At 58.6% G+C, this 57,671-nt stretch carries 51 protein-coding genes (2 of these 51 cut by a window edge); 25 read left to right on the top strand and 26 right to left on the bottom strand.

From position 1 onward, the window contains the following. Both QUE75_RS00475 and QUE75_RS00470 read right to left on the bottom strand, forming a co-directional pair. Positions 1-724 carry the 5' end (the start) of an NADP-dependent isocitrate dehydrogenase gene (locus QUE75_RS00475; protein ID WP_286252912.1) on the bottom strand. 1,520 nt of this gene lie to the left of the window's left edge, so 724 of the gene's 2,244 nt are visible here — the first part of the coding sequence; its start codon is at positions 722-724; the stop codon falls past the left edge of the window. Between the two features lie 314 nt (positions 725-1,038). After that, on the bottom strand, positions 1,039-2,844 hold the full coding sequence (locus QUE75_RS00470) for a sigma-54-dependent Fis family transcriptional regulator (protein WP_286252911.1): 1,806 nt from the start codon (positions 2,842-2,844) through the stop codon (positions 1,039-1,041). 215 nt (positions 2,845-3,059) lie between these two features. Between QUE75_RS00470 and QUE75_RS00465 the strand changes: the two genes are divergently transcribed. From QUE75_RS00465 to QUE75_RS00445, 5 genes are all read left to right on the top strand, one after another. Then, complete coding sequence (locus QUE75_RS00465) at positions 3,060-3,974, top strand: hypothetical protein (protein WP_286252909.1); 915 nt, start codon at positions 3,060-3,062, stop codon at positions 3,972-3,974. 52 nt (positions 3,975-4,026) lie between these two features. Beyond that, positions 4,027-4,914: a VOC family protein gene (locus QUE75_RS00460; protein WP_286252907.1), complete on the top strand. Its 888-nt coding sequence runs from the start codon at positions 4,027-4,029 to the stop codon at positions 4,912-4,914. Continuing rightward, positions 4,907-5,743, top strand: coding sequence for an alpha/beta fold hydrolase (locus QUE75_RS00455; RefSeq protein ID WP_286252906.1), 837 nt, complete (start codon positions 4,907-4,909; stop codon positions 5,741-5,743). Before QUE75_RS00460 ends, QUE75_RS00455 begins: the two co-directional genes overlap by 8 nt. A 33-nt stretch (positions 5,744-5,776) precedes the next feature. Then, a complete protein-coding gene (locus QUE75_RS00450) occupies positions 5,777-7,315 on the top strand; it encodes a bifunctional 3-(3-hydroxy-phenyl)propionate/3-hydroxycinnamic acid hydroxylase (RefSeq protein WP_286252904.1) in 1,539 nt (512 codons plus the stop codon). Positions 7,316-7,438: 123 nt separating this feature from the next. Beyond that, positions 7,439-8,296 carry a fumarylacetoacetate hydrolase family protein gene (locus QUE75_RS00445; RefSeq protein WP_286252902.1) on the top strand — a complete coding sequence of 286 codons (858 nt, stop codon included), beginning with the start codon at positions 7,439-7,441 and terminating at the stop codon, positions 8,294-8,296. 27 nt (positions 8,297-8,323) lie between these two features. On the opposite strand, the gene QUE75_RS00440 is transcribed toward QUE75_RS00445, so the two are convergent. From QUE75_RS00440 to QUE75_RS00410, 7 genes are all read right to left on the bottom strand, one after another. Then, a complete protein-coding gene (locus tag QUE75_RS00440; RefSeq protein WP_286252899.1) occupies positions 8,324-10,318 on the bottom strand; it encodes an acetoacetate--CoA ligase in 1,995 nt (664 codons plus the stop codon). 16 nt (positions 10,319-10,334) lie between these two features. Continuing rightward, entirely contained in the window at positions 10,335-11,114 is a 780-nt protein-coding gene (locus QUE75_RS00435; protein WP_286252896.1) for a 3-hydroxybutyrate dehydrogenase, read from the bottom strand. A 57-nt stretch (positions 11,115-11,171) separates the two neighbouring features. Next, the gene (locus QUE75_RS00430; RefSeq protein WP_106694539.1) at positions 11,172-12,542 is read right to left on the bottom strand and encodes a TRAP transporter large permease; all 1,371 of its coding nucleotides are present in this window, start codon (positions 12,540-12,542) and stop codon (positions 11,172-11,174) included. Between the two features lie 15 nt (positions 12,543-12,557). Then, positions 12,558-13,172 carry a TRAP transporter small permease subunit gene (locus tag QUE75_RS00425; protein ID WP_208622815.1) on the bottom strand — a complete coding sequence of 205 codons (615 nt, stop codon included), beginning with the start codon at positions 13,170-13,172 and terminating at the stop codon, positions 12,558-12,560. 76 nt (positions 13,173-13,248) lie between these two features. Then, the gene (locus QUE75_RS00420; RefSeq protein WP_286252891.1) at positions 13,249-14,334 is read right to left on the bottom strand and encodes a TRAP transporter substrate-binding protein; all 1,086 of its coding nucleotides are present in this window, start codon (positions 14,332-14,334) and stop codon (positions 13,249-13,251) included. Between the two features lie 321 nt (positions 14,335-14,655). Further along, complete coding sequence (locus tag QUE75_RS00415) at positions 14,656-16,068, bottom strand: sigma-54 interaction domain-containing protein (protein WP_286252890.1); 1,413 nt, start codon at positions 16,066-16,068, stop codon at positions 14,656-14,658. Positions 16,069-16,212: 144 nt separating this feature from the next. Further along, positions 16,213-18,321 carry a 3-hydroxybutyrate oligomer hydrolase family protein gene (locus QUE75_RS00410; protein WP_286252888.1) on the bottom strand — a complete coding sequence of 703 codons (2,109 nt, stop codon included), beginning with the start codon at positions 18,319-18,321 and terminating at the stop codon, positions 16,213-16,215. 315 nt (positions 18,322-18,636) lie between these two features. On the opposite strand from QUE75_RS00410, the gene QUE75_RS00405 reads away from it, so the two are divergent. Next, a complete protein-coding gene (locus QUE75_RS00405) occupies positions 18,637-19,557 on the top strand; it encodes an alpha/beta hydrolase (RefSeq protein ID WP_286252886.1) in 921 nt (306 codons plus the stop codon). On the opposite strand, the gene QUE75_RS00400 is transcribed toward QUE75_RS00405, so the two are convergent. Next, positions 19,534-19,893, bottom strand: coding sequence for a DUF6164 family protein (locus QUE75_RS00400; RefSeq protein ID WP_061331364.1), 360 nt, complete (start codon positions 19,891-19,893; stop codon positions 19,534-19,536). The two genes, QUE75_RS00405 and QUE75_RS00400, sit on opposite strands and share 24 nt — an antisense overlap. An 83-nt stretch (positions 19,894-19,976) precedes the next feature. Between QUE75_RS00400 and QUE75_RS00395 the strand changes: the two genes are divergently transcribed. From QUE75_RS00395 to QUE75_RS00375, 5 genes are all read left to right on the top strand, one after another. After that, complete coding sequence (locus QUE75_RS00395) at positions 19,977-21,389, top strand: DUF2868 domain-containing protein (RefSeq protein WP_286252880.1); 1,413 nt, start codon at positions 19,977-19,979, stop codon at positions 21,387-21,389. After that, positions 21,386-22,816: a GTPase/DUF3482 domain-containing protein gene (locus QUE75_RS00390; RefSeq protein WP_286252878.1), complete on the top strand. Its 1,431-nt coding sequence runs from the start codon at positions 21,386-21,388 to the stop codon at positions 22,814-22,816. Before QUE75_RS00395 ends, QUE75_RS00390 begins: the two co-directional genes overlap by 4 nt. Before the next feature lie 50 nt (positions 22,817-22,866). Then, positions 22,867-23,262, top strand: a complete 396-nt coding sequence (locus QUE75_RS00385; protein ID WP_008176749.1) for an ectoine synthase — start codon at positions 22,867-22,869, stop codon at positions 23,260-23,262. 11 nt (positions 23,263-23,273) lie between these two features. Beyond that, positions 23,274-24,464, top strand: coding sequence for an MFS transporter (locus QUE75_RS00380; RefSeq protein WP_286252869.1), 1,191 nt, complete (start codon positions 23,274-23,276; stop codon positions 24,462-24,464). Between the two features lie 69 nt (positions 24,465-24,533). Continuing rightward, a complete protein-coding gene (locus QUE75_RS00375) occupies positions 24,534-26,603 on the top strand; it encodes a site-specific recombinase (protein ID WP_138437354.1) in 2,070 nt (689 codons plus the stop codon). Positions 26,604-26,775: 172 nt separating this feature from the next. On the opposite strand, the gene QUE75_RS00370 is transcribed toward QUE75_RS00375, so the two are convergent. After that, positions 26,776-27,951, bottom strand: a complete 1,176-nt coding sequence (locus tag QUE75_RS00370; RefSeq protein ID WP_061331369.1) for a type III PLP-dependent enzyme — start codon at positions 27,949-27,951, stop codon at positions 26,776-26,778. Between the two features lie 171 nt (positions 27,952-28,122). Beyond that, positions 28,123-28,941, bottom strand: a complete 819-nt coding sequence (locus tag QUE75_RS00365; protein ID WP_286252865.1) for an ATP-grasp domain-containing protein — start codon at positions 28,939-28,941, stop codon at positions 28,123-28,125. Between the two features lie 147 nt (positions 28,942-29,088). Here QUE75_RS00365 and QUE75_RS00360 point away from each other — a divergent pair, with 147 nt between their 5' ends. Both QUE75_RS00360 and QUE75_RS00355 read left to right on the top strand, forming a co-directional pair. Then, entirely contained in the window at positions 29,089-29,460 is a 372-nt protein-coding gene (locus QUE75_RS00360) for a DUF6746 family protein (RefSeq protein ID WP_286252862.1), read from the top strand. 72 nt (positions 29,461-29,532) lie between these two features. Then, positions 29,533-30,387 carry a translation initiation factor eIF-2B gene (locus QUE75_RS00355; RefSeq protein ID WP_286252860.1) on the top strand — a complete coding sequence of 285 codons (855 nt, stop codon included), beginning with the start codon at positions 29,533-29,535 and terminating at the stop codon, positions 30,385-30,387. Here the strand turns inward: QUE75_RS00355 and hrpB are convergent. The 7 genes from hrpB to QUE75_RS00320 form a co-directional block, all read right to left on the bottom strand. After that, a complete protein-coding gene (gene hrpB / locus QUE75_RS00350) occupies positions 30,341-32,815 on the bottom strand; it encodes an ATP-dependent helicase HrpB (protein ID WP_286252858.1) in 2,475 nt (824 codons plus the stop codon). The two genes, QUE75_RS00355 and hrpB, sit on opposite strands and share 47 nt — an antisense overlap. Positions 32,816-33,189: 374 nt before the next feature. Next, positions 33,190-34,392 carry a YbfB/YjiJ family MFS transporter gene (locus tag QUE75_RS00345; protein WP_286252856.1) on the bottom strand — a complete coding sequence of 401 codons (1,203 nt, stop codon included), beginning with the start codon at positions 34,390-34,392 and terminating at the stop codon, positions 33,190-33,192. Between the two features lie 126 nt (positions 34,393-34,518). Continuing rightward, on the bottom strand, positions 34,519-35,181 hold the full coding sequence (locus QUE75_RS00340; protein ID WP_286252854.1) for an SCO family protein: 663 nt from the start codon (positions 35,179-35,181) through the stop codon (positions 34,519-34,521). Between the two features lie 34 nt (positions 35,182-35,215). Further along, entirely contained in the window at positions 35,216-36,136 is a 921-nt protein-coding gene (cyoE, locus tag QUE75_RS00335; RefSeq protein ID WP_058091858.1) for a heme o synthase, read from the bottom strand. Further along, entirely contained in the window at positions 36,133-37,191 is a 1,059-nt protein-coding gene (locus tag QUE75_RS00330) for a COX15/CtaA family protein (RefSeq protein WP_286255740.1), read from the bottom strand. The genes cyoE and QUE75_RS00330 overlap by 4 nt, the downstream gene beginning before the upstream one ends. Before the next feature lie 64 nt (positions 37,192-37,255). Further along, positions 37,256-37,897 carry a hypothetical protein gene (locus tag QUE75_RS00325; RefSeq protein ID WP_061331375.1) on the bottom strand — a complete coding sequence of 214 codons (642 nt, stop codon included), beginning with the start codon at positions 37,895-37,897 and terminating at the stop codon, positions 37,256-37,258. Continuing rightward, a complete protein-coding gene (locus QUE75_RS00320; protein WP_286252849.1) occupies positions 37,878-38,615 on the bottom strand; it encodes an SURF1 family protein in 738 nt (245 codons plus the stop codon). Before QUE75_RS00320 ends, QUE75_RS00325 begins: the two co-directional genes overlap by 20 nt. 96 nt (positions 38,616-38,711) lie before the next feature. Here QUE75_RS00320 and QUE75_RS00315 point away from each other — a divergent pair, with 96 nt between their 5' ends. Beyond that, a complete protein-coding gene (locus QUE75_RS00315; protein WP_061331377.1) occupies positions 38,712-38,921 on the top strand; it encodes a twin transmembrane helix small protein in 210 nt (69 codons plus the stop codon). Between the two features lie 15 nt (positions 38,922-38,936). On the opposite strand, the gene QUE75_RS00310 is transcribed toward QUE75_RS00315, so the two are convergent. The 4 genes from QUE75_RS00310 to coxB are packed head-to-tail and all read right to left on the bottom strand — an operon-like array spanning position 38,937 to position 43,161. After that, positions 38,937-39,824, bottom strand: coding sequence for a cytochrome c oxidase subunit 3 (locus QUE75_RS00310; RefSeq protein WP_058091853.1), 888 nt, complete (start codon positions 39,822-39,824; stop codon positions 38,937-38,939). Between the two features lie 16 nt (positions 39,825-39,840). Then, on the bottom strand, positions 39,841-40,443 hold the full coding sequence (locus QUE75_RS00305; protein ID WP_061331378.1) for a cytochrome c oxidase assembly protein: 603 nt from the start codon (positions 40,441-40,443) through the stop codon (positions 39,841-39,843). 15 nt (positions 40,444-40,458) lie between these two features. After that, on the bottom strand, positions 40,459-42,042 hold the full coding sequence (gene ctaD, locus QUE75_RS00300) for a cytochrome c oxidase subunit I (RefSeq protein WP_058091851.1): 1,584 nt from the start codon (positions 42,040-42,042) through the stop codon (positions 40,459-40,461). 57 nt (positions 42,043-42,099) lie between these two features. Next, entirely contained in the window at positions 42,100-43,161 is a 1,062-nt protein-coding gene (gene coxB, locus QUE75_RS00295) for a cytochrome c oxidase subunit II (RefSeq protein WP_227510101.1), read from the bottom strand. A gap of 280 nt (positions 43,162-43,441) precedes the next feature. On the opposite strand from coxB, the gene QUE75_RS00290 reads away from it, so the two are divergent. The 7 genes from QUE75_RS00290 (at position 43,442) to QUE75_RS00260 (ending at position 50,363) form a co-directional block, all read left to right on the top strand. Next, entirely contained in the window at positions 43,442-44,758 is a 1,317-nt protein-coding gene (locus tag QUE75_RS00290; RefSeq protein ID WP_156471720.1) for an MATE family efflux transporter, read from the top strand. A gap of 191 nt (positions 44,759-44,949) precedes the next feature. Beyond that, positions 44,950-45,600: a hypothetical protein gene (locus QUE75_RS00285; RefSeq protein WP_106694557.1), complete on the top strand. Its 651-nt coding sequence runs from the start codon at positions 44,950-44,952 to the stop codon at positions 45,598-45,600. Positions 45,601-45,616: 16 nt separating this feature from the next. Continuing rightward, positions 45,617-46,282 (top strand): methylamine utilization protein, encoded by a 666-nt coding sequence (locus tag QUE75_RS00280; protein ID WP_286252839.1) that lies wholly within the window; start codon positions 45,617-45,619, stop codon positions 46,280-46,282. Further along, a complete protein-coding gene (locus QUE75_RS00275; protein ID WP_286252837.1) occupies positions 46,282-48,636 on the top strand; it encodes a putative bifunctional diguanylate cyclase/phosphodiesterase in 2,355 nt (784 codons plus the stop codon). The genes QUE75_RS00280 and QUE75_RS00275 overlap by 1 nt, the downstream gene beginning before the upstream one ends. Further along, a complete protein-coding gene (locus QUE75_RS00270) occupies positions 48,633-49,508 on the top strand; it encodes a DUF3034 family protein (RefSeq protein WP_286252835.1) in 876 nt (291 codons plus the stop codon). Before QUE75_RS00275 ends, QUE75_RS00270 begins: the two co-directional genes overlap by 4 nt. A gap of 2 nt (positions 49,509-49,510) precedes the next feature. After that, positions 49,511-49,960, top strand: a complete 450-nt coding sequence (locus tag QUE75_RS00265) for a group I truncated hemoglobin (RefSeq protein WP_286255739.1) — start codon at positions 49,511-49,513, stop codon at positions 49,958-49,960. A 16-nt stretch (positions 49,961-49,976) separates the two neighbouring features. Continuing rightward, positions 49,977-50,363 (top strand): DoxX family protein, encoded by a 387-nt coding sequence (locus QUE75_RS00260; protein ID WP_061331382.1) that lies wholly within the window; start codon positions 49,977-49,979, stop codon positions 50,361-50,363. Positions 50,364-50,366: 3 nt separating this feature from the next. Here QUE75_RS00260 and QUE75_RS00255 read toward each other — a convergent pair whose 3' ends face one another. Beyond that, entirely contained in the window at positions 50,367-52,166 is a 1,800-nt protein-coding gene (locus QUE75_RS00255; RefSeq protein ID WP_286252833.1) for a sensor domain-containing diguanylate cyclase, read from the bottom strand. A gap of 161 nt (positions 52,167-52,327) precedes the next feature. Between QUE75_RS00255 and QUE75_RS00250 the strand changes: the two genes are divergently transcribed. Then, complete coding sequence (locus tag QUE75_RS00250; protein WP_058091846.1) at positions 52,328-52,558, top strand: DUF1653 domain-containing protein; 231 nt, start codon at positions 52,328-52,330, stop codon at positions 52,556-52,558. A gap of 114 nt (positions 52,559-52,672) precedes the next feature. Next, complete coding sequence (locus QUE75_RS00245; RefSeq protein WP_286252830.1) at positions 52,673-53,995, top strand: Na+/H+ antiporter family protein; 1,323 nt, start codon at positions 52,673-52,675, stop codon at positions 53,993-53,995. A 381-nt stretch (positions 53,996-54,376) separates the two neighbouring features. Here QUE75_RS00245 and QUE75_RS00240 read toward each other — a convergent pair whose 3' ends face one another. Together QUE75_RS00240 and prlC are read right to left on the bottom strand one after the other, a co-directional pair. After that, on the bottom strand, positions 54,377-54,628 hold the full coding sequence (locus QUE75_RS00240; RefSeq protein WP_061331385.1) for a YheV family putative zinc ribbon protein: 252 nt from the start codon (positions 54,626-54,628) through the stop codon (positions 54,377-54,379). Positions 54,629-54,685: 57 nt separating this feature from the next. Then, positions 54,686-56,731 (bottom strand): oligopeptidase A, encoded by a 2,046-nt coding sequence (prlC, locus tag QUE75_RS00235; protein WP_286252827.1) that lies wholly within the window; start codon positions 56,729-56,731, stop codon positions 54,686-54,688. A 201-nt stretch (positions 56,732-56,932) separates the two neighbouring features. On the opposite strand from prlC, the gene QUE75_RS00230 reads away from it, so the two are divergent. After that, entirely contained in the window at positions 56,933-57,472 is a 540-nt protein-coding gene (locus QUE75_RS00230; RefSeq protein ID WP_286252825.1) for a gamma carbonic anhydrase family protein, read from the top strand. A 62-nt stretch (positions 57,473-57,534) separates the two neighbouring features. Beyond that, positions 57,535-57,671, top strand: partial view of a hypothetical protein gene (locus QUE75_RS00225; protein WP_230713266.1) — the 5' portion only. It continues 109 nt past the right edge of the window; the window shows 137 of its 246 coding nt (coding positions 1-137); the start codon lies at positions 57,535-57,537; its stop codon lies off the right edge, out of view.

Raw genomic sequence — 57,671 nt, 5'->3', positions numbered from 1 at the left:
TGGCGTCTTCGAAAAACTTCACCAGAGCCTTCTTGCTCATGAACATGCCGTCCAGCACTTCGCCTTCCTGCAGCGGCAGGTCGGGCTTCAGTACCGTCTGTTTGCCCTGCTTGTTCTCAAACACGATGCGGGCGTTGGTGGCCTTGTCCAGGGTGACCGATTGCTCACTGGAGTAGAAGTCACCACCGCGCATGTGCGCTACGTGTGTACGGGACGCCGGGCTCCACTCACCCATGCTGTGGGGGAACTTGCGGGCAAAGGCTTTTACCGCAGCCGGCGCACGGCGATCGGAGTTACCTTCACGCAGTACCGGGTTAACAGCACTGCCCAGTACTTTGGAGTAACGGGCGTGGATTTCTTTCTCTTCGTCGGTTTCCGGGTGTTCTTTATATTCCGGAACCTTGTAGCCCTGTTCGTTCAGCTCTTTGATGGCGGCACGGAGCTGGGGAATGGACGCGGAGATGTTCGGAAGCTTGATGATGTTGGCGTCCGGATCCTTGGTGTACTCACCCAATTCAGCCAGGGCATCCGGAACGCGCTGGTTTTCTTCGAGGTAGTCCGGGAAGCCTGCCAGAATACGCGCCGCGAGAGAGATGTCGCTGGTTTCAAAGTCGATGCCGGCCGGCTTGGCGAAGGTTTCCAGGATGGGAAGCAGTGACCGGGTGGCGAGGGCGGGGGCCTCATCGGTCAGTGTGTAGACAATCTTGGCTTTGGATGTTGTCATTTTCGTCCTCAGGCAAATGGGTGGGTTCAGGACGGTCATGGCACGGTCAGGCGTCTTGTGAACGGCTGGTTATGCCGATGACTGATTCGGAACTTTTGATAGACCTACTAAGATAGCATTTTTTACAGAATTTTGGTTACGATCTTAGTATAAGAACGGACTTAAATTGCCTGATCTTCGGTTACAGGACGATGAAATAGCGGGAATTTACGAAACTTTCTAACATTCCCGTTAGCAGGGAGCTAGCGGATCGCTTGAAACCAGCCCGAGACAGCGACGACTTACGCTGCCACCTGCTCAGCCTTGAACAGCCGCTACGACCTCAAATTGAGTTTCTTTGCGCGATAAGCAAACTGGGCTCTGGTCATCCCAAGTTTCATCGCGGCTTTTGAAGCGTTCCCCCCAGCATGATGGTAAGCGGCAGTGACCAACGAATTCTCGATATCGTCAAGGGTGAGATTCTCTCTTTCAACTATGCCTTCAGACCAGGCATGCAGCGCTTCGACCTCAATATTTATTTCCCCATCAACACCGGACTCGGAAACCAATGCCCCATGTTCCATCAGTGCACCCTTCCTGTTGAGCGACATCAATGAATCACCCTGTAACGAACCGTCAATGGTGAAGAGATGCCTGTGTGACAACGGCCGGCCCTCATCCGCGAGAATAACGCCTCTCTCGATAACATTCTCAAGCTCTCTGATATTGCCCGGCCATGAATGGTTCATAATCAGCTGGAGTGCGCGTGAGCCTATGCCCGAGATAGCCTTATCATGCCGCGCCATGTATTTTTTCATCAGGTGCTCAATCAGAACCGGGATGTCATCACGTCTTTTTCGCAACGGAGGAATGACCACCGGAAATACGTTCAACCGGTAATACAGATCCTGCCTGAACTTCCCCTCCTGCACCAAACTCCAAAGGTCCTCATTGGTCGCCGCAATAATGCGCACATCAACTCTTCTCGATTGGGATGAGCCAAGAGGCTCAAATTCACCAGACTGAATGGCTCTAAGCAATTTGCCTTGCGCAGTCATGGACAAGGTACCAACTTCATCCAGAAACAAAGTTCCACCATCTGCAGCCTCAAAGCGCCCCTCTCGCCTGGACACAGCTCCGGTAAAAGCACCTTTTTCAGCCCCAAACAGCTCCGACTCCACCAACTGCTCGGGAATTGCAGCACAGTTCAGCTCCAGAAACGGCCCCTGTGACCGGCTACTCAGTTGTTGAATTTCTTTCGCTAGTGCACTCTTTCCTACACCACTTTCTCCTAGCAGCAAAACAGTGGCGGCCGTCGGTGCAACTCGTGAAACCTTGTGCATCAATATATTAAAGGGCACCGATGCGCCTATGAATTTCACCACAGAATGATTGTCCGGGCCCACAATTGACCCGCTCGACGAGCGCGCTGGCGACCCAGCAGTTTCTCCTCCTCCTTTGGCGCGATCAATTTTCCAGTGCAATGCGTCGTAGTAGCGAAGATCACTGTCGACATCGCCCCACTCATCTACCGGCTGGGCAAGCAGCCGACATGCATCGTACCCCTGGGCGCGACATTCAACTTCACGAACCAGAACTCTTTTGCCCATACACACACTCAAGAAACCGGAGGCGTAGCCAGTCTCAATCCAACAGGCGACATCTTCGCCGATACCATAAGCCTGCACATGTGCATGATCCTCAAAGCAGTTGCGCCAACTGAACTCGAGATTGCAGACACCTTTCTCAGCATCGATTTCAGACTTGATCATCTCGACGACGGCTATTCCCTGCAGGGCATGAAACTTCCCCCCGGAGAACACCAGGTCATACGTTGTCGCCTGATCCTTATACAGCCTGAGAGCAAGTTCAGCATCGCGGCTTCCCGCGGAATACCCGAACCGCGTCAGAAGTGCCCGCGCCTCCTCCATGCCGTAACTTTCGATGATTTCTTCTCGAAGAGCTCCAATTGAGTCTGCATGCATCAACACCATCCGTCGATCGTTGTGCCATATCAGCCCCTCCTCGGTATTAAAGGTAAGCTGTTCGGGTATCTGCCTAAAATCAATGGAATGGAGTGCGCTCTCACCCTGCGCACTGGTCTCAGTGGCCGCGCTGGCGCCTTCGGTGTGCAAGCCCATAAATCTACCTTCCCGAGACAAGTCGAATTTACTTTCTGATCAATTGATAAATTTATCAAAAATTTATCAATTATCAATTTCAAAGTTAATAAATTTATTAAATTTAGGTCAATAATTCACTGACTCACACAGGCTAGAACGCCGCCAGCCTCTAGAAAATAAAATCTCCAACCACTTGTATTTAAAAACCTTTAAATCCCCAACCAAAAATTTTCATGCCGCCCAAAAAAAGCATGGCACACCTTTCGCTAGTACCAGTTTTGGAAAGTGCGCAAGCCAGACCCTCGAATCAAGTTCTGCATGTTTGCCCGCCAGATAACGGCTGCAATAGCGATACTGGCGACACCGTAAACAAACTGATGTCTACAGGAGGAAAATTTTCGAATCACCAAACAAACAAGAATCTAAAAACCTTAGTTAGCTCAGCACTAATAATAAAAAAATATGAACATTTAAGACTAAAACAAATAAAAGGTATCAATATGTTTCGCAGTCTCTCACTCCTTATCTCTTTCATGTTTTTTACTTGTCTTACATACGCCGATGACAAGCCGAAGGTCTATGGTCTTTTAGGTGGCTATGTTTCTGACGCCAAGCTGGACAACGACGGTCCTGCACCGGATGGTGATGGCGTTGCTCGCGGTCTGGCCGCCGAAATAGGCAAAGGGTGGCTATACGGGTACCTTCAGTACGAGGATGCAAAAGTTGATCTTGAACTGGCGCCTGGCCTTGAAGAACGAGTAGATGCCGAGGAACTTCGCCTGGGCATCGGGGCGCGGAAGCACTTTTCCAAAGGCACGGGGTTCGTCAGCATCGAACGCTTCAGCATGAAGCAAACCTTCGACACACTTCCTGCCGACAGCAGTGATTTCGGGATCGGCATTCACACCGGCGGTGATTACCTACTGACGATGATCGGTGGCAAGGTTCCCTTAATTGGTTCCCTTGATCTTGGCTACTTTGATTTGCAGAAAAGTAAAGCGAGAGAAATTCGTGCCGGCTTCAAGACTCAGTTATCAAAAAACCTCGGCGCACTTCTGATTTACCGCCACTTCGAGCAAAGCAAAGACGATAACTCACCGGATACAAAATTAACTGGCCCCATGCTCGGGTTAGCCTGGATCTTTTGATCAAACAGATAATTTTTTTGATATTCAAAAGATAAAGTTTAAAGGAGAACACATGTCAATCACTGCACTGGGCTATGTTGTAATTGAAGCAAGTGACCTTCAGAAATGGCAAGACTATAGTCGTAATGTTCTGGGTGCCGAGGCTTCCATAAAGAATGGCGCTCTAGAATTACGAATCGACAATCGCGCGATGCGAATACGCGTAGAAGAGGGGCCAGCCGACGATTTGAGTGCTCTGGGATGGGAAACCAGGAATGAAGAGGAGTTCAAATCGGTACTAAAACGCCTCGAAGAGCAGGGGGTTGAGTATCAACTTTCTGAAGAGATCGCTGCCAGCCGTGGCGTAAAGGCAATCGCTCGATTTACGGATCCGGCCGGAGTCCAGTGTGAGCTGTACTGGGGCGCAACCCAGCGGTCGGAAAAGCCATTTGTGTCACCCACTGGAATCTCCGGTTTTGTCACCGGTAGCCAGGGAATGGGACATATCGTCATCTCAGTCCCGGATGCTCCGACCTATGAATCGTTCTACAGCCGTCTCGGCTTTTGCGTTAGCGATTACATAGATATGCCCTTCCCCGGTGGCGTAACGGTTCCAGTGACATTCATGCACTGCAATCCCCGGCATCATAGTCTGGCGTTTGCCTCCGTGCCGAGCCCGAAAAAAATCATTCACATCATGCTGCAGACCAAAAATATGGACGACGTCGGCCTAGTCTATGACCGTGTTTGCAAAGCGGGCGTACCCGTTTTTATGAGCATGGGCAGGCACAGTAACGATCACATGGTGTCGTTCTATATGCACACCCCGTCAGGATTCGAGCTTGAATACGGCTGGGGTGCCCGTGAGATCGATGATGACTGGGTTGTAGAGCGTCACGATGCTATCAGCATCTGGGGCCATGAAATGAAGCTGGCACCGGGAGCAGGCACTCATGAATGATCAGGCAGCAGGCACCAAGGTTGCCACGGTAGGTGGTGTAAACATTCATTATGAAGATGTTGGGCAGGGTCCGGTCGTAGTGCTGCTTCACGGGTCCGGTCCAGGTGCAACAGGTCGTTCCAACTTTGTTAAGAACATCGATTATCTGGCTCGCAATTTTCGGGTAATTTGCCCGGACTTACCAGGGTTTGGAAAATCGGATATGAAGCCCGTCGATGCTCCTATTCCCGGTTGGTGGGCGGATCAGATCCTGAGCCTGCTGAATCACCTCGAAGTCGACAAAGCGCATTTTGTCGGTAATTCGATGGGGGGAATGATCACCCTGAAAATCGCACTGGAGCATCCCGCTCGAGTAGATCGAATGGTGCTGATGGGATCTGGTGGCGGCTCATCCATTTTTTCTCTCTTCCCTACAGATGGCATCAAGTCTTTGGTGAACTTCTATGAGGGAACCGGCCCATCAATCGAAAAGCTCAAGAACTTTATCGGGCAATTTGTTTATGACGCCTCCGCCCTTACTGACGACCTGCTTCAGGAAAGGCTTGATGCGGCCATGGATCCACGAATTGTGGCGCAGCCTCCGATGCGACCAGGACTAGCCGGCATGCCTGAAGAACTCTGGCGGGATTCGCGCCTCACTCAATTGCCGCATGAAACCTTGCTGTTGTGGGGGCGAGAGGACCGTGTCATGCCGATGGATATGGGCTTGATTCTCATGCGCCAGATCCCCCGATGCCGGTTTATGGTCATGCCCCAGTGTGGCCACTGGGTTCAGTGGGAGCATGCCGAAGAGTTCAACCGCATTGTTTGCACTTTTCTAGAAAACTAACGACAACAAAAAATATCCGAACAGGTAACAACTATGAACAAGCATGCAAAGTTCGATGCTGAAGTGGGCATCATAGGTTTTGGTCCTTCAGGTGTGGCCGCCGCTAACTTCTTGGGGGCTCGCGGCATCAACGTACTCGCTATTGAGCGTGAGCCCGATATTTATTCGAGAGCTCGGGCAGTCACCGTCAACGACTGGACGATGCGTTTGTTCCAAGAGATGGGTCTATCGGATGAGCTCAAAGAAAACATGGATGTGACGCACTCGTTGCGCTGGATCACTTACGATGGCCAAGAACTCATGTCTATGCGCTTCCCTTCGGGCCAGCTCGGACACGCGACTTCCTACGCAATCTACCAGCCAGAAATGGAGAAAACCCTCCGCGATGGGGCCAACCGGTTCGAGGGCGTCAACGTTGAGTACGGTTACGAATTCCAGAGCATGGAGCAAGATGACACCGGGGTCACGCTCACCATCAAAGATCTAGACACTGGCGCAACTGAAACCCGACGGGTGCAGTACCTTCTCGCGTGTGATGGCGGCTCAAGCGCCACGCGTGAGGGCCTTGGTATCAAGCTGGTTGGCGATACCTTGCCAACTCGCTGGGTTGTTATTGATACCAAAGTAAAGCGTTGGTGGCCTAACCGGCACATCCTGACGTTCTGGTCTGACAGTACACGCCCCGTGGCCGACATTGCGTTGAGCATGGGCAATCATCGCTGGGAGCTCCCCCTCAACGCTGATGAAACCGATGATAACTTCCGCACCCCAGAGCAAGTCTGGGCCTTACTGAAATCCCTGGGGGTAACCGAGGATGATGTCGAAATTCACGGTCATGCGTTTTACAACCACCATGTCCGGCATGCCGAACGTTGGCGTGAAGGCCGTGTTTTCCTCCTTGGCGATGCTGCACACCTGATGCCACCATGGGCCGGCTCAGGCATGCAGAGCGGCATAAGGGATGCCCAAAATATCAGCTGGAAGCTGGCAGAAGTTCTTAGTGGCCATTTACCGGACTCCGTTCTCGACTCATATGAAATAGAGCGGGCACCAGATGTTGAGCGATATACCAAAATTTCTGTAGGACTAGGCCAGATTATCAAGCGGGAACTGAGCGACGCACAAATACAGGCCATCATGGCTGCGGAAAGGGAGGAATCAGACACTCCACCACTGCTTCGTCCACCCGTGCTCAGCCAAGGATGGATCCAGAAGCAAAAGCAAAGCAACGATATCGTCGGAAAGTTGATGCCCCAGCCCCGCGCAGCCTCCTGTGATGGCAAGTTCGGCCTGCTTGATGACATGTTAGGCAGGGGTATTGTTTTGCTGGGAGTCGGTATTGACCCCAAAAGCGAACTCTCCAACGAGCAAGTCCAAAGCTGGAGCGCTTTGGGTGCTCGCTTCGTGACACTTCGTCCAGCCGACCAAAAAGCAGAAAGCCGAGACGACCTTATCGACATTGATGGCTCGCTCATAGAATGGATCACCAGTCATGGCGTCAATGTCGTTGCCATCCGCCACGATAAGTTTGTCGTGGCAGCAAGTGGCAATCTGGACGTCCCCAACAAATAACTGCAGCCCTGCCTGGTGATCAGCAGGTAGGGCCCCCCCAATTCAGCCGGCCTTGTATCTCACCGGCTCTCCTGGTTTGGCTACAAGGCTATGAACCAATAAAAATGATCAAGGATATGGTATATGCGATTGTGCTCATTCAGTGTCGATAACTATGTGTCATACGGGCTTGTCGAGGGCACAGGCATCATTGATCTACGACGACATTTTGCCGATTCTACTTTACGAGACTTCATCAGCTCCGGCATTGGGCGGGCGCAAGCGCTCGCAGGCTCGAAAGCGAACTTCTCTTTAAGTCAGGTAGTGCTTGATCCTGTCATTCCCAACCCGGATAAAATCTTCTGTGTAGGCTTGAATTATCACGACCACATAGCAGAAACGGGTCGAGACGAAACCTCCAACCCAGTGCTCTTTTCCCGGTTTTCGGGCAGTCAGGTTGGTCATGAGCAGCCGTTGGTAAAGCCGCTGGAGTCAGACCAGTTTGACTATGAGGGTGAATTGGCGGTGGTCATTGGCAAGGAGTGTCGACGGGTGCCAGAGTCGCAGGCTCTGGAGATGGTGGCCGGATACTCTTGCTACAACGATGGATCCGTACGGGATTGGCAACTACATACGCACCAGTTCTTGCCGGGAAAAACATTTGCCCACACCGGAAGTTTTGGCCCCTGTTTAGTCACCACCGATGAAATTCCGGACCCGGCTCAGCTCGTACTAGAAACTCGGCTGAACGGCAAAGTGATGCAGCGTGCCTCCACCGCCCTTCTGATTGCGTCTGTTCAGCGCTTGATTACTTATTGCTCAACCATTCTTCGCTTACTGCCTGGCGACGTGATTGTTACCGGGACACCCGGAGGAGTGGGTGGCAAGCGAAACCCGCCGGTCTTCCTGAAAGAAGGTGATATCTGTGAAATAGAAATTTCCGGGATTGGCGTACTGCGCAATCCCGTAGTATCCGAAAAGCCCGTGGGAACCGCTGGTTAGTTCTTTGCGGGGCAGCGCCTGAGCTCTTCAGCTCCCGCGCGCTGCCAGGCCGAGAGAAACGAGCTTTTCCTGAATCCGGTCCAGCGCTTCCGGGTTACCCAGGGCATCCCGGTTATCGGCTTTTTGGGAGCCATTGACCAGCCGGGCCACCGCGAGTTCCACCTTTTTGCCACTGCGGGTGTAGGGAATGTCTGGCACTTCCACGATGTGTTTGGGTACGTGCCGGGGGCTGGCGCCTTCGCGGATTCGGGTTTTCAGGGTTTTGATCAGGTCGTCGGTGACGGTCTGGCCGTCGGCCGGGACTACGAACAGGACCACTTCCACGTCGCCGTCGATCTGGCGGCCGACTACGAGGCTGTCTTTGACCTCGCTGATGGTCTCCACCTGGCGGTAGATTTCCGCGGTGCCGATTCGGACGCCGCCGGGGTTGAGGGTGGCGTCGGAGCGGCCGTAGATGATGGCGCCGCCGTGTTCGGTGAATTCGATGAAGTCGCCGTGGGCCCAGACGCCGGGGAAGGTGTTGAAGTAGGTGTCTTTGTAGCGTTCGCCGTCCGGGTCCTGCCAGAAGCTGACGGGCATGGAGGGCAGCGGTTGGCGGCAAACGAGTTCGCCCCGGCCTTCGCTGACCGGCTGGCCGTCATCGCCGTAGGCGACGGCGTCCACGCCCAGGAAGCGGCACTGGATTTCGCCTCTTCGCACCGGCAGCAGTGGCGTTGATCCCACAAAGCAGCCGCAGATGTCGGTGCCGCCGGCGATGGAGCCGAGCAGTACGTTGGGAGCGCCATCACTGTAGACCCAGTCGTAGTCTTCCGGCAGCAGTGGGGAGCCGGTGGAGAAAACCACGCGCAGGTGGCTCTGGTCCAGGGTTTTGGCCGGTTGCAGTTCGGCTTTGCGGCAGCCGGCGATGAAGCGGGCGCTGGTGCCGTAGTGGGTCACCCGCTCTTTGGCCACGGTTTCCCACAGGAAATTAAGGCTCGGGTAACCCGGGGAACCGTCGACGGTAATGACGGCGGCGCCGGTCATCAGGGCGGAGGCCTGCCAGTTCCACATCATCCAGCCGCAGGTGGTGAAGTAGAGGAAGCGGTCGTCCGGACCCACGTCGCCGTGCAGCATAAGCTCTTTGGCGTGGTTGACCAACAGGCCGGCGGTGCCGTGAACGATGCACTTGGGTTTGCCGGTGGTGCCGGAGGAATAGAGGATGTAAACCGGGTGGTCCGGGTCCACTGGGGTGAATGAGGGGGCCTGGCCTTCGCCCGCCTTCAGGGCGTCGTCCCAGGTGGTGACCATCCCCCCTGGAATCGGGGCTTCGTCTGGCAGTTGCGCAACGCTGACCACCACTTTCAGGGACGGCAGGCCAGCGATCAATTCGGCAAAGTCATCCTGGCGGGCAAACACCTTTCCGCCATAACCGTAGCCATTCACCACGATCAACGCTGAGGGTTCGATCTGGCCGAAGCGGTCGTTGATGGCGCCGATGCCGAAGTCCGGGGAGGCGGAGCTCCAGATGGCACCGAGACTGGTCGCTGCAAGCATGCCGACCAAGGCTTCGTAGCCGTTGGTGACCACGCCGGCCACTCGGTCACCTTTCTGGATACCTTTGCTGCGCAGGAAGGCTTCGAGGGCGCCGGCGTCGGCTTTCAGTTCGGCGTAGGTCTTGCGCATTACCGGGCGGGTTTCGCAGTAGGCCACCACGGCTTCTTTATCAGCATGATCGCCGTCCGCCAGCCGCAGCAGGTTGGCGGCAAAATTCAGCTTCATGCCGGGGAACCATTCAGCGCCGGGCATCTCACGGCGGCCCAACACCCGCTTGCCGGGGGTGTCGCAGACCAGGCCACAATAATCCCAGATCTTCTGCCAGAAGGTATCCAGCTCGGTGATCGACCACTGGTGCAGGGCGTGGTAATCGGCAAACGGGCCAAAGCCCTGTTGCTCAAGCCAGGCCTGAAACCGGCCCATTCGGGAACCGGTGAGGGTTTCCTGGCTCGGGGTCCAGACAACCGGTGAATGTTCTGTGTTGCTCATCCGTCTCTCCAGAAAATTACTGCATATGCCAGCCGTGGCTGACCACGATCGACTGGCCAGTGAGGGCGGCGGACGGGAAGGCCGCCAGGTGCACCGCCAGCTCTGATACGTCTTCGAGGGTGGTGAACTTGCCGTCCACCGTGTTCTTGAGCATCACCTTGCTGATCACTTCTTCCTCGGAAATGCCCAGCTCTTTGGCCTGCTCTGGGATCTGCTTGTCCACCAGCGGGGTGCGTACAAAGCCGGGGCAGATGATATTGCTGCGCACCCCATGCTCGGCACCTTCTTTCGCCACCGCCCGGCACAGGCCCAGCATGCCGTGCTTGGCGGCTACATAGGGCGCTTTCAGCGGCGAGGCTTCCACCGAGTGTACCGAGCCCATATACAGCATAGTACCCCCACCTTGGGTGTACATCTGGCGCAGGGCGGCGCGGGTCACCAGGAAGGCGCCGTCCAGATGCACGTTCATCACCTTGCTCCAGTCGGCAAAGGCCAGTTTATGCACCGGGTCAATGTGTTGGATGCCGGCGTTGGCCAGGGCCACATCGAGCCGGCCCCATTGCTCGATGATAGTAGCAACCCCCTGGTCCACCGCCTGCTCATCGGTGACATCCATGGCCAGGCCCATGGCCGTGCCGCCCGCCTGCTCGATGGCCGCGACGGTGTCGGCGGCACTTTCCAGTGTCAGGTCCGCGACCGCCACCCGGGCGCCTTCGCGGGCGTAATGCTCAGCAATGGCCCGGCCAATGCCCCGGCCAGCGCCGGTGATGAGTGCAACTTGGTTGTGAAGACGCATCACACTGTCTCCTTGTTGATGATCGGTTTGTTATTGGTCTTGTACAGGGCGGTCATATCAACGACCTCCGTAGACTTCGTTGGGCAGCCAGGTGGCCAGGGGTTCGAACCAGAAAACCAACGCCAGTCCGAGCACCTGCAGGGCAATAAACGGCAGCACCCCCAGGTAGATATGGCGTGTGGTGATCCCCGGTGGGCAAACACCCTTGATGTAAAACAGGGAGAAACCAACCGGCGGGGTCAGGAACGAGGTCTGCAGACAGATGGCGAACATCACCGCAAACCACACCGGCTCCACGCCGAGGGAGAACACCACAGGGGCCACCAGGGGCAGGATGATCAGGGTGATTTCCACCCAGTCCAGGAAGAACCCCAGCAGGAAGGTAATGAACAGCACGGTGATCAGAATGCCAGTGGTACCGAACGGCAAACCGGTAATGGCATCGCGAATCACATCATCGCCGCCCAGGCCGCGAAGGACGGCGGCAAATACCGTGGCGCCGATAAAGATGCCGAAGATAAAGGCCGTGGTGCGGCTGGTCTGGTACAGGGATTCCCGCAGTACCTTGACGTTAAGACGCCGGCTCAGAAGCGCCATCAGCAGGGCACCGAACGCCCCCACGGCCGAGGCCTCGGTGGTGGTGGCAATGCCAAAGAAAATGGAACCCAGCACCGCGATGATCAGTGCCATCGGCGGCACCACCGCCAGGAATACATCCAGAAGCGCCCTGAGATCCAGCGGCTCCCGGTTTTTTGGCGCCGGGGCCAGGTCCTTTTTGATGAAGGAGGCAATCAGGATGTACAGGATATACATGGCGCCGAGCATCAGGCCCGGAATCAGCGCCCCCATGAACAGCTTACCGACAGACGCATCGGACGTGCCCAAACGATCCGCCATCAACACCAGCATGATGCTGGGGGGCACCAGAATACCCAGGGTGCCCACGGAACACGCCGTACCCACCGCCAGGGATTTGTTGTACTGGGCCTGCATCATCGGCCCCAGGGACAACATGCCCAACAACACCACCGAAGCCCCGACAATACCGGTAGAAGCCGCCAGCAGCACACCGACAATCACCACGGTAATGGCATAGCCACCGCGCAGCGGGCCGAGTACCCGCACCAGGCTGTGCATCAGCCTCTCGGCAATGCCGGAGCGGTCGAGCATGATGCCCATGAAGATAAACAACGGTAGCGCCACCATCAGTTCATTGGCCACCACCCCATACAATCGGGCATCCAGGACGCCGATGGTGCCGTTCCAGGTGAACCAGAGGTCGGCATCAAAATGTTCAATCAGAAAGTTCGCCAGTACGGCAAACACCAGCCCTATGCCCGCCAATGACCAGGCCACTGGAAAACCCAGCAGCAACAGCACCATGAAGGCGGCGAACATGGCAATAACCAGAAGTGTTTCCAAGCCCATGATTCTTGTGCCTCGTTACGGATGCGGGTGTTCGCCGTTGCCATCACCTTCGGGCGTGGCAATCTCGCGGGGAAATCGGAACAGCAGCGTGCAGCAACGCAGGGCCCGGGAAGCCAGGGCAATACCCACCAGGGTCATGCCGATGGGCAGCACGCTCTTGAAGATGAAGCGATAGGGCAGGCCGCTGGGGGCCTGGGAACGCTCGTTGTACACATAAGAGCTGTAGGCGTAGGGAATCAGGGTTTCCACCATCAGGTAGACGATGGGCAGCGCCAGTAACAAGATGGCCGCCAGCTCTATTCTCGCCTGCCATTTCAGGGAAAACCGTTCCCGCAACACGTCCACCCGAACGTGATCGTCTTTCACCACCGCAAAGCCCAGCGTGAGCATCATGGCGGCACCGAAGAAGTGCCAGGACAATTCCTCAAGCCAGATCGATCCGGCATTGAGAATGAAACGGCTGAACACGTTGGCCAGCACCACCACCAGCACGGCAATCCATAGCCAGGAACTGAGCTTGCCAACGCCAGCCACAAACCGGTCCAGCCACCAGGACAACCGGTTGTAGGGCAGGCCAGACCCCGCCTGAGCAGGCACGGGCGCCTTGGGGGATTCGTGCTCGTGAGTCACAATCACCTCGACATAATCAGGGAAAATTCGGGGTGGATGCCGGCAACGCCGGCATCCACAGGTTCAGGACTCGGTATCAGTCGTACTGATAGAAGTCCCGGGGCAGGTAGCCCTTGGAGTGCCAGATGGAGTGGTGTTCCATAAACTCACGCTGGCTGGTCAGAACGCGACGGAACATTTCGTCTCCGGCTGCGATCTCGTCCAGTACTTCGTTGGTGACTTTCTGCAGCTCACGCAGTACCGGCTCCGGCAGAGTCTGGGCGTTTACGCCTTCCTTCTCGTAATCCCGCAGGGCGGTGGGCTGGGCCCATTCACTTTCGGCGAAGCCTTTCAGGGTTGCCGATTCGCAGCCCATTTCGATCACGGCGCGGGTTTCAGGCTTGAGCTTGTTCCAGACGTCCTTGTTCACCAGCAGGTGAGAAGTGGTCAGAGTCTGGTGCCAACCCGGCATGATGTAGTTCTTGATGATCTGGTCCAGGCCCAGCATCTTGTCAATGGCCGGCTGGGAGAACTCGGTGGCATCAATGGTTCCGCGCTCCAAGGCTTGGTACAGCTCGCCACCCGGAATCATGGTGACTGAGGCACCCAACTTTTCCAGGACCTTGCCGCCAATGCCGGCGAAGCGGATTCTCAGGCCGTCGATGTCATCCAGGCTTTCGATCGGCTTGGCGAACCAGCCGGCTCCCTCGGGGCCGATGATGGAACACAGCATGGGATGGATGTTGCGTTTGGCGTAGATTTCTTCAAGTAACTCGCGGCCCTCACCCTGGTAATACCAGGCCAGGTAGGCAGGGGGTTCCATGTTGAAGGGGGCGCCAGAGTACAACGGCAACGCGGGAATAGTACCCTGATCGTAACCCACCCAGGTGTAACCGGCGGGGTACTTGCCTGTGCTGACGGATTCCATGATTTCAAACGGGGGTACCAGCTCGCCCGGCTCATAGTAACGAAGCTGGATATTGCCGCCAGAAACCGCTTTCAGGTTCTCAGTCAGGTGTTTGACCGGGGTAGTCAGGCCTATCAGATGCGACGGGAATGCCAGGGGCACCTGCCAACGGACTCGTTCCGATGCCAGGGCATCGCTGCTGATCAGGCTGCCGGAAATCACAGCCGCAGCGGTAATACCATAGGTAAGACGCGAGAGCTTTTGCTTGATCGACATGAAATGGATCCTTCTTGTTGTTGTCATCCACCTTTCGGTCTTGGTGCCGAAAGGCTGGTCTGAGTTGAATCAGACAACGCACGAAACCGCGACTGACCGGTTCGGGTCCAACGAATGTGCGCCAGTGTTGTTTTCGAGCGTTGTTCTGACGTCCTGCATTCAGGCTGTAGCAGACACCGTGCCATCCAAACAAAGTCTTTATTTATCAATTAATTATGATTTTTCCCCATATTCCAGAAACATCGGAGCGTCTGGCTGACCGGACACTTCAAGACCTTGGCCGGAGTGAAGTGTCCTAAAAACAGGACATATGTCTTGGATTCAGGACAGCTTCGCCAGTTTTTCATAGAAAACCGACCGGGAAATGCCCAGCAGACGGGCGGCCTTGGTACGGTTACCCCGGCAGGCCAGCAGCGCCTGCTCGATGGCCTGGGCCTCCGCCTCGGCCAGGGTCTGGGCGAGCGGCCGCACCGGCCTGGGCGCCATGGCCGGCAAAGTGCGCTGGCTCGCCCTCGGCAATACCTTGAAGATGGCATCGGCATCCAGCAGGTCGCCATCCTCACTCATGGTCAACGCCCGCTCCAGCACGTTGCGCAATTCCCGGATATTGCCCGGCCAGTCATAGCTGCCAAGAGCCGCCACCCCGGCATCGGTAATTTCCCCCCGCAGCCCCTGGCCCTCGCAGATTTCACCCAGCAGCGCCTCGCACAGCACCCCGAGATCCGCCAAGCGGTCCCGTAGCGGCGGTATGTTGATTTCCAGCACGTTCAGGCGGTAATAGAGGTCTGACCGAAAACTGCCCTCAGCAATCATCGATTCCAGATTCCGGCTGGTTGCCGCGATGACCCGCACATCCACATTGGCCACCTTGTTTGAACCCAGGGGTTCGATTTCCCCCTCCTGGAGGGCCCGCAGCAGTTTCGCCTGCAACGGCAGCGGCATGTCGCCCACTTCGTCCAGGAACAGGGTGCCCCCGTTGGCCAGTTGAAACTTGCCATCACGGGTACGCCGGTCAGCTCCGGTATAGGCACCCGGCGCCACACCAAAAAACTCCGCTTCCAGCAGATTTTCCGGAATGGCCGCCACGTTCACCCCAACGAAGGGTTTGTCGGCCCGGGGCGATACCGCGTGGATCGCCTGGGCCAGAACCTCCTTGCCGGTACCGGTTTCTCCCAGCAGCAGCACTGGCATGTCCCGGCCAGCGGCCAGACGGGCACGCCGTTTGACTTCCAGGGCAGCGGGACTGCCACCAACAAAGTCCCCAAGGCTGTAACGGGTGCCCCGGGCCTTCTTCGCCAGCGCCTTGCGGGCGGCGGCGAGATCACGGTGCAGGCGACGGTATTTTGATACCAGTGGCGTCAGCGGTTGCAGGTCATCATAAAGGACGAAGGCAACCGCCCCCTCGATCTCACCCTGCTGGTCGTAATAGGGCAGCCGGGTAACCACCAACTGCTGCTGGTTGTGTTCCATGATGTCCAACAGCAGGGGTTTGCCGGTTTCCACCACCTCCGGCATTCGGGTTTGGGGTATCACCTGGCGCACCGGTTTGCCGATTGCCTGGGCCGGGTCGCCAAGGCCCAGCAGGTGGGAATAGCTGCTGTTAATCCAGGTAATCCGGGTATGCCGGTCCACGGCAATGGCACCGGCACTGGCTTCCTCAAACATGGGAAACAGCGCTTCTATCAGGTCTCTTGTCAGACCACTCTTGTTTTTATCGGTAAACAGCTCGGTCATGTACCGCGTACTCACGGGCCGGAATTGGTTCATGGGGCAACCCTGGGCGTCCGGATTTCCGGACGCAGTCACGGAAGTATAGAAAGCCCCCAGTCCGGGGGCAAATCGAAATATCCTGTCTTTCAGAAACCGACCAAACTCGCCCTACTCCGGTATTCGAAGCTGGCTTCCGGTATGGATAATCCGGTCGGCGTCCGCCGGTACCGGCAGCACTGGCGGGAGGTTGGCTTCCGTCAGCGGATTCGCCAGGTCGCCCCTCGGAACGGCCCGAACCACCTGGCTTGGCGGTAATGGCTGGCCTTCGGTGAGATGGGCCCACATCAAATCCAGCGCCTGGAAGTAGTAATGGTGAAGGGGGACATAACGATCTCCGACACCGGGAAATCCGTTGAGCACATCAAGGTGGTGGGCGTTGAGGATTTCGTAATAGCGCAGTCCGCTGCCGCTGCCTTCCACCTGCCGGTTGAGCCCCACATAGGGCCGTGAGGTGTGGTTGATGGGCAATATTGCATCGGCGCGCCCGGTCACAAACACCGCAGGTTTACCCCGAAGGTTTCCGGTTGCCCGCACCTCAGCAATCCCCGAGGCGACCGCATCCGCCAGCGCCGCTGCATCACCGGTCAGCTCGGCACCGGTTTCCGGGTGCGTGCCTTGCGCAAGGGCACGCAGGCACAACAGGGCATCCAGGCCGTAGTCCGGCAGGCTGGAGCTGGGAGACACACTGGCGGCAAGGTTGGTGGGCTGCCCTTCCGCCTGATCGTACACAATGTTGACACCGGCTGATGGGGGTATGCCATTACTGGCCGAGAACAGTGCCGCCTCCGCCGCCGGAGCCAGGGGTATGACAGCCCCGCTACCGTCAGTGGCGGCCAGGCTGAGGTCGCAGAGGCGATCTTCCACACCGCTGCGGCTGTAGGCATTGGCGTAGGTCATGGAAATGCTCTGGGCGACGGCCAGTCCGAAATGCAGCGGCGCCAGCAGGTTCTGTTCTGGCTGAATGGCAAATTCCTCATTGAGGATCCGCAGGGCATCGGTTGCCTGGTCATCCACCGTGGCGCCGGACACCAGGCCTTTGTTGGCCAGTGATTGGCAGATGTTCTGGCCAATGGCCGGAGGATTGAATGCACCGTTCAACGGTGCCAGGTCGCGAATGGCCGGGGCCTGATTGGCACACCCCTGATAAACCGCCAGGGCAGTGGTGTAATCCAGCAGGCTGCGACTGTGTTCGGTGATCTCGGGCCCCTCTCCCTGACGAATGCTGAAGCTGCGATCCACTACCGGATTGACGTTGGGTTCAGACACCGCAACTCCGTCGATCAGCCCCTGCTGATCCTGCTCTGCTGCCTGTATCGAGGCACCGCCGCCATTGGAAACACTGGAGGCAATGACCAGGGTATTGTCCGGCTTAATGGTTTTCAGTCGCTTTCCGTTCGGCAGCAGGCGCCCAAACTTTTTGTTCAGTACGTAGAAGCCAAACTCAACGGACTGCAGTACATGCCGGCCCCAGTCCGCCTCCGGATTGGCCCGGGAATGGGCATGCTTCCAGGCGAATCGGTCCGGCCACTGGGCGTTGAAGTCGCCGCGCTGGGTGTCGGTGAGCGGTGCCCGAAACAGCACTGGCACATCCTGATCGGTCAGGTCGCCATCGAGGGTCTGGGCCTGATTGTTCGCCAGGTTGTGGGCACCGGTGCCGGTGCCTTTATCGGTGTACACCACGGCACACTGCTTCTTTAACCCCCATTCACCGGCCGTACCGATTGCACCATAGACTCCGCGGGAACCGGACGAAGGCGCGGTTACCATACAGGGCGCATCAACGTTGAAGCTAGCCGGCACCTGCACCATCACGGTCAACGGCACCGGGCTACTGGGCACGGACATCAGCGCCAGGAATTCCTCACCGGGCACCTGGCCATCACCTGCCACCCCCACGTGTGGGCCGAACAGCTCACCGTAGCCGCCACCCGGGGCGGTATCTACCAACGCCCGGTAATTGTTGTAAATAGCCAGTCGGCGACGCTCTCGGGCTGTCGGGTTGAGGGGGTCGGCGAACGCCGGAGCGGTGGCAGACGCCAATCCATCTGCCCCCAGGCCTGCGGTCAGAAGATCGTCGGTAATGCCATCGTAATCGTGCTGAAGAACGTCGCCCTGGATGAAGTCGGGCAACTGATTGAAGGCGGGGTTGCGGTCGTTGCAGGCAGTCAGCAACAACCCGCTGGCCCCGATCAGGGCACAGAGTGTTATGGGTTTCATGATCGTTCCTTGTTTGTTGTTTTTGAAATCACCTCATAAGAGGCGAAAGTGCCCTTGCGGATCCTGTGCCAACAACCCAACCATCTGTTTTTATTGATTTAATTTCAAATAACACAGATTCAACAGGTGAAAGCTTCCGGATTTCCGGACATGCACAGGCTCAAATCACCTTCGATCCCCGGCAGTGCGGCCTTTTCAGAAGTGTCCGGCTTTTCAGACAGCGTCCTGCGATCCGGACACATGCCCCCATCGACATCCATCTTCAGCGGCAGCTCGTATCATCGCGTTAATTGGCAAGCCTTAAGGAGGCAGGGAGTGATCGTTCGTAATGTCAGGTATATCAGTGCCATCATGGCCATGTCCGCCCTGTTCCTGACAGGTTGCGCCAGCCACCAGCCAACGCCATCACACTCCGTTACCCTGCCGGAAACCGGGTTCACCGTTCATTCCTCACTCCGATATTCACCGGATACCTGGCCAGAGCCGCTGTACGCCGATCTCTACGTGCCTGAGCGCACTGATCCTGCCCCGGTAGTTCTGATGGTTCATGGTGGTGGTTGGGAGCGTCGCTCCCGAAGCGATATGACCTGGGTGGCGGAGTCCCTGGCCAGCCAGGGATTCGCCGTGCTCAACGTGGATTACCGGTTCGCCCCGGATTTCACGTTTCCGGCACAGCTGCACGACCTGCAGATCGCCCGCCACTGGCTGAACCGGAATGCCGGCCGCTATGGCCTGGACACCTCCCGGGTCACTGGCTTCGGCTTCTCCTCGGGCGCTCACCTGGTGGCCCTGCTGGCCACCGTGGCCAGCACCGACAGTGACCTGAACAGGCCCCATGGCGGCCCGGAAACAGCTCTAAAGGCTGCGGTGGCCGGCGGGCTTCCAGCGGACTTGCCCGCCTTTGGCTCTGGCCGGCTATTGCGTCAGCTTCTGGGGGCTGAATTGGAAGAACAACCCGATCGTTACCAACGGGCGTCTCCGGTTACCCATGTGAGTGCAGCAACGCCGCCGTTTTTCCTGTTTCACGGCACCATGGATATGTTGGTTCCGTTCAGTCAGGCCGAGCGTTTTGCCGAGGCCCTGGATGCCCAGGGGGTGTATCACGAGATCTACCGGATGCGCCTGCGGGGCCATGTCACCAGCTTTCTGACCGCCGGCAATGCGGTCGATCAGGCGGCCCGGTTCCTGGCTCGCCAGGGCGCCGGGCCGCAATCAGCCCAGGCGAATGAACGGTAACAGGCTCAACCCGAGAATAACGGCAATGGCGATGAGTGCCGCCAGGAAGGTGACCGGCCGGCGTCGAAACTGATACCAGAGCCCGGTTTCACCACGCTGGCAACGGGCCAGGTAGTCTTCGCGCTGGGCTTGCAGGCGGCGGGCCTGGTAGTCATCCAACAGCGCCCGGGCGCGCTCCGCCTCGTCATCGTCATGCACCCAGAAACCGCCCATGCTGATGCCCCAGCGGCTGGGTGGTGTTTCGTAATAGCGCACCTCATGCTCTTCGAACAGGGCGCGGATATCGTCGGCCTCGTCGTCGGGTACGTTACGCAGGTTCATCAGGTGGTGGGGCATAGGGCGTTCCGGCTGGCTTAACGGGCGTTGTTGGCTATATCCTAGCAGGAAAGCATAACCGACCGAATGCAACAGGATTCTGCATGAGCCACCACCCCCTTCGTCTGCTGCTGGAGTTTGATGACCGCATCCAGCGCGACAGGGAGCAAGCCCCCGCCTTTCTGCACCGCCGGGACCGGCGTTTTGCACTGGACTGCGAACAGCAGGGCATTCGCCCCGACGCAGCGGCCTGGCTGGCACACATGCAGCGACTCAGCGGCCCCGGCAGTGCAAGCCAGGCGAACCACAAGCTCGAGTTGCAGTGGCAACGTATCCAGCGTGGTTTTATCGCAGCCGGGACACTGTTCGGGGTGATTACCATGGCCGGCCTGCTGTTCTACGATGGCGGCCAGCGCATCAACATCACGGTGTTCCTGGCCTTTGTGCTGCTGCAGCTGTTTCTGGCTGTCGCAACCACCCTCCAGGCGGTCGCCGGCTGGCAGCCCTGGGCTTGGTTGCAACGGCGGTTGCAGCCGCAACTGCCGGGGCAAACCCTGGCACAATTGCAACCGCTGTTGATGGCCCGTGCCGCCCACGCCGGCGGCACCGCGTTCGCCACCACCGGGCTACTGACCCTGCTGGTGTTGCTTGTGATTCAAGACCTGGCCTTTGGCTGGAGCACCACACTCGACACGGCCGCCGGCGGGTATCACACACTGGTGCAGGCGCTTGCCACCCCCTGGGGCTGGCTGTGGCCGGCGGCTGTGCCGTCCCAGGAACTGGTCGAGGCCACGCGGTTTTTCCGGGCTGCTCCGGATAGCCCGGACACACCCCCGGCGCAATGGGGCCAATGGTGGCCATTTGTCGTCATGCTGTGGCTAACCTGGGTGCTGGTGCCCCGCTTAATGCTTCTGGCTTTCAGCCATTGGCTGATCACCCACAAGGCCCGCCGGATTCTGCAACAGCATCCCGGCATGCAAGCGCTGGCCTGGCGTATGGAAACCCCGACCCTGGACACCGGCAACCAGCACAACGACGCCGACGACCTCCCCGACACCACCACCCGGGCCCGGACCGTCGAACTATCAGACACGGACCATATTGTCTGTTGGGCCGGTGCCGGTGAGCCGGAGTTACCGCAACAACTACTTGGTAACCAGACCCAGATCCTAAAGGCCGGGGGGCGCGCCTCTCTGGAAGAGGATGACCGGGTGCTGGCAACCCTGGCGCAGGCCCTGGCAGAGAGCCCGGAACCCAGCGTTATGGTGGTTACCCGCAGCTGGGAACCCCCCACCGGCGAGCTGCACGACTTCCTGGACCATGCCCGGGAGCAGTGGCCAGGGAATACCCGTGTACTGGTGCTACCGCTGGCCTCCGACGCCAACCGCGCACCAGCCGACCACTTGATCCAACCCTGGTTGCGATTTACCGAGCGCCTACCGGCGGGCTTTGCCCAGGTCACCGTGCTGCCGTCCGTGCCGGATAACCCCTACCAGACCGGAACCGAAAGCCCATGAACCAGCAGCCGGTTTTCGCGGTGGTCGGCCACCCCAACAAAGGCAAGTCCAGTGTGGTGGCCACCCTGTCACAGAACGACGCCATCGCCATCGCCCTGGAACCGGGCACCACCCGGGCCCGACAGGCCTACCCGCTCAGTGTTGATGGCCAGCAGCTGTACACCCTGGTCGACACCCCCGGCTTCCAGCGACCCCGGCGGGTACTGCAGTGGTTGGAAGCCCACAGCCTGTCGGCCTCCGACCATCCGGAAACCGTCCGGGCGTTCGTGCTCCAGCACCAGGGCGATGATCGCTACGTGGATGAATGCGAATTGCTGACACCCGTTATCGAAGGCGCCGGCATCATTTACGTGGTGGATGGTTCCGTGCCCTACAGTACCGAGCACGAGGCGGAAATGACCATCCTGCGCTGGACTGGCCGGCCAAGCCTGGCCCTGATCAACAGCATCGGTGATGACGACTACAGCGATACCTGGCAGGCCGCACTCGGCCAGTTCTTTCAGGTTGTCCGCAAGTTCGACGCGGTTCGCGCCCCATTCGAGCAGCATCTCAGCCTGCTCAAAGCCTTCGGACAGCTTGAACCGGACTGGGAGCAGACCCTCGCCCGGGCCACCGACCTGCTGGCCCAGCAACGACAACAGCGCCGCCACCAGGCCGCCGGCCTGATCGCGCGAGCCCTGGAAGACATGATGGCCTATCAGGAGAAGCGCACACTCACCCTGGATCAAGTGGCCAGCATCAGTGATGCTTCCCTGGCTGAAACCCTGCGGGACCGCTGGTATCGGCATCAGCGCCAGCGCGAACAGACCCTGCGGGTGAACATTGAACACCTGTACCAGCATCAACGTATCCAGCGCCAGGAGGCAGAGCTGGAATGGGCCAACCAGCACGACCTGTTCTCCGAAGACACCCGGAAACACTGGGCGGTCAGCAAGAAGTATCTGGCCGGGGCCGGCTTTGGTGCGGGTGCGGTCGGGGGTGCCGGCATTGACGCCGCGACCTTCGGCACCTCCCTTGGCGCCGGAGCCCTGGTGGGTGGGCTGATCGGTGCCGCCGGCAGCTACTTTTACGGTGACCGGCTGCTGCTCCCGGCACTGAACATCGGCCCCCTGAAAGACGGTTTGAAAAGCGCCACGTTCGGCCCCGTACAGGACAGCCAGTTCGGCTATGTTGTATTGGGCAGGGCAGTAGATCACTGGTGGCACATCAGCCACCGGAACCACGCCGGACGGGACCTGCTGGAGCTGGAACCAGCCGATCAGCACTGGCTGGAGCGGCTCGATAAACACAGTCGCCGGGAGATCCAGAAAGCCTTCGACCGTTGTCGCAAGCAAAAATCTCTCGGCCACCAGCAACGACAGATTCTGGCAACCGCCATTGAGCATGCCATGATGGTTTACGACGATTGGCGGTTGAATCGGCCTTAACCGGCATGTTTATACTGTACGGCTATTCCATCACACAATGAGGAATGCGAATGAAAATTGTACGAGTGCAAGACATTATCGGTACCGAGCGCGAAGTCACCGGCCCAGGCTGGACCAGCCGCCGCATGCTGCTGAAAAAAGACGGCATGGGTTTCTCGTTCCACGAAACCATTATTCCCGCCGGTGCTGAGTTGAACCTCTGGTACAAGCATCACCTGGAAGCGGTTTACTGCGTTGCCGGTAACGGCAAAATCCTGGATAAGGCCACTGGTGAAACCCACGAGATCACCGATGGCACCCTGTATGCACTCGACAAGCACGACCAGCATACCCTTTACGGTGGCACCGAAGACATGCGCCTGATCTGTGCCTTCAATCCTCCGGTCACCGGCCGCGAAGTACACGACGAAGACGGCGCCTACCTGCCCGACACCAGCGAAGACTGAACCCGCTGGTCGTGACAACCCCCTCGGCAACAACTGCACCGCCATCGCCAGCCAGGCTGCTGCCGGTGGCGGTGCTGCTTTGGCTGGCCGGTGTTTACCTGAGAATTCCGGTACTGGTGGCACCGCCACTGGCGCCATTTATTTCAGATGAACTAGGCCTTACCCAGGCCCTGACCGGCGCCCTCACCACTTTACCCATCCTGATGCTGGCCATTGGCGCCATGCCTGGCTCCCTGGCCATTTCCCGCATCGGCCCCAGGAATACCCTGGCCATGGCCATGGTGATCATGGTGATCGGCTCCGCAGGTCGCGGCCTGGTGCCGGACACTACCACGCTGATGGTCGCCAGCGCGGTCATGGGGCTCGGCGTCGCCATGATGCAACCGGCATTACCGGCTTTGCTGCCACGCTGGCTGGCGCCCCATCACCTGGCCATCGGCTCTGCCATCTACATGAACGGCATGTTGATGGGCGAATTCATTGGTGCCGGCATCACATTACCGGTGCTCATGCCATTGCTGGATAACAGCTGGCGCGCCACGCTACTGGTGTGGTCGTTACCGGCACTTCTGGTTGCCGCAGCCCTGTTTCTGCCCAAGCGGGACCTGGCACGGCCGGTGCGCCGCAGCGCCTGGCTGCCAGACTGGAAAAACCCGCTGACCCTGCGTATTGGCCTGCTGTTGGGCTTGTCCGGCTCCATGTTTTTTGGCCTTAACGCCTACATGGGGAACCTGCTGGCACAGCAGGGGCATTTTGAGAAGCTGGCAGACGCGCTTTTCTGGTATAACTTTGCGCAAGTGGTGGCCTCGCTGCTGATGCTCAAGATGGCCCGATTCTGGGTAGGTAAGCGCAGCATGATCATCTTGATGGCGGTGCTCAGTATTGTCGGCACCAGCGGCACCATTGTCCTTGAGGGGTGGCCAGCCATATTCAGCGCCACCCTGATGAGTTTTGTTGCCGGTATCCTGCTGATTCTGCTGGTTGCGCTGCCACCACTGCTGGTACGCTCGGAGGAAACCGGGAGGTTGTCGGCCGGCACGTTTCTGGTGGGTTATACCCTGGCGTTTTCAGTGCCCATGATCGGCGGTCTGATTGCCGACTGGAGCGGGGATATACGCCACGCCATCATGGTGATGGTAGGGTACAGCCTGCTGGTGTTACCCATAGCCTTTACTCTGGATCTGCGCCGTCGACCGGCCTGAGTATCATCTGTCAGCAAACAAACATCGTATGGAAGCCGTTAAGCCCCATGCTCAAGCAAGGACTCTGTGTTGAAACTGGCCACCCTGATTAACCAGCTCGCGGATGAAGACACCAGCGCTCTGAAAACACTCAGCCTGGTGGTGGACTGGATTCGCCCGCAACGGGGCGAAACCGTCCACAACGCCGTTGACCGCATGAAGCAACTGGAAGGTGCCCTGACCGAGAACCTGGACGTACACCTGGCAGTGTCTGGCCGGCTGCAGGAATGGCTCGACCAGGCCCAGTTTTTCCAGTTGTTGTCTGGCCTGGGGCTCTATTCCCGCCGCGGCTTCCTGAAAGAAATCGGCGAGCGCCTGTACGAGCGGATCAACCCGGCCCCCAAAGACCGCAACAACGTCAAGAACGTGTTGTTTGTGGTGTTCCACCGCAAAGACGACGCCGAATGGATTCACCGCATCCCCGATGAGGCTCTGATCCGCCTGTTGACCACCCTGTGGCACTTTTCACCCTCGGCTCTGGAACGCACCCGGAACCGCATTTACAGCCAGATGCTCAACGCCCTGGAGATGATGTCCATCTGGGTCGCCGCCGAAGAACTCGAACCCAACATCCTGCGCTTGAACCCGAAGATCATCGACCGGGAATCCGCCTTCGTGGCCCTTCAGCGGGAAATTGCCGCGCTGGTGCAATCCTGGGGGCATGCCCTGCAGGAAAAGGAGTCCGTTGAGCTGGACGATGCCCACGCCCGGGTACTGATTGAACAATGCCGTGAAGAGATTGACCGACTGCAACGCAAATCCGTCACCGCCGGCTCCACCATGGCGCTGACCCACCTGCTGGAGCGGCTGCACCAGACCCTGGACCGGATTGAACACCTGCTGGATATTCTGGACCCGGCAGACCCGGTGAAGCGACTTAACCGATCCGTGGAACTGTTCAAGACCCTGGTCCAGGCCAGCGCCGAACGCCACGGCGTCAGAGCCTTGTGGCGCGCCAACCTGAGGCTGATGTCCCGCAGCGTCACCGAGAACGCCAGCGACCACGGCGAACACTACATTGCCGGCAGCCGTAAAGAATACCTGGCCATGCTGGCCTCCGGCGCCGGAGGCGGGTTTATCATCGCCTTCATGGCACTGATCAAGATCCAGATCCTCCAACTGGATCTGACCAAGGGCTGGGAAACCCTCTGGGTCAGCCTGAACTACGGCATCGGCTTCATGATCATCCACATGCTGCACTGCACCGTGGCCACCAAACAGCCCGCCATGACTGCCGCCAGCATCGCCGAAAAAGTCGAGCAGGGCGAGCAGGGCCGCGCCAACGCCCGCAAACTGGCAGAACTGCTGGTCCGGGTTGGCCGCACCCAATTCGTCGCCATCATGGGCAACGTCGCCGTCGCCCTGTCTGTGGCTTTCGCCGTTGGCTCGTTATACAGCCATGTGCAAGGCGTTCCGCTGATCAGTACCGAACGCTACGATTACATGCTCACCGGCATCCACCCCTGGCAAAGCCTGGCCTTGATGTACGCCGCCATCGCCGGTGTCTGGCTGTTCTTCTCAGGCCTGGTGGCCGGCTACTTCGACAACCGCGCCGCCTACCTGAACCTGGCCGAACGCCTGGAACAACACCCCCTGCTGCGCCCCCTGATGCCGCCGGAAACCCGCGCCCGCTTCGGCGCCTACGTGGCTGAACACTACGGCGCCCTGATGAGCAACTTCGTGTTCGGCGTGCTGCTCGGCGTCACCGGCTACATCGGCTACCTCCTGGCCCTGCCCATCGACATCCGCCACGTCGCCTTCTCCTCCGCCGACGTCGGCTACGCCATGTCCGTGTTCATCCCCGGCGCCAGCGACTTCGCCCTGTTCACCCTGTTCGCCCTGCTGATCGGCGGCGTCAACCTCATCGTCAGCTTCACCCTGGCCCTGAACGTGGCGCTCAGAGCCAGAAACACCCGGATATCCAGCTTCCCGAAACTGATCAAAGCCTGGTTCCAGGTGGTCGCTGAAAACCCCGTGGCGCTGATTTACCCGCCAAGAGATCCGCTGCCCGAACCGGACGACCTCAAAGAGGCCCAACCCGACAGCCCGCAAACCAAGGCCGAAAACAAAGAACAGCGCCAAAAGGCCCTGCAGAAATAAAAAAGGGCCGCCAAAGCGACCCACAAAACAGTAGCAAAATAAGACTTCCCGAACCGACCCGACAGGCCGTGGGGCGGGGAGGTCTTTTCCGCCGGAAAAAAGATGTCTGAGCGAAGCGAGTTGTTTTTTCCGGCGGAAAAGACCTCCCCGCTCCGCGGCCAGACTCCCAAACTCAGATGTAGTAGTCCTTCAACGGAGGAAAGCCATTAAACTCCACCGCACTGTAAGTGGTGGTATAAGCCCCGGTCGACAGCCAGTACATCCGGTCACCAATCGCCAGATTCAAAGGCAACGGGTACTTGTGGTGCTCATACATGATATCGGCACTGTCACAAGTCGGCCCCGCAATCACACAGTCCTCGCCCTCACCGGTCTTCTCAGTCCAGATCGGAAACTTGATCGACTCATCCAGCGTCTCGATCAGCCCCGAGAACTTACCCACATCGGTAAACACCCATCGGTGCAACGCGGTACGGGACTTCCGGGAAATCAGCACCACCTCACTCACTAACACACCGGCGTTGGAGATCAGCGAACGGCCCGGCTCAATGATGATCTCCGGCAGATCGTCACCAAAATCTTCCCGCAGAAAACGGGCAATTTCCTCTGCATACACCGCCAGCTCATTGGTGCGGGTGATGTAGTTGGCCGGAAAACCACCGCCCATGTTGATCATCTTCAGCTCAATGCCGTCTTCTTCCTTCAGGCGCTCAAAAATCACCTTCACTTTGTTCAAGGCGGCATCCCAGGCGCCGATTTCCCGCTGCTGGGAACCCACGTGGAATGACACGCCGTAAGGCACCAGGCCCAGATCGCGAGCCAGGATCAGCAGGTCCATGGCCATATCCGTCTGGCAGCCAAACTTGCGGGACAACGGCCAGTCTGCGGTCAGGGTGCCTTCGGTCAGAATGCGCACATACACTTTTGAGCCCGGCGCCGCTTTCGCGATGTTGCGCAGGTCGGCTTCGGAGTCCGTGGCAAACAGGCGCACGCCCTTCTCGTAGAAGGTGCGAATGTCCTTCGCCTTCTTGATGGTGTTGCCATAGCTGATGCGATCACCGGTCACACCCAGGCCCATCACCTTGTCCAGCTCATACACCGATGCGATATCGAAACAGGCACCCTTGTCCCGCAGCATGGTCAGAATCTGCGGCGCCGGGTTGGCTTTAACCGCATAGTAAACCTTGGCGTACGGGAACCCTTCCACCAGCTCCTCGTACTGACGGTCAATGGTCTGGGTGTCGATGACCACAAACGGGGTTTCCTTGCCGTCGGCAAAGTCCTTGATCCGCTTGAAGGTCTCGGCGCTGTAATAATCGGCGATGTCAGCGTTGGGGTTCAGATTCATGGGTGGTGTGTCCCTCCACAGGGTAAACGGGCATAAAAAAAGGGTAGCACAGCCTCGCCGTGTTACCCGTGAATAGTCGCGATCATCAGGCTTTTTTCTGACCACCGCAAATGCGCATATATACCCATAAATCCGGCAACGGAAACCGGACCTCTGGCAGAGAATTCTGTATCACACCGCCACCGGCCAAAGCGGCGTCGGCTCTGTCGGCCCGTCCGGATCCTGGGGGCAGCTCTGCCTGTTCAGATAATCCAGAATGGCCTCTTTTAGATCGCTGCCCTGGCCGAGCCCCTGGTTGCCAAACAGCCGGTTGAATTCCAGAACGTAGGGGTAGCCGTCAACCAGCGCTATATCAAAGCCGGCGTGGTCTACTCCCAACTCTCTCGCCAACCGCAGGGCCAATTCGGTGACCACCCCTGGCACCTCGCTGGTATCAATTTTCCCACCCCGGGCCACGTTGTTGTAGAAGCCCTGTTCCGCCTGGGTTCGCCAATAGGCCGTCAGCACCCGGTCACCCACCACCACAACCCGCACATCGCGGTCGATAGGCAAGTATTCCTGAGCATAAAGTACGTGGGTACGTTCGCAGTACCGGCGCCAGTCGTCCCGGTTTTCAATCAGCCACACTCCTTCGCCCATACTGGCCTTGGGCAGCTTAGCCACAAAGGGCAGGGCCATGGTGTCCCAGATCAGATCCCGCTCCTGGGGGCCGTTGGCTTCGATCAACGTCCAGGGGGTGTGTTCCGGTACTACGGTCTGGAACGCACGGGTCATCTCCACCTTGTCATGACCAATGCGGTAGCTGGCCTCGCTTGGAAACACGCGGCACTTGAGCCCATGGACCAGGGCGTTCAGTTGCCAGTATTCCGGGAACAGCACCCAGTCGGCGTCTCGCAGCAGGTCCTTGTGTCGAAGGAACTGCTCCGGCTTGAGTACTGTGGTGTCAGGAAAGCCAAGGGTACGGAAGATATCAAAGGAAACCAGGTGCATGGTGTCAGCGGCACTCCAGATAGGTTGCGCGCATTTTATACAGAATCCGGTTCCGGACAAGCTACCTCAGGAAAAATAATTGACCGGCGTCATGGACAGAGCGAATATAAATGATAATACTTTGCATTAACACAAAAGGAGCTACCCATGACCAAAAACCTGATGTTTGCCACCCTCACCTGCGCCGCCTTTGCATTCGGTGCCAACGCCCACGCCAGTGACGTCGAGCACTTCAAGGGCAAGCCCTCTGACACCCTGGAACAAGCGGTTAGCAACTTCTCGGAATACAACAATAAGTTGGAAAAGGTATTGGCCGGAGACATGACCCCCGAGGCCATGAACGAGGTCCACGAATTGACCTATACCCTGGAAAACGCCCTGGGCAAGATCAATGAAGAACTGCGCGAACTGGCGGATGTGCTGGAAGAAGTTCACGTTGCCTCCGAGCACGCTGATGGCAACGCTGTTAAAAAGCACGGGCAGAAGTACCTTAAAGTCAGTCGAGAAGTGATCAAATAACGGATTGCTGTTCCGGTTCTCCATCGCTGCTAACCTGAAGGCTACTCACCCGGTGAACACAGGTTAGTGGCGATGGCCGTTCTTGATCCGCAAGCGCAGGCACTGTTACAGCAGGTTGAACAGGATACCCACTCGGGCGCCAGTCAACTGGCGCTGACGACTCTGCGCCAGCTGCACCGCTACGTCGCTGAACAACCGGCGGCAATACAAGGCCTGGAACCGTTGTTGGCTGCCCTGGCCAAAGCCCGGCCCAGCATGGTGGTGATTGGCAACAGTGTCGACCGCCTGCAACGAGCACTGGCTGAGAATCTACAGTCAGCTGAAAGCGCCATTCAGGCATTAATCATTGAGCTCGAATCAGCCACCAGCCAGCTGATCGCCCACGCCCGCGCACTTGTACAACACGGCAACACCATCCTGACCCACAGCGCCAGTTCTGCGGTGCTGCAGTGTCTGACCGAACTGGCCCGGGATGGCGTGGAGTTTTCGGTGATCTGCACCCAAAGCAGCCCCGGTTTCGAGGGCCACGGCCTGGCCACAGCGCTGGCCCACCAAGGGGTTCCGGTCACACTGATTACCGATGCCCAGGTCGGTCTGTTTATGCCGAGAGCAGACCTTGTGTTCACCGGCTGCGACTGCTGGCTGGCGGACCATCACTTTATCAATAAGAGCGGCACGCTGCTTGTAGCCCTGGCCGCGCGGCATGCGGGAACGCCGTTCTGGGTATTGGCGGACACTTTCCGGGACAGCCCGGAAACCGTTGAGAGCATCCACCTTGAGGAAATGCCCGCGGATGAACTGCAGGGGCCCGCAGAGACGGGCATAACCGTGCGCAATATCTACTTCGAACCGGTGCCTGACAGCCTGGTGACCGGGCGGGTCAGCGAGCAGGGCGTTTTTTCGTTCCCTGCTGGGCCTGGGCGGTGAGTGGGTCGTCGGGCCAGGGGTGTTTGGGATAGCGGCCACGCATGTCCTTGCGCACCTCGGGATAGGCGTTTTGCCAGAAACTGGCCAGGTCGGCAGTGACCGCTAAAGGCCGCTGGGCCGGTGACAAAAGGTGAATCACCACCGGCACCCGACCACCTGCCACTTTCGGCGTTTCGGTCCAGCCAAACAACGCCTGCAGCTTGGCCGCCAGCACAGGGCCGTTTTCCACGCTGTAATCCAGGGTGACATTTTGGCCGGTGGGAATGGTAAGGGCTTTCGGGGCCAGTTCTTCCAGTCGCTGCTGTTGCGGGTAATCCAGCAGGGCGTTCAGGGCCGGAACCAGGTTGATGCCGGCCAGGTCAGACCAGCGCTTCATGCCCGCCATAAACGGCGCTAACCAGGTCTCCAGGGTGTCCAGCAAGGACTGGTCGCTGATCTCCGGCCAGTCACCGGGAAACTGGCCGGCCAGTAATCTCACCCGGGCAACCCACTGGCGTGCTGCATCGCTCCAGGGCAAGCTGTCCAGACCTTTACGGCGCACCGCGTCCAGCAGGCCCTGCTGAACCAGTTCCGGGGCCACCTGATTCAGCGGTTTCTCCGCCAGCACCAGTGCCCCGAGCTTGCGGACCCGACGGGCTACGATGGTGCCGCGTTTGTCGTCCCACACGGCTTCCTTACGTTCTTCAATATGGTTAGACAAGTCCTGCTCCAGGTCTGCGAGGTCGACCGGTGCCGCCAGATAGATGGTTGCTTCCCGGGCCTTGCCATCCAGTTCCGCCGCCACCAGCCAGTCCTGCCTGGCCAGGGGATCGTCCTCCCGCAACACCGCACCCTTGCCGTTGCTCAACTGATACCGAGGCATGGCCCCTGAGCGGCGGCGGGCAATACGGTCCGGATAGGCCTGGGCCAACACCCGCCCAACGTCGGTTTCCGAGGGTAGATCCTGAGCCAGCTGGCCACGGCACAGTCGCTTTGCCGCCTGCCGAACCGCCTGCAACTGTATGGTGTCCAGGCCGCGATGACCGCGCTCCCCCCGCAGCACCCGAATCCGTTCATGCAAATCAGCGCCTGAGCCTGGCCCGAGCAAATCCCGCTCCTCCAGCAGCGCGGCCAGCTCTGCCGCCAGCTGGCCCAGCCCCAGGGCACGGCCTTTGATCACCATATGGGCCAGGCGCGGGTGCAGACCCAGCTCCCGGGCCGCCTTGCCGTGGTCGGTGATGGCGCCCTCGGCATCCAGCAGATCCAGCCACTGCAATAACGCCACCGCCTGCTGCCAGTGCGCTTTTGGTGGTGTATCAATCCACACCACCTGCTCCGGGGAACGGGCCCCCCACTGGGCCAGTTCCAGCACCAGCGGCGCAAGGTCGGCTTGCTGGATTTCCGGCGGCGTGTAGTCCGCCAACCCGAACTGCTCCGACTCACTCCAAAGCCGGTAACACACCCCCGGCTCAACACGACCGGCCCGGCCCTTGCGCTGCTCGGCAGACGCCTTCGATACCCGCCCGGTCACCAGGCGCGTCATACCGCTGTTAGGATCAAACACTGCCCGGCGCTGCTGGCCGGCATCAACCACTACCCGCACGCCTTCAATGGTCAGACTGGTCTCGGCAATCGCTGTGGCCAGCACAATCTTGCGGGTACCGTCCTGTGCCGGCGAAATCGCCCGATCCTGTTCTTCAGCTTTGAGATTGCCATACAACGGCGCCAGCACCACGTTATCCGGCAACTGACCCGCCAGCTGCTGCGCCACCCGGCGAATCTCCCCGGCCCCGGGCAGAAATACCAGCATGGAACCGGTCTGTGCGCCCAAGGCCTCCTGAACCGCCGCCACTATCTGGTCCACTATCCGGGCATTACGGGGCAAAGGGCGGTAAAACACCTCCACCGGAAACGCCCGCCCCTCGCTGGTGATCACCGGTACATCCCCCAGCACCCGGGCAATAGGCGCGGTATCCAGGGTGGCCGACATCACCAGCAATCGAAGGTCTTCCCGCAGGGCCTGCTGGCTTTCCCGCACCAGCGCCAATCCCAGATCAGCTTGCAAGGAGCGCTCGTGAAACTCATCAAACAGCACAGCGGCATAGTCTTCCAACATCGGGTCGTTCTGAATCAGGCGCGTCAGAATGCCCTCGGTCACCACCTCAATCCTGGTGCTGCCTGACACTTTGGTATCCAGGCGAGTCCGATACCCCACCGTCTGCCCCGGCGCTTCCCCAAGCTGCTTCGCCATATACCGTGCCGCCGACCGCGCCGCCAGCCGCCTGGGCTCCAGCATCAGGATCTTCCGGTTGTCCCGCCAGGGGGCGTCCAACAGAGCCAGCGGGACCCTTGTCGTTTTACCGGCACCCGGCGGGGCCTGCAGTAAGGCTGTGGTGCCTTGGTTCAGGGTTTGTTTTAGCTCTGGGAGTATGTGTTCTATTGGAAGCATGGGGTGTGGTTGGGTTTAGCCTGGGAGTTTTGGGGGTGGCGCGGGGGTGTTTAGGTTTTTTTGGCCGAAAAAGAACTCGCTTCGCTCAGACACCTTTATTCGGTCAAAAAAACCTAAACACCCCCACACCCTGCGTAACTTTAAGGGAATATCCAGAGGTTACCATGGTCATACTTGGGTTAAGCCGCTTACACCGTCAAGCTCACCCAGCAAATTATCTTTTTCAGCGGAACCGCCGTGGTCAGCTAGAGCGGGGTGGTGGGGTATTTTTTTCCGCCGGAAATGAATGTCTGAGCGCAGCGAGTTTCATTTCCAAGGCAAAAAATACCCCACCACCCCGATCAATCCCCCACAACCCGCCGTCTGGGGCCAAATCAAGACCGCGAACGCCACAAGTCAGCCCGGGGCACAAAGAACGCAAACAAAAGCCCAAACGCCAGCGCCGCCACCCCAATGCCAAAGGCAGACCCCAGGGTACCGCCCGCATCCAGCCATTGTTTCGTGAGCCATGGCCCAACCATCTGGGTGAAACCATAGAGCGCCACCATCGCCGCCGACAACCGGGGCCCCTGATGAGGATGCAACGCCCGCCCGATACGCTGGGTCAGCAGCACCGTACCCAGGAACGTGCTGCCTACCAGGGCTGCACACAGGACCAACCCCAAGGCCCCAGGCCAGACCACCGCCGCCAGCACCCCCGCCAGCTGGATCAGGAAATTCAGCCTCAATGCCGGCAGATCCCCCATCAGGGCCCCCAACTTGTTCCAGAGCCAGGGTGCGGGAATGGTAAACAGGGCTACGATCACCCAGGTGCCGTCCAGTAGCCCGTGGCCCTGGGGCAAGGTCATCTTGGCCAGCAGCGGCAGGAAGGTCATCGGCAGGATGTACCCAAGGCCAGCCCCGGCATAGGACAGGAACAACGGAATACTCGCGCGATCCAGTAACGGGGTATTGCTGACCACCTGCCCGGAATCGTCGTGCTGGCGCACCGGTACGTCCAGCCTGCGCAGCTGCATGGCGCCCCACCAGGCTATTGGTATCGACAACACCGCCGCGGGCCACCAGCGCTCGGCGCCTTCAAGCAGGGTCGCAGAACCGGTGACCAGTCCGCTGGACACCAGCAGGCCGATGCCCACACCGATATAGACCAGGCCGCTGAGCGAGGCCCTGTTGCGCAACACCAGCCACTCCAGTATCAACGCGGGCGCCTGCACGAACACAACGCCGTTGGCCACGCCGTTCAGCCAGCGGCTTGCGGATATAACTGTGAGGTTGTCGGTCTGGGTGACCACCAGTGTGGTGACCACATGAATAGCCAGGAACAGCGGCAGCATGACACGGATCTGGTCAATCCGATGCCAGCGAATGGCCAGCATGGCGCCCATCAGGTACCCAAGATAGTTCCAGGTGGCGACGGCAGCGCCATCCGCTGCGCTGAATTGGCCGTCTGCAACCAGGTAGGGCAACAGCGGGGTGTAAATAAACCGGCCAAGACCATGCACCACCAGCAACACCAGGGCGCCGGCGGTCAGGACGGTAAACAGCTGTCTTGGGTCAGCAGAGTGCGAGTTGGTCATAGCTCAGCCCGGAGGTCGTGTCGATCAATGAAACGGCCGAGCAGTGTAGGTCACTACCGATTAATTGTCAGTGTGACTTTCGCAGGATAGGGTCCAGCCAGCTGGCCCGCCGAACGAGCCACGGGCTCAGGAGCCGGGGTTGCGGTTCCTGGCCCACTGGGTGATGCGCTGATAGGCCTGGGCCAGCTCCTGGGGCTTATGGGGCGGTTGGATCAGGGCCTGAAGCTGGCCCTCGGGGTTAAGCAAGGCGAAGTGACCACTGTGGTCCACCAGCAGTTGCCCGTCCACCTCCCGATGAACAAACACGGCGCTGACACTCTTGGCCAGTTCCCGCAGGGTCTCCAGGTCGCCGGTCAGGCCATGGAAGTTTTCACCGAAAAAGCCGGTGTAGGCTTTCAGTTGTTCCGGGGTGTCGTGTTCCGGGTCGGCCGTGACCAACAGGTAATCCGGTTTGGGCACATCCGCCGACAACAGCTTGTCGGTCTGGCGCAGATTCGCCATGGCCGCCGGGCAGATATCCGGGCAGTTGGTGTAGCCCACAAACACAAACGTCCACCGGCCCTTCAGGTCATCCCGGGTAACGGTTTCACCCTGTTCGTTGGTGAGGGTGAACTCCGCCAGGGGGCGCGGCTGCTCGTACACATAGGTGTTGTACTGGCTCAGGTCCGGCGCCGCCACTGGCGATTCACCGGCTCCTTTCAGGAACACCTGCCGGCCAACCGTCAGGCCGAACACCAGCATGACCACCAGGAACAAGACAAACAACGTGATGCGTAACGATCGCCCCATTGGGCCTCCACTTTATAAACCCGGAAACTGTCAATCAAAAATAGACAAAATGATCCACCAGCAGCACCACAAATAGCGCCATCAGGTAAGTGATGGAGTATTTGAAAGTGTTCAACGCCACCCGCCGGTCATCGCCCTTCAACAATCGGATGGCGTATTGCAGGAACCTCAAGCCTAGTGCCAGTGCACCGATCAGGTATATACCACCTGACATCCCTGTGACAAAAGGTAGCAGGCTGACCGCCAGCAACATCAGGGTATACAGCAGAATGTGCAGCTCGGTGTACTTGTTGCCATGGGTCACTGGCAGCATGGGAATACCGGCCTTGGCGTATTCCTCTTTACGGTGAATGGCCAGGGCCCAGAAGTGCGGCGGGGTCCAGGCGAAGATGATCAGTACCAGCAGCAGGGCGTGCCCCTCCACCTGACCGGTAACGGCAGTCCAGCCCAGCAAGGGAGGCATAGCCCCCGCCAGGCCACCAATGGTGATGTTCTGTGGCGTGGCCCGCTTCAGGAACAGGGTGTAAACCCCGGCATAACCCACCAGTGAAGCCAGGGTGAGCCAGGCCGTCAGTTCATTCACCTGCCAGACCAGCACAATCATGCCCACGGCTGCCAGTACGGTGGCAAACAACAGGGCATCAATCGCAGCAATCCGTCCGGTGGCCACCGGGCGCTTGCGGGTGCGGGCCATCACGGTGTCGATCTTCTGGTCGACGACGTGGTTCACAACGGCGGCGGCCCCTGCCAGCAGGGCAATACCCAGGTTGCCATACAGCAGCACACCCCAGCCGGGCACGCCAGGCGCCGCCAGCAGCATGCCAATAACCGAGGTGAGGATCATCAGCGCAACCACCCGGGGCTTGGTCAGCTCCAGGTAATCCCGCCAGGAAATGGATTTGCTCAGGGAACTCGCATGCTCCTCGGCCGGCAGCGCTTTGACTTGCTCGCTCATGCCGTTACCTCCCGATTTATGGTTGTTGTATGGGTTGCGGGGGATGTTTCAGATTGTGGTAGCTGCCGATGTTGCCAGATCAGGTTGACCACAGTCAGCAGCAGTCCTGCCCCCATGGCGTTGTGGGCGACGGCAATAGAAAGTGGAATGTACAGCCACACATTGGCCAGGCCCAGACCGATCTGCACCGTAAGCGCCGCCGCAACCAGCGCGATGCTCCGGTCCAGGCCGCTATCACCTCGGTTCCGCCACAGTAGCGTCAGCAGGACGACAAAGTAGCCGAGTACGATAACCGCACCCAGGCGATGGGTAACATGAATCGCTACTCGGCCATCCGCCGTCAACTGCCCCCCCAGATAGTTCGGGCCAACCTGCTGTGTAATGTCAAAGCCATGCTGGAAATCCATACCTTCCGGCCACCATTGCCCCTGGCAGGTAGGCAGGTCCGTGCAAGCCACGGCGGCATAGTTGGCTGCGGTCCAGGCACCCAGCGCAATTTGCATGATCACCAGCATAAGACCACCGTACAACCAGGGGCGCAGGCGGGCGAGGGCCGGCGATGCTGTGCTTGAAGGGGCAGAGCCCCGGGATCGTTTGCGCAAACGTAGCGTTAGCAATAGCAGCAGAGTGAGCGTGGTGAACCCACCCAGCAAATGCAGGGCGACCACCTGTGGCCAGAGTTTGAGGGTCACAGTCCAGGCGCCAAACGCGCCCTGTAAAAGAATGAAGGCAGCAATGAACAGAGGCAGTTTGACCGGCACACCCGCCCGGCGGTGGCGTACCGCGGTGGCGGCCAGACCAAACACCACCAGGCCCAGTATGCCTGCAGCGTAGCGGTGGATCATTTCCGGCCAGCCCTTGGACACATCCACCGGCGTCTCGGGGAAACGGGCATTGGCGATGGCAATGCGGGTTTCACTCTGGGGCACCGTCAGGAAGCCGTAACACCCCGGCCAGTCAGGGCAACCCAGCCCGGCATCCACCAGTCGGGTCCAGGCACCAAGCATAATCACCACCACCGCCAGCAGGCAGGCAGCGGTGGACCAGCGGGCCATTTTCTTAACCGTTTGAGCAGATTGCTCCCGGGAAAACTGTTGCGTCACGTTCCGTTCTCCCTGGTCAGCCAATCTGCGACAACTTCAGCAAATGCTTGAGGTCTTTGAGCATTTGCTTGCCAGTGTGCTCGGTGCCGTAATGCATCATCACGTTACCGAAAGGATCGATCAGCAAGATCCGGGGAGCTGTCTCGGGTGACACGCCAGTGGGCCAGGCCGCTGCCGCGCCGGGTGCCGGGCGCAGTCGCTCCATGGAGCTGTACTCTGCCTGCCAGCGTTGCTCGAGCCCGGCTGGCACAGAGCCCAGCGCTGCTGCCCGGCTGACCCGAGGTGCATTTTTGCCAAGGGCGATGTTTACCTGGCGGGCCAGATACAGAAGCTCCTCACAATCGGTGCCGCAAGTACCTGAGACCACAAGCATAAGCCAGTTAGGGTCGACCTGATCAGCGCCGAAGCGCTCTGCCAGCGGCACCCCGTTTGAGGTTTCCAGATTCAGTGCCTGCACCGGCACCGGCGGCATCAGGAGTTCGCCTTCGTTGGTATGACCAACCGGATTCAACCAGCCGGTATAAAACATGATGGTGGCCAGAATCATCGGCCCAAAACCCACTGCAAACAGCAGCAGGGCGGTGCGCCTGCCACGACGAACCTGTTCCGGGCTGAGGGGGTCCTGCCCGGTCACGGAATCAGCCGTTGTCGTTGTCATTATCGGCTCCTGTCTTTCGGATTCTTTCATTTTTTTTATAACTCGCCACTAACGTCAATATAGTCAGTGCTGCAGCAAGCGCAAACCATTGCACAGCATATCCGTAGTGGGTCTGTGGGCCCATTACATCCGGTGCATGATCGGCGCGGTAAGCACCGGGCTGCTCGGAGTCTGAGAGCTTGAGGATCATCCCGGCCGGACTAGCCACCGTGTCTTCAACAGTGGCTGCAGGTAATGCCTGTACCCGTCTTGGCCAGCCACTGGCTGGGCCCGTATCCTCAGCCAGCACGGGGGGCACCGGATAATCATCCAGCCGTCCCTCCAGGGTAAACAGTCCGCCCGGGGTGTCGATTTCCGGCAGTTGATCCCGAGTGCGGGGGCCGCGAACCCAGCCACGATTGACTACCAGTAACGGCCCCTCTACCGGCGTAAACGCGGTTAACACCTCGTATCCGGGCACACCATCACGGGTTCGGTTATCCAGCAGCCAGGTGTATTCGGTATACCAGCCGGTCAGAACAACCGGCTGCCCTTTCTCTAATCCGCCTGAGACCAGTTCTGGCCAGTCGGCCTGGCTGGCCTGTTGCTGCCAGGCCGCCAAAAGCAACTGCTTTTCCTCGGCCCGGTTGAGTTGCCAGACTCCCAGGCTCAGGAGCACGGGCAACAGCAGCCCGCTGAACATCAGCAATCGCCAGTCAAACTGCCATCGGCGATTCATCAACCGCACCTACCCATGCTTTGCTATAGTGATATCAGGTTCCCATCGTGCACCGGGGACTCTGTCCATAAAACCATTCAACAACAGGGACACCCCATGCTAAAACTTCTTATCGTCGTACTGCTGTTGGCGGTTATGGTCAGCCTGTTCAGTGGTCTGTTTTTCCTGATCCGCGACGGTGGCAAAACCAGCCGGGTGGTGAACTCCCTGGCGGTTCGGGTGGCGTTGAGCGTATTGCTCATTGCCGTGGTTCTGACCTCCCTGTGGACCGGAGATCTGGTGCTTAACCCGACCCCGGTCCCGTAATGACCAACGTTGTTGTCAAATGACATAGACGAATACAAACAGTCCCAGCCAGACCACATCCACAAAGTGCCAGTACCAGGCTGCCGCCTCAAAACCAAAATGGTTGTCGGCAGTGAAGTGCCCCTTGTTGATTCGTATCAGCATGATCACCAGCATCAAGGTGCCAAGGAATACGTGAGCACCGTGGAAGCCCGTCAGCATAAAGAAGGTACTGCCGTAGATACCGGATTGCAGGGTCAGGTCCAGATCCCGATAGGCGTGCAGGTATTCATAGGACTGCACGAACATGAACACAACCGCCAGCGCAATGGTCGCCATCAACCAGAGTTTGATCTTTGCCCGGTCACCCGCCTTCATGGCGTGATGGGCAATGGTAACGGTAAAGGATGAGGTTACCAGCAGGATAGTGTTGATCAGAGGCAAGCCCCAGGGGCCGATGACTTCCGTGGGGCCCGGATAGGCTTGCGGGTCCGGATTGTTCACCAACGGCCAGCTGGCCTGGAACCCCTCCCAGAGCATGTTGGTGCTGCCCTTGTCGCCTTCACCACCCAGCCAGGGCACCACAAACACCCGAACATAGAACAACGCGCCAAAGAAGGCGGCAAAGAACATCACTTCCGAAAAGATAAACCAGCTCATACCCCAGCGGAACGAACGGTCCATCTGGGGGCTATACAGGCCGGCCCGGCTCTCACGGATGACCGCGCCAAACCAACCAAACAGCATGTACGCCATGATCAAGGCGCCTATCATGAACATGATCCAGGAGCCGGTGGTGCTTTCACCCTGTTTGCCATTGACCATGATTGAGGCCACCCCGTAGAGGGTCACCCCCAGCCCGACAGTGGCAACGATGGGCCATTTGCTCTGTTCGGGAACGTAATAGGTCTGGTTATCCGCCATAACTGTCTCCGATGGCTTAGCCGTTATTGTTAGTTGTTGTCTGCGCCCGGTCGGACTTTGAAACTTCCGCCTGCTTGCCCTGATCGTACAGGGTGTATGACAAGGTCAGTTTGGTGATGTGTTCCGGCAAGTCCCGGTCAACGATAAAGATCAGCGGCATTTCCACACTTTCCCCCGCTTCCAGCGGTTGCTGGTTAAAGCAGAAACACTCGGTCTTGTGGAAGAACAGAGTGCCTTCGGAGGGGGCCAGGCTAGGTACCGCCTGGCCAACCATGGGCTGATCGGTCGGGTTCTCGGCATAGTAATTGATGGTTACGGATTCCCCCGGATGCACTTGCACACTTCGAACCACCGGACGGAATTTCCAGGTCATACCTGGGCCGTTGCTGGCCAGGAACTGAACTGTCACGGTCCGGTTTTCATCCACCTGCTGGGTGGCACTGGCTTCATACCGGCCACCGGTTTTGCCGTTGATGCCGGTGATCTCACAGAACACCTCATACAACGGCACCAGCGCGAACCCGAAGGCGAACATGCCCACCACCCCTGACAGGCACCAGCCAATCACCCTCGCATTACTTTTACGCTCTGGCGTTTTCTCACCTGTTTGCTCAGACATGGTGCAGTCTCCCGGTTATTTCACTTCCGGTGGAGTGGAGAAGGTGTGGTAAGGCGCTGGTGACGGCACGGTCCACTCAAGACCTTCAGCACCATCCCAGGGCTTGGCGGGCGCTTTCTTGCCGCCCTTCACACACTTGACCACGATGAACAGGAACAGCAATTGGGTTGCCCCGAACATGAACGCCCCGATACTGGAGATCATGTTGAAGTCGGTGAACTGCAGGGCGTAATCCGGAATCCGGCGCGGCATACCCGCCAGCCCCAGGAAGTGCATGGGGAAGAACGCCAGGTTCATACCGATGAACGACAACCAGAAGTGCGTCTTGGCCAGTGTTTCGTCGTACATGTGGCCGGTCCACTTGGGCAGCCAGAAGTAGGCAGAGGCAAAGATGCCGAAGATGGCACCCGGCACCAGTACGTAGTGGAAGTGCGCCACCACAAAGTAAGTGTCGTGGTACTGGAAGTCCGCCGGCGCGATGGCCAGCATCAGTCCGGAGAACCCGCCAATGGTAAACAGGATGATAAAGGCCACCGAGAACAGCATCGGCGCCTCAAAGCTCAGGGAGCCCCGGAACATGGTGGTCACCCAGTTGAACACCTTCACCCCGGTGGGCACCGCAATCAGCATGGTGGCGTACATGAAGAACAACTGGCCCGCCAAGGGCATGCCCACAGTGAACATATGGTGCGCCCAGACCATGAACGACATGATAGCGATCGCACCCACCGCATACACCATGGAGGCATAACCGAACAGTGGCTTGCGGGAGAACGCAGACACAATGTGCGAGATGGCCCCGAACGCCGGCAGGATCATGATGTACACCTCGGGGTGCCCGAAGAACCAGAACACGTGCTGGAACAGCACCGGATCACCGCCACCGGAAGCATCAAAGAAGCTCGTCCCGAAGTGGATGTCCATCAGCATCATGGTGACCACACCAGCCAGTACCGGCATGACAGCAATCAGCAGGAAGGCAGTAATCAGCCAGGTCCATACGAACAGGGGCATTTTCATCAGGGTCATACCCGGCGCCCGCATGTTCAGAATGGTGGCAATCACGTTGATGGCGCCCATGATCGACGACACACCCATGATGTGCACCGCGAAAATAAAGAAGGTGGTACTCGGCGGCCCGTAGGTCGTCGACAACGGTGCATAGAAGGTCCAGCCAAAGTCCGGAGCACCGCCCTGCATGAACAGGGTAGAGACCAGAATCAGGAAGGCACAGGGCAGCAGCCAGAAGCTCCAGTTGTTCATCCGCGGCAGGGCCATGTCAGGCGCCCCCACCATCAGCGGCAACATCCAGTTGGCCAGGCCGACGAAGGCCGGCATAACCGCACCAAACACCATGATCAGGCCGTGCATGGTGGTCATCTGGTTAAAGAATTCCGGCTCGACAATCTGCAGGCCGGGCTGGAACAGCTCGGCCCGAATCACCATCGCCATGCTGCCACCCAGCAGGAACATGGCGAAACTGAAGATCAGGTACATCGACCCGATGTCTTTATGATTTGTGGTCAACAGCCAGCGGCTAATGCCTTTGGCCGGGCCATGATGATGGTCCTGGGTGTGGGTATCTGCAACCGCACTCATGAAAACCCCCGTTACCGCCGTTTGTTATGGCTGGTGATTGTTGTTATCTGGCGTTGATTACTGTTGGTTCTTGTAATCAAAAATCTCTTTGGGCGTGACCATTTCGCCGGTGTTGTTACCCCAGGCATTCCGCTCGTAGGTAATCACCGCGGCAAGGTCGACCTCGCTCAACTGGTTGCCGAAGGCCTGCATGGCGGTACCGGGCGAGCCTTTCACGACTATTTCGATGTGCGCGTCCATATCTTCCAGCGCCATCTGGCTGCCCTTCAGAGCCGGAAACGCCGGAGGCATACCGGTACCATCAGCCTGGTGGCAGCTGGCACAGGCGGTTGCATAAGCCCGTTCACCACGCTCCATCAACTCGTCGAGAGTCCAGTCTTTCTCGGTCAACTGGCGTTCCATTTCAGCCATTTCTCTCTGCTCCGCCACCCATTCGTTGTATTCCTCCTCAGGCACCGCTTTGACGACCACCGGCATAAAGCCATGGTCCTTGCCACAAAGCTCGGTACACTGGCCACGGTAGGTGCCGGGCACATCCACCCGGGTCCAGGTCTCGTTGATAAACCCGGGAATGGCATCTTTCTTCACACCAAATGCCGGCACCCACCAGGAGTGAATGACATCGTTGGCGGTGAGCAGGAAACGGACTTTCTTGCCGACAGGAATCACCAGCGGGTTATCGACCTCCAGCAGGTAATGTTCACCCTTGGCCTGACGATTGCGGATCTGGTCGCGCGGCGTCGACATGTTCGAGAAAAAACTGAAATCGTCGTCAATGTACTCGTATTGCCAACGCCACTGGTAACCGGTGATCTTGATGTCGACATCCGATTCGGTGGTGTCGTACATCTCGACCAGTGTCGCGGTGGCGGGAATCGCCATGGCCACCAGAATGGCCAGTGGGATAATGGTCCAGAGCACCTCCACCACGGTGTTCTCATGGAAGTTCGCGGGCTTGGCACCCCGGGACTTGCGGTGAGCAAAGATTGACCAGAACATAACCCCGAAAACGATGACGCCAATGGCGACACAGATCCAGAGAATGGTCATATGAAGGCTGAAAATCTGGTTACTGGTGCTGGTCACCCCGGGTGACATGTTCATGGTCCAGTCAGCCATGACAGTGACCGGCAACAACAGACCAGCGGCTAGGGCTACTGCCCGCTTGGCATGCACGCGCATACTGTGTCTCCACAGAGTGTTATTCTTGTCGGATTTTGCGTCATCCCCCTGCGACACACCCCGGCGCTCGCAACACCGGATGGCCTCAGAGTGAAAGCCTGATTATGGATACATCAGGATCGAGTATAGACACAGATCGCGAAAAGGCTAAAAAATCCTTAAATCCAAAACGGATAAACACGGAATTTTGAGAACCATAACTCATAAAAGGCCCATAATGACCAGTACAGACCATCGCCTCTGGGCACTGGCCTGGCCGCTGATGCTGACCAACCTGACCGTGCCACTGCTCGGCCTGGTGGACACCGCCGTGCTGGGCCACCTGGATAGTCCGGAATACCTTGGTGCTGTGGCGGTCGGTGCCAACCTGTTCAGTATTCTGTATTGGACATTCGGCTTTATGCGCATGGGAACCACGGGGCTGGCGGCCCAGGCCTGGGGCAAACGTGACCCCTTCGCCCAGGTAGCGCTGCTGCTGCGTTCCATCGTGCTGGCGGTCGGCATCGGCCTGATGCTCATCGTATTTCATAAGCCCCTGATCAGCCTGGGCCTGACCCTGATGAACCCCAGCCCGGCGGTGGCCGAGCTGGCCGCCGAATACGCGGCAATCAGGATCTGGAGCGCGCCGGCGGTGCTGTGCCAGTACACCCTGGTGGGCTGGCTCATTGGTACCCAGTTCCCCCGGGGGCCTATGGTGATGCTCATCATCGCCAACGGCATCAACATCGTGCTCGATGTGTTTTTTGTGACGGTTCTGGGCTGGAACAGTCGCGGCGTGGCCCTGGCCACGGTCATCGCCGAGTACGGTGCCGCCCTGATCGGTTTTGCCATCGTGTTACGCAGAATGCCCGAAGGCCAGCGGCTGACCCGGGCGCTGATCGGCCAGGTGTCCGATTACCTGGCGATTCTGCAGGTGAATCGCTACATCATGGTCAGGACCATCGCACTGCTGCTGGTGCTGGCGTTTTTCACTGCCCAAGGCGCCCGCCAAGGCGATGTGATCCTGGCCGCCAATGCTGTGCTGATTACCTTTTTGCTGGTGATCTCCAATGCCCTGGACGGGTTCGCCAATGCCGCCGAGGCACTGATTGGCGAAGCCGTTGGCAAGGGCAGCCGGCGGCGCTTTCGCCTGGCTTTCCGAAGCGCCCTGCGCTGGTCTTTATGGGGCTCGCTGATACTGACCATTGCCTTTGTCCTTGGAGGTCGATGGCTGATCAGCCTGCTCACCGGGCTGGAAGAGGTGCGCACCGCGGCCTGGCAGTACCTGCCCTGGCTGTGGCTATTGCCGCTGGCCGCGGTATGGGGTTTCCTGCTGGACGGTGTATTCATCGGCGCCACCCGCACCCGGGAAATGCAGAACACCATGCTGTTTTCGGCCCTTGGCGTGTTCCTGCCGGTCTGGTGGCTGAGCACTGGGTGGGGCAACCATGGGCTCTGGCTGTCGCTCATAGCCCTGATGCTGGCCAGAGCCGCCAGCATGGGCTGGCTCTGCTGGCGTTATACCCGCCAGGACACCTGGTTCAGCCAGAGCTGACCCTGAACCGCGTTCTGGCCGTGAAAGGTTAACTTCTGTCATAACCACAGCAGAGCCCAAAATCTTGGCTACACTGATCAGAAACGGCGGGGGCGTTTGTGATTCAGCATTGGCGCCTTTGCCCGTGTACTCCTCGACCCAGGGGGAACGCCTTGCGACCTCAACTTGTTCATACACTGGCATCTCCTGAAATGACACCAAAGGCTGTTCTCAACATCATTGACCAGGCAAGGCGAAAGGAAGCCCGCTCCGGCGCATTTCTCCGGCAGATGAAGGAGAAAGCCGCCCAACTGCCCACAGCGATCGTGGTTGACGGCTATCAGCCGGCCACGTCGTTGTTCCAGTTTGCCGTCGAATACATCGAAATGGCGCCAAGACTGATCGAGTGTGTTGATGCCTGCGCACGGGAGGCCGGCAAGTCCCAGCTGTTTCAGCCTTTCGTCGACGCCGCTATCCGCTACTTTACCCAGCCGTCCGTGCTGTTGGTGCAATACGACGGTCTGGATGGGCTTCTGATACGAGCCTACCTCTGTCATCGGTTGATGGAAGAGATGCACGACAGTAACCGCTCAATTCGAGCCAGCGAACTGGTGGATCTGGAGGCAACCCGTGCCAACCTGCTGGCCCACGAACTGATTGGCGAGCCATTCGCTAACGAACTCGATGATTCCATTACCGTCACCGTACTGCAGATCGCCGGCACACCGGATTATTACAATCTTGATCTTGATCCTTTTATCGACCAAGTCAACAACCGAGCCTGGGACTGGATGCGGCATTATTGGGAGAACCTGTTAGTACGGAATCACATTCGATTTTCGCTCGGTTCTGGTATGGTCTGATATGCTCGAGGAATCCATGAAAACGTCCACTGTCACCCTGACGGCGCTCCTTTCAATGCCGGCAATACCCGCCATAACGAGTGGCCACGAACTGTCAGTGTCCGTCAGGCTTGTTGGCAGCGATGCGCCTGTTGCCAATGCCGTGGTTTCGGTGCCCAGTGGCCTCAGGCCCGACCCGGTAATCGCAGAAATATATCAGAAGGATCGTGCCTTCCACCCTCATATTCTGGTTGTTCCCATCGGATCCAGCGTGGATTTTCCGAACCGTGACAATACACAACACCACGTCTACTCGTTTTCACCCGCAAAGACGTTCAATATCGAACTCTACGCTGATCGCCCTGCCGCCCCGATCATATTCGACAAACCTGGCATCGTTGAGCTGGGCTGCAACATACATGATCACATGCAAGGCTTTGTGGTGGTCACAGACACTTCGACCTTCGGCCAGACCAACGAACATGGCCAGGTTACCCTGCCCATCGATCCCGGGGTCGCCAAAGACAACCAGGGCAGCATAACCTTGAACGTATGGCACCCACGCCTGCTAGATAACACTCACCCGGTAACTCGGGAAATAGGTAACGGCAGTCAAACAGTGGTCGTTACCCTCGATCTGGAACCCGCGCCAGCCACAGAAGGCTCCCTGGACCGACTCCAGCAACGCTTCCGGAAGCTGTAATGGCCTTGGCTGCTCGTCTCGGGTTCCGCGGCCGACTCATTACCGCCATGATCTCGCTGGTCGCTCTGGTCAGTCTTGTGATCGTTGCCCTGCTGATGGTGTACCTGTTCGAGGATGAAAAAAGCAGGGCCCTGGAACAACTGGCCATTGGGAAACGGCTGACCAACGAAGTCATTGACCGGCGCACCGAGCTGGAACTGTCGCGGCTCAGTGTCGTGGTGCAGGATTTCGGTTTCCGTTCTGCCATCGCCAGCGGAGACCCGGCCACGATTGACAGCGCTCTCGAAAATCACAGCGGCAGGGTGGGTGCTGACTTCGCGCTGTTACTGGACAGCCAGGGAAAGCCTCTGGCCTCTACACTGCAACAACCCTTTCCTCAAATATCACAAGAACAGCTGAGCAACTCCCGCCGCAACGGTTTCACCCGGTCACTGCGGGCAATCGACGGTAGGGGTTACGAAGTTCTTGTTATTCCGATTGAGGCGCCCGGACTTCGAGCCTGGCTGGTCACCGGTTTCGCCATGGACCAACCCCTGGCAGAAGTGATTGCCCGGCTCAGTGGCACATCGGTAATTTTTCGGGCCCAATCAAACCAGACTGGCAGTTTGAGCAGTTTCGCCGCCACCGCCAGCATTGACGACAACCTTGAACAGGAGCTCGCCGGGGCATCGGGGGACGCCAATTTCATCGAGAGCGCCGGCTATTTCACACGCATTATCAACCTTGGCGAATCGGAGCCCGCCGCCATCCAGGCAGTGCTGCTGATCAGCCGTGATGCCACGCTTCAGAACTACTACCGACGGGCCGTGGAAATTGCCTTGCTGGTGACCGCCATCCTTATTTTCGCCATCGTGCTGGCCCTGGTTATCGCCCGGAATCTGGGGCGTCCGGTTTTGCAACTGGCAAGCTACGCGCGCGCAATCGGTGAAGGAAATACCCCTCGCCCCCCCACAATCCGGGCCGGCGGCGAACTGACCCAGCTCAGGAACGCCCTGCGGGACATGCTGTCCGGTCTCCGGGAAAGGGAAGCCCAGATCCGCTATGCGGCCACCCATGATGACGTCACTGGCCTTGGCAACCGCAACGCATTGATGCAGGCAGCCGCCGATCTGTTTGAACAAAAAGCCCAGGGCATCCTTCTGGGTATCCGGCTCAACGACCTCTCCGACATTAACGATACCCTGGGCCTGGAGTTCGGCGACAAGGTGCTGATCGGTATTTCAAAACGCCTGCAACAGGAACTTCAGGATGCCCGAATCCTTGCCCGTACCGGCGGCGGCGAGTTTCTGGCCCTGATTCCCCCCTTGCCCCCGGAGCGACGCAACCACAGGATTCGTCAACTGCACGCACTCATTGAGTCTCCGCTGCAGGTGGACCAGACTCCCTTCTCCCTGCGCGTCACCATGGTAACCATGGAATTGCCCGAGGACGCCTCAGACACCGATGCTCTGCGCCGCAGGCTCAACCTGACATTCGAACAGGCCGAGGCAAACCCAGAACCCTTTACCCGATACCAGCCTGGGCAGGATGAGAGCCATCTCAGAGAACTGAAACTGATCACCGACCTGCATGCCGCTATCCTGAGTGACGGGTTGCACATGAACTACCAGCCAAAACTGAACAGCCAGACCGGGAAGCTGGTGCAGGTAGAGGCCCTGGTACGGTGGATTCATCCGGAACTGGGCTTTGTGTCCCCGGAAGAGTTCATCTTTCTCGCCGAACAGTCAGGGCAGATCCACGATCTGACGGCCCATATCCTGAAACGGGTCGCCAGGGATGCCCGACAATGGCATGAGCAGGGTGTCGACGCGGGCGTCGCCATTAACCTGTCCGCAATGGACCTGACCTGGCCCGACCTGACCCGGCACATCGCGGAAACCTTTAACGATTGGCACCACCATCTGGAGCGGGTCACCCTGGAAGTCACTGAAAGTGCACTGATGGAGGATCCGGAGGAGGCCATGGCCACCCTGAACCAGCTCCGGGAGCTGGGCGTAACCCTGTCGGTGGATGACTTTGGCACCGGCTACTCCTCATTGTCCCAGCTGCGCAAGCTGCCGGTACAGGAGCTGAAAATCGACAAGTCGTTCGTGCTGCAGCTGGATTCCGAGCCCCAGGACCAGCTGATCGTAAAGTCCACTATTGATATGGCCCACGGCCTCGGGCTGAAGGTCGTGGCCGAAGGCATTGAGAATCTGGAAGCCTGGCAGTTGCTGCAACATTGGGGCTGCAACCTCGGCCAGGGTTTTTACCTCAGCCGCCCGGTTCATCCTGAGGACCTGCCGGAGACTGCACAGGCCCTGGCCGACCGCAAAGGGGAGCTGAGCCAACCCAACCCGGAGTATTCAGAATGACAGCAAGACTGTTGGTCACACTCACCATGGCGCTTCTGATGGCATCGACCGCCATGGCCGACATTGGCAGCCGGATTTGGGCGACCGGAGGCGTCACCACCATTGAGGGCAGTGCCGGCGGTGGCCTGGTCCCCTGGGCAATGCTGGGCAGCTATGCCAGCGACGAGGAATGGGGCGGCACCCTGGCACTCAGCCGTGCCGAAGTGGACGATTACTCGCTCACGGTCACTGGTGCCGGGCTGAACTGGAATAACCGGCTGGAGCTCACCGTAGCACGGCAGACCCTAGACCTGGACAGTTTGGTCTTTACCCTCAAAGACGGCTTCGGCCTTGAACAGGATGAACTGAACCTGGATATATTCGGGGCCAAGGTCCGACTCGCCGGCGACGTGTTATACAGCCCCTGGGGCCAATTGTCCGCCGGGGTACAGTACAAGCGCCAGCGGGATTTTACCGTGCCCTCCGCAATCGGTGCCCGTGATGACACTGGTACCGATATCTACTTCAGCGGAAGCAAACTATTCTTCGCCGCGGTTCTGGATCGCAACCTGCTGGTTAACCTGACGGCCCGAGCAACTCGGGCCAACCAAGGCGGATTGCTAGGTTTCGGCGGTGACCAAAACAATAGCCATGAGGTAATGATGGAAGGCAGCGTAGGAATTTTCCTCACTCGTCAGTGGCTGGTCGGAGCGGAGTACCGGCAAAAGCCGGACAACCTGAATTTTGCCGCCGAAGATGACTGGTGGGACCTGTTCATAGCCTGGGTCCCGGACCGTCGGTTGGCAGTTACCGGCGCCCTCGTAAGCCTGGGCGACATTGCCACACTGGAAGACCAACAAGGCCTGTATCTGTCGCTGCAGGGGAGTTTCTGATGATGGCCAATCTGTACCTCAAACACCTGATCGCCGCTCTACTGTCAGGGATCGCGCTGATCCTGGTTGGCTGCCAGAGCCTGAATAACCAGCCTGACGAATCTCTGTATCAGCAGCTCGGTGAACGTGAGGGCATAGCCAACGTAGTGGAGGACCTGCTTTACCTGATCGTGGACGACGAACGTATCAACCAGCAATTCAAAGGCATGGATGTAGCCCAGTTCCACCGCAACCTGACCGACCAGCTGTGCGAGCTCAGCGGCGGGCCTTGTACCTACACCGGACGGCCGATGCGGGAACTGCATTCCGACATGGGTATTACCGACACTGAGTTCAATGCCTTGGCCGAAAACCTGATTTTAGCCATGGAGCGGAATGATATCCCCACGGGCGCACAAAACCGGCTGATAAAAGCGCTCGTGACAATGTATCCTGACATTCGCAATTTATAGGATGGAGAACTGAACCTTGCTCGAAAACGCCGATTTGGGAAAACTGATTGTCCGGCTCACCCTGGGCGGACTGCTGCTGTTTCATGGCATCGCGAAACTGTTGAACGGTGTCGGCTTCATCGAAGGGCAGCTGGCTGCCCACGGTCTGCCAACCATTTTCGCCTACGGCGTTTACGTGGGTGAAGTCATTGCACCGCTGATGGTGATACTGGGCTACCAGACCCGGATTGGCGCGTTGATTATTGTCTTCAATATGATCGTCGCCATTGCCCTGGTCCATGGGCATCAGCTGTTGAGCCTCAGCAGCAACGGAGGCTGGGCACTGGAGCTGCAGGGTTTCTTCCTGTTTATTGCCTTTGCAGTGATTTTCCTGGGCCCAGGCAAGTACAAACTGAAAAACTGAGACTCAGGAGTCGGCGGTGGGGGCCGGCACTTTCGGCTGCCACACCGCCACCCGATTGCGGCCGTTATCCTTGGCGGCATAGAGCGCTTCATCGGCGCGGCGCACCAGCTCTGGGCTGCTGACGCCTCTCGCCGGTAGCATGGTTGCCACACCAACGCTGATGGTCAGTGGCACCGGCGCATCCTGCTCTTTAGTGGCCACAGGGGTTCCCGCAACCGCCTTGCGAATGCGCTCTGCCACTAACAGGGCACCCTCGGAATCGGTGGTTGGCAGCAGTATCGCAAACTCCTCACCGCCGTAACGTGCCACAAGGTCGCCTGCCCGCTGGACTTCCGCCCGCAAATTGCCGGCAAGTGCCACCAGGCAATCATCGCCGGTCAGATGCCCCAGCTCATCATTGACCCGCTTGAAGTGATCAATATCCAGTAACAGCAAGCTCAGCTCGTGCTCATGGCGCAGCGCACGGCCCCACTCAATCTCCAGTTTCTCATCAAACCGGCGGCGGTTTGCCACGTGGGTAAGGCCATCGGTCAGGCTAATGGCCTTGAGCTGTTCGTTGGCACGCTCCAGCTCTTCGGTGCGCTCTCTCACCCGTGCTTCCAGCGTCAGGTTGGCCTGCTGCTGCACTTTCAGTGCATGCTCCTGTGCTTCCTGCCGGCGTCGACGTTCCAGGTTGATCCGGTAGGCGAGGGCAAACGATAGCAGAATAGCCTCAATCGCCACCCCTGCCTGAGGCACCAGTTCGGTGACCTGACTGGTGGGTATCCAGCCCAGCTTACTGACCGCCAGCACCAGATGGCCCACCAGCAGAGGCGTCCAGGCAAGCACGTAAAACCCCGCAAGCACCTGCCCCTGACGCCAGACATACAGCCCGATCAGCCACGCCGCCGGAGTTGCAAAAGCAGCGATCCCACTGACCAGAGCAATGCCACTTTGATAGGGACCAAACACACCGTAGAAGAAGGTAAAACTGCAGGCGCCGATCACCCCCTGCAAGATGCGATAACTGAGGAGACTGTAGTGGCGTACCGCCAGAAACTTAATGGTGAACATGACGGCGCAAAACATGCCAAGACTGATCGCCGGCACCGTAAAGTAGCGGTTGAGGCCGGGTAGATCAGGCCAGATCCATTGGAATAGCAAGCCATTAAAGTTGAGCTGGATCATGCCGGTTGATACAACCGTGAGCACATACCACAGGTACGTGGTGTGGCGAACGATGACAAAAAGAAAGAGGTTATAAAACGACAAAGCCACCACGATGCCCAGAAACATGGCCTGCCAGCCATAGGAAAACTGCTCGTTGGCGAGAAACCGGGCTGATGTCGTAACCGCCATGGGAATTTGCACCGCTCCCTGAGTTTTCACCCTTACCCAGGCGACGACTGGCTCGGTGTTCGACGGCACCAGAAACACAAAATTGCGATGTATGATCGGCCGGGTATCGAATGGCCGGGTGTCTCCGGTGTGGTGAGATTCGACAATCTGGCCGTCCAGTTCCCAGTAAACGGATACCTCATCCAACAACGGATAGGCGATTTCCAGCACCCGGTTGACGGGCTCCGGCGTAATCGGCACCCTCAGCCAGAACGCACCATTGCTGAAGCCCTGGTTCAGCACCCTGGCAGCGCTATTGTATTGCCATTGGCTATCAGGCAGTTGCTGTACCTGGGTAACGGTCAGGTTGTCCTCGGGCACCTCAACCCAGTCAAATCCCACGGGCTCTGCAAACACCCGGAAGCTGACAACACACAGCAACAGCCCGAAAAGCTGGCATATGGTGCGCGGAAAAGGGCCTTTCATTCTTGTCTGTTATTCCCGGCTCTGGAGTCTTGAACTACACTGGGGAACGGCTGCATGGCGACAGATCCAAACCCCAGCGTCTGAGTTAAGTGTAGACGTAACTGGCGCGGGAGTCCGCCGAAATTAAGGGGTAATCCCCGGTTACCACCTGAGAGGAAGGCATGTTCGACAAAAAGCACCCCATCACCCCCGGCCGATACCGCCATTACAAAGGCAAGGATTACGAGGTCATTGGCGTAGCCCGGCACAGCGAGACCGAGGAACCCCTGGTGGTGTACCGCTGCCTTTACGGGGACTACAGCCTCTGGGTGAGGCCGCTGGCCATGTTCCGGGAAACCGTGGAAGTGGCCGGCGAACAGGTCCCCAGGTTCGCCCGCCTCGACACCGAGTGATCGTTACACAACCGCTTTGACTGCCGCAGTCATTTCCTGCACATTAGCCCACTTTTCGTGCTGCCGGTGCCCAAAAGGCGCCGGTAAATCTTCAATTCCTACCCGGAGTTTGCCATGAATGCCGTTGTTGCCGCGGTACTGATCATGCTCGTGCTGAGCTTGTGCCGCATCCACGTTGTCGTCGCCCTGATCATTGGTGCCATTTCCGGTGGCCTGGTGGCAGGAATGTCTCTGGAAACCACCATCAATGCCTTCAACACCGGCCTGGGTGGCGGTGCCACGGTAGCGCTGTCGTACGCTACCCTGGGTGCCTTCGCCGTGGCCATCGGCAAATCCGGCCTGGCCCACGCCCTGGCCGACAAGGCCCTGGCCATCGTCGGCCGACAGGAGGAGGGCGGCGCGGCCACCGGCATCCGGTTCATGATCATCGGCCTGCTGCTGGCCATTGCCATCTCGTCCCAGAATATCCTGCCAATCCATATCGCCTTCATTCCCCTGGTGGTTCCGCCACTGCTGTACGTGATGGCCAAGCTGAGTATGGACCGCCGTCTGGTAGCTTGCGTGCTCACGTTCGGCCTGATCACCCCGTACATGTTCCTGCCCGTAGGGTTTGGCGGTATTTACCTGAATGAGATCCTGCTGGCCAATGTCGGCGATAACGGCGTGGATGCCAGCGAGCTGAACGTCATGTCCGCCATGGCCCTGCCGGCCCTGGGCATGCTCATCGGCCTGCTGATTGCCGTGTTCTTCAGCTACCGGGGCGGCCGGGGCTACGATCTCAAGCGCATCGAGCAGACCGAACGGGTGGATGTGAAATACAACCCGAAAACCCTGGTGATGGCGCTCGTGGCTATTGCCGTGGCCTTTGTCGTTCAGCTATGGCTGGGCTCCATGATCCTGGGCGCCCTGGCGGGCTTCGTGCTGTTCAATATTTCCGGTGTGGTGAAGTGGAAGGAAGCGGATGACCTGTTCACCGAGGGCATGAAGATGCTGGCGATGATCGGTTTCATCATGATCGCCGCCAACGGCTTCGCGGAAGTGATGCGGGAAACCGGCGAGATTGCCAGCCTGGTGGAGGGTTCGGTGGCCGCTATCGGTGACAACAAGGCGCTGGCAGCATTGCTGATGCTGGTGGTGGGCCTGCTGATTACCATGGGGATTGGTTCGTCGTTCTCCACCATTCCCATCATTGCGGCGTTGTACGTGCCGCTGGCCCTGCAACTGGGCTTCAGCCCCCTGGCCATCGTGGCCCTGGTGGGCACGGCCGGTGCCCTGGGGGATGCGGGTTCACCGGCGTCTGATTCCACCCTTGGGCCGACAGCGGGCCTGAACGTGGACGGCCAGCACAACCACATCTGGGATACCGTGGTGCCGACGTTCCTGCACTACAACCTCCCATTGCTGGTCTTTGGGTGGTTGGCGGCTATGGTGCTTTGATCGATCTTTGGTGATCGTCGCTTTTTGGTAGCCTGCGGTTTTTGAGAGTGGTTTGGGGTTGGTGGGGGGTGTCAAAACGGAAAACGTGGTTTTCCTGATTGTTTTGACACCCCCCACCAACCCCAAACGTTGATCTTCACAGGAATCGTTATAAAAGCGCAGAACACAGGGCCAGGCTTCACCACATTCTTTGGAATTCCAGCACCCAAGCGGTTCTGAACAAGCCAAATAAAAGGGGTTCGGGAGAGGGTTCCAAAACAATCAGGAAAACCACGTTTTCCGTTTTGGAACCCTCTCCCGAACCCCGACCATCCCCCAATCCAGCAGGCTACAAGGCCATCTCCAAACCAACAGGCTACAAGGCCAAACCCCAAAACAAGGTCAGTCCTCAGAGCCAGCCTTAAAAAACACCACCTGCTTTACGGTATGGTCATCGGTGTTGGCCTTCTTGTTCACCCGGGTTTCAATCTCCGGAGCCTCCGGCTGCGGCTGGTCAGACAGGGCATCGGTATAACCACAGGCCACGCACTCGCGAATCTGATCGCCGGCCTCGGTGGTGAACATCGTGATTTTGTCCATTTCCGCGCAGCGGGGGCACACCGCGCCGGCGATGAAGCGTTTCGGACTTGCCATAACTTTACTCCAGTAACACACACCCGGTTGCCGCTGCGACAACCGGGGTGGATTTTATCAGGCAGCTTCGTCCGTGATGCCGGATTGTTTCAGCAGGGCATCCACCTGCGGTTCGCGGCCGCGGAAGGCTTTGAACAGTTCCATGGGCTCCTGGGAGCCACCTTTTTCAAGGATATTGTGCAGGAAGGCCTGGCCGGTTTCCGGGTCGAAGATACCTTTTTCCTCGAACAGGGAGAAGGCATCGGCGGCCAGCACTTCCGCCCACTTGTAGCTGTAGTAACCCGCGGCGTAGCCACCCGCGAAAATGTGGGAGAAGCCGTTGGGGAACCGGTTGAACTCCGGCGCCTGGACCACGGCGATTTCTTCCCGAACTTTGCGGTGCATGTCCAGCGGGTTGGTGGGAGCCACGTCGGTGAATTCCGCGTGCAGGCGGAAGTCGAACAGTGAGAACTCGAGCTGGCGTACCATTCCCATACCAGACTGGAAGTTCTTGGCGGCCAGCAGCTTCTGCAGCAGGTCTTCCGGCAGTGGCTCGCCGGTTTCATGGTGGCTGGCGATCAGGGCCAGGGATTCCGGGTTCCAGCACCAGTTTTCCAGGAACTGGCTCGGCAGTTCGACGGCATCCCAGGCGACGCCGTTGATGCCGGATACGTCCATCACCTCCACCTGGGTGAGCATGTGGTGCAGGCCGTGGCCGAACTCGTGGAACAGGGTGGTGACTTCGTCGTGGGTCAGCAGCGACGGCTTGCCATCCACCGGCGGGGTGAAGTTACAGGTCAGGAATGCCACCGGCAGCTGCAGCGTGCCACGCTGGTTGCGCCAGCGTACCCGGCAGTCGGCCATCCAGGCACCGCCGCGCTTGCCTTGGCGGGCGAACAAGTCCAGATAGAACCAGGCAATGGGCTGGCCGTTACGGCTGATGCAGTAGGCCTTGGCGTCTTCGTGCCAGGTTTCTACGCCTGTGTGCTCTTCAATTTGCACATCAAACAACTTCTCCGCCACCCGAAACAGGCCCGGTACCACTTTATCCACAGGGAACCAGGGGCGCAGGGTTTCCGGGGAGATGTCGTACTGCTTCTGGCGCAGCTTTTCGCTGTAGTAGCCGATGTCCCAGGCCTGCAGGTCGTCTACACCGTATTCATCTTTCACAAACGCCTTCAGCTCGGCAAACTCTTTCTCTGCCTGGGGCTTGGACTTGGCCGCCAGCTGGTTCAGGAATTCCAGCACCTCGTCGACACTCCGGGCCATCTTGGTGGCCAGGGAACGCTCGGCGTAGTTATCAAAACCCAGCAGCTGGGCCAGCGCATGGCGGCGCTTGAGGATTTCCGCCATTACCGGCGTGTTGTCCCAGGTAGCCGCATCCGGGCCCTGGTCTGAGGCACGGGTCACAAACGCCTCGTACACCTCCCGGCGCAGTTCCCGGTTGTTGCAGTAGGTCATCACCGGGTAGAAACTGGGGAAATCCAGGGTGATCACGTAGCCATCCAGATCTTTCTGCCGCGCCGCCTGCTTGGCACCCTCAATGGCGGTTTCCGGCAGGCCGGACAGCTCGTCTACGTCGGTAATCTGCTTGAACCAGTGCTGAGTGGCATCCAGCACGTTATCACTGAACTTGTTGGACAACTCCGCCAGCTCCCGGGACAGGTCCGCGTAACGCTTCTTCTTGTCTTCCGGCAAGTCGACCCCGCCCAGGCGGAAATCCCGCAGCACGTTCTCGATGGATTTACGCTGGGGCTCACTCAATGCCTTGAAATCCTCCCGTGCGGCCAGTTTCTTGTACGCCTCACACAGGGCACCGTTCTGGCTGACTTCGGTACTGTACTCGGTCAGCTTTTCCAGACAGTTCTTGTACACCTTGCGCAAGTCGTCGTTGTTCATCACGCCGTTCAGGTGTGAAATCACCGACCAGGCGTTGCTGAGCTTGTTCTCTAGCGCTTGCATCGGCTGGGCCAGGGTGTCCCAGGTTGGGTCGTCCTGCTGGGACAGCTCGGCAATCTTCATGCGATTTTCGCTGAGAATCTGGTCAATCGCCGTTTCCATGTGTTCGGTGCGGATATGGCCGAACTTCGGCAACAAGTCATCTGTCAAAAGCGGGTTATTCATAAGTCCCCTTCTCAGCTGTTCGTGAATAAGATAGCTTGCACCAAGCTACGGGGTGCAGGTGGGGGATGGCTTTCAGAAACTGTGCGGAGCCATGGATGGCGGAGCCCAAGCGCCACATGGATGTGCCGAAGGAGCGTGTTTCTGAAAGCCATCCCCCACCGGCGCCTTGCACCGTATTTGGACAGCATTGAGGTATATGTAATGGCAAATGTACGAACTCACAAGGGTATCACACCACAATTTGGTGAACGGACCTGGGTAGATGAGAGCGCCGTGGTCATCGGTGATGTGGTCATGGGCGAAGACTGCTCGGTCTGGCCCATGACCGTCATCCGCGGCGACATGCACAAAATCCGCATCGGCGACCGCTGCAGCATTCAGGATGGCTCCGTTCTGCATATCACCCATGCCAGCGACTTCAACCCTGGCGGCTGGCCGTTAATCATTGGTGATGACGTGACCGTTGGCCATAAAGCCCTTTTGCATGGCTGCACCATTGGCAGCCGGGTGCTGGTGGGCATGGGGTGCACGGTGATGGACGGCGCCATCGTGGACGACGAAGTGATTATCGGGGCTGGCACCCTGGTGCCGCCGGGCAAGCGGCTGGAGTCGGGATACCTGTACGTGGGCTCGCCGTGTAAGCAGGCCCGGGCACTGTCAGACAAGGAGCGCACGTTTTTCAAATACACCGCAGCCAACTACGTTAAGCTCAAAGACCAGTATCTTAATGACGCGTCATAAAGTGGTCTGAATACCGGGACGCTTCCGTATGTTTCCGAGCCGTTACAAGCCGGGAGACAACCGTGGATCTGACAGACACCACCCATCAACGAGCATTGCTTTATCTTCGTGCCGTACGGCACGACGCCTGCCCCGTTGCTCTGTCCCGCCTGCAACACGTGGTTGACCGGTACTGTTACGGGGCAGGCAATGCAAAGCT

Origin of the sequence: Marinobacter shengliensis, from assembly GCF_030297115.1 — a bacterium.
In the GTDB taxonomy this organism is placed as follows: domain Bacteria; phylum Pseudomonadota; class Gammaproteobacteria; order Pseudomonadales; family Oleiphilaceae; genus Marinobacter; species Marinobacter shengliensis.
Note: the sequence above shows the minus strand (reverse complement) of the source record. Positions and strands in the feature narration are given on the sequence as shown.

Bases quoted from the DNA above. Each gene is read 5' to 3' on its own strand.
- QUE75_RS00470 (WP_286252911.1), bottom strand. From the start codon at position 2,844: ATGGGCTTGCACACCGAAGGCGCCAGCGCGGCCACTGAGACCAGTGCG.
- QUE75_RS00465 (WP_286252909.1), top strand. From the start codon at position 3,060: ATGCCGCCCAAAAAAAGCATGGCACACCTTTCGCTAGTACCAGTTTTG.
- QUE75_RS00460 (WP_286252907.1), top strand. From the start codon at position 4,027: ATGTCAATCACTGCACTGGGCTATGTTGTAATTGAAGCAAGTGACCTT.
- QUE75_RS00455 (WP_286252906.1), top strand. From the start codon at position 4,907: ATGAATGATCAGGCAGCAGGCACCAAGGTTGCCACGGTAGGTGGTGTA.
- QUE75_RS00450 (WP_286252904.1), top strand. From the start codon at position 5,777: ATGAACAAGCATGCAAAGTTCGATGCTGAAGTGGGCATCATAGGTTTT.
- QUE75_RS00445 (WP_286252902.1), top strand. From the start codon at position 7,439: ATGCGATTGTGCTCATTCAGTGTCGATAACTATGTGTCATACGGGCTT.
- QUE75_RS00440 (WP_286252899.1), bottom strand. From the start codon at position 10,318: ATGAGCAACACAGAACATTCACCGGTTGTCTGGACCCCGAGCCAGGAA.
- QUE75_RS00435 (WP_286252896.1), bottom strand. From the start codon at position 11,114: ATGCGTCTTCACAACCAAGTTGCACTCATCACCGGCGCTGGCCGGGGC.
- QUE75_RS00430 (WP_106694539.1), bottom strand. From the start codon at position 12,542: ATGGGCTTGGAAACACTTCTGGTTATTGCCATGTTCGCCGCCTTCATG.
- QUE75_RS00420 (WP_286252891.1), bottom strand. From the start codon at position 14,334: ATGTCGATCAAGCAAAAGCTCTCGCGTCTTACCTATGGTATTACCGCT.
- QUE75_RS00415 (WP_286252890.1), bottom strand. From the start codon at position 16,068: ATGACCGAGCTGTTTACCGATAAAAACAAGAGTGGTCTGACAAGAGAC.
- QUE75_RS00410 (WP_286252888.1), bottom strand. From the start codon at position 18,321: ATGAAACCCATAACACTCTGTGCCCTGATCGGGGCCAGCGGGTTGTTG.
- QUE75_RS00400 (WP_061331364.1), bottom strand. From the start codon at position 19,893: ATGCCCCACCACCTGATGAACCTGCGTAACGTACCCGACGACGAGGCC.
- QUE75_RS00395 (WP_286252880.1), top strand. From the start codon at position 19,977: ATGAGCCACCACCCCCTTCGTCTGCTGCTGGAGTTTGATGACCGCATC.
- QUE75_RS00390 (WP_286252878.1), top strand. From the start codon at position 21,386: ATGAACCAGCAGCCGGTTTTCGCGGTGGTCGGCCACCCCAACAAAGGC.
- QUE75_RS00385 (WP_008176749.1), top strand. From the start codon at position 22,867: ATGAAAATTGTACGAGTGCAAGACATTATCGGTACCGAGCGCGAAGTC.
- QUE75_RS00370 (WP_061331369.1), bottom strand. From the start codon at position 27,951: ATGAATCTGAACCCCAACGCTGACATCGCCGATTATTACAGCGCCGAG.
- QUE75_RS00365 (WP_286252865.1), bottom strand. From the start codon at position 28,941: ATGCACCTGGTTTCCTTTGATATCTTCCGTACCCTTGGCTTTCCTGAC.
- QUE75_RS00360 (WP_286252862.1), top strand. From the start codon at position 29,089: ATGACCAAAAACCTGATGTTTGCCACCCTCACCTGCGCCGCCTTTGCA.
- QUE75_RS00355 (WP_286252860.1), top strand. From the start codon at position 29,533: ATGGCCGTTCTTGATCCGCAAGCGCAGGCACTGTTACAGCAGGTTGAA.
- hrpB (WP_286252858.1), bottom strand. From the start codon at position 32,815: ATGCTTCCAATAGAACACATACTCCCAGAGCTAAAACAAACCCTGAAC.
- QUE75_RS00345 (WP_286252856.1), bottom strand. From the start codon at position 34,392: ATGACCAACTCGCACTCTGCTGACCCAAGACAGCTGTTTACCGTCCTG.
- QUE75_RS00340 (WP_286252854.1), bottom strand. From the start codon at position 35,181: ATGGGGCGATCGTTACGCATCACGTTGTTTGTCTTGTTCCTGGTGGTC.
- cyoE (WP_058091858.1), bottom strand. From the start codon at position 36,136: ATGAGCGAGCAAGTCAAAGCGCTGCCGGCCGAGGAGCATGCGAGTTCC.
- QUE75_RS00330 (WP_286255740.1), bottom strand. From the start codon at position 37,191: ATGGCCCGCTGGTCCACCGCTGCCTGCCTGCTGGCGGTGGTGGTGATT.
- QUE75_RS00325 (WP_061331375.1), bottom strand. From the start codon at position 37,897: ATGACAACGACAACGGCTGATTCCGTGACCGGGCAGGACCCCCTCAGC.
- QUE75_RS00320 (WP_286252849.1), bottom strand. From the start codon at position 38,615: ATGAATCGCCGATGGCAGTTTGACTGGCGATTGCTGATGTTCAGCGGG.
- QUE75_RS00315 (WP_061331377.1), top strand. From the start codon at position 38,712: ATGCTAAAACTTCTTATCGTCGTACTGCTGTTGGCGGTTATGGTCAGC.
- QUE75_RS00310 (WP_058091853.1), bottom strand. From the start codon at position 39,824: ATGGCGGATAACCAGACCTATTACGTTCCCGAACAGAGCAAATGGCCC.
- QUE75_RS00305 (WP_061331378.1), bottom strand. From the start codon at position 40,443: ATGTCTGAGCAAACAGGTGAGAAAACGCCAGAGCGTAAAAGTAATGCG.
- ctaD (WP_058091851.1), bottom strand. From the start codon at position 42,042: ATGAGTGCGGTTGCAGATACCCACACCCAGGACCATCATCATGGCCCG.
- coxB (WP_227510101.1), bottom strand. From the start codon at position 43,161: ATGGCTGACTGGACCATGAACATGTCACCCGGGGTGACCAGCACCAGT.
- QUE75_RS00290 (WP_156471720.1), top strand. From the start codon at position 43,442: ATGACCAGTACAGACCATCGCCTCTGGGCACTGGCCTGGCCGCTGATG.
- QUE75_RS00285 (WP_106694557.1), top strand. From the start codon at position 44,950: ATGACACCAAAGGCTGTTCTCAACATCATTGACCAGGCAAGGCGAAAG.
- QUE75_RS00280 (WP_286252839.1), top strand. From the start codon at position 45,617: ATGAAAACGTCCACTGTCACCCTGACGGCGCTCCTTTCAATGCCGGCA.
- QUE75_RS00275 (WP_286252837.1), top strand. From the start codon at position 46,282: ATGGCCTTGGCTGCTCGTCTCGGGTTCCGCGGCCGACTCATTACCGCC.
- QUE75_RS00270 (WP_286252835.1), top strand. From the start codon at position 48,633: ATGACAGCAAGACTGTTGGTCACACTCACCATGGCGCTTCTGATGGCA.
- QUE75_RS00265 (WP_286255739.1), top strand. From the start codon at position 49,511: ATGGCCAATCTGTACCTCAAACACCTGATCGCCGCTCTACTGTCAGGG.
- QUE75_RS00255 (WP_286252833.1), bottom strand. From the start codon at position 52,166: ATGAAAGGCCCTTTTCCGCGCACCATATGCCAGCTTTTCGGGCTGTTG.
- QUE75_RS00250 (WP_058091846.1), top strand. From the start codon at position 52,328: ATGTTCGACAAAAAGCACCCCATCACCCCCGGCCGATACCGCCATTAC.
- QUE75_RS00245 (WP_286252830.1), top strand. From the start codon at position 52,673: ATGAATGCCGTTGTTGCCGCGGTACTGATCATGCTCGTGCTGAGCTTG.
- QUE75_RS00240 (WP_061331385.1), bottom strand. From the start codon at position 54,628: ATGGCAAGTCCGAAACGCTTCATCGCCGGCGCGGTGTGCCCCCGCTGC.
- prlC (WP_286252827.1), bottom strand. From the start codon at position 56,731: ATGAATAACCCGCTTTTGACAGATGACTTGTTGCCGAAGTTCGGCCAT.
- QUE75_RS00230 (WP_286252825.1), top strand. From the start codon at position 56,933: ATGGCAAATGTACGAACTCACAAGGGTATCACACCACAATTTGGTGAA.